Genomic DNA, 54612 nt, shown 5'->3' on the forward strand with positions numbered 1-54612 from the left:
TGAAAAAGGCCTGAAGCACAAGGCCGTTTCAGTCTTCGTTGTGCGCGGGACCGAGATATTGCTGCAACGTCGTGCGTTGGGCAAATACCATACGCCCGGCCTCTGGGCGAATACCTGTTGCACCCATCCCGACTGGAACGAAAGTCCCTCGCACTGTGCCGTTCGTCGCCTGAACGAAGAGCTGGGGATCACCGGGCTTTACCCCGAGTATCGGCATCGGTTGGAATATCACGCCGATGTCGGCAACGGTCTTGTCGAAAATGAAGTGGTCGATGTCTTTCTGGCCCATGTGCGCGGTCCGTTGAAAATCGAGCCTAACCCGGACGAGGTGATGGATATTCGCTGGGTCGATTATCATGATCTGCTGGCCGAGGTGAAACGGCATCCAGAACGGTTCACGCCTTGGCTCAAAATCTACCTGCACAACCATGCCGATACGATCTTTGGCCCTGACCTGATAATCGCGGCCAATTCGTAACCTCGTCTTGCAAGGCGCGCGCAAGCGGCATACATCAACGCGTCATGGCCAAGCAGAAGCAGAACACTGACCCAAATTACAAAGTGATCGCCGAAAACCGGCGTGCGCGCTTCGATTATGCGATCGAGGACGATATCGAATGCGGTATCGTGCTGGAAGGGTCTGAGGTCAAATCCTTGCGCGCGGGTGGCTCGAACATCGCTGAAAGCTATGCATCGGTTGATGATGGAGAGCTGTGGCTGATCAATAGCTACATCGCGCCATATGAGCAAGCCAAGGTCTTCAAGCATGAAGAGCGTCGCCGCCGTAAGCTGCTGGTCTCACGCAAGGAATTGTCGAACCTCTGGAACGCGACCCAACGCAAGGGTATGACACTGGTGCCGCTGGTGCTTTATTTCAATCACAAGGGTCGGGCGAAGCTGAAGATCGGCATTGCCAAGGGTAAAAAGCTGCACGACAAGCGCGAAACGCAAGCCAAGCGGGATTGGTCACGTCAGAAGCAGCGCCTGATGAAAGACCACAGCTAGAACGCCATGGCCGCCTGCACCGCGCGTTGCCACCGCGAGTAAGCCGCGTCTCGGTCGGCATCGGCCATCGCAGGTTCAAACCGGCGGTCCAGATCCCAGGTTTCGGCGAATCCTGCCTGATCCGGGTAGACACCTGCTTTCATACCTGCCAGCCAAGCAGCCCCAAGCGCAGTGGTTTCCTGCATCACAGGGCGGTCAACCGGCGCGCCCAGAATGTTCGAAAGCCCCTGCATCGCCCAATCCGATGCGCTCATCCCACCATCAACGCGCAGGATCACATCGGCCTTTGCGCCCCAATCGCCCTCCATCGCGTGCCACAGATCGCGGGTTTGGAAGGCGATGCTTTCTAATGTGGCGCGCGTGATCTCGGCCCGGCCCGAGTTGCGGGTCAGGCCAAAGATGGCGCCGCGACAATCGGGTTTCCAATATGGCGCGCCCAAGCCAGTGAAGGCAGGGACGAGGACCACATGCTGGGTCGGATCGGCCTGCGCGGCCAGTTCACCACTTTGCGGGGCCGCCTCGATGATCTGCAACGCATCGCGCAGCCATTGCACCGCCGCGCCCGCAATAAAGATCGAGCCCTCAAGCGCATAGGTTTTTTGCCCGTCCAGCTGATAGGCAATGGTTGTCAGCAGTCGGTTCTTCGATTCCACCGGCTGTGCCCCGGTGTTGAGCAGCGCGAAACATCCTGTGCCATAGGTGGATTTCATCATGCCCGGCTGAAAACAGGCCTGTCCTATCGTTGCGGCCTGCTGATCCCCTGCCACGCCCAGTATAGGGATATCGCCACCCAGCAGCGTGGTTGATCCGAAATCTGCCGCACAATCCCGCACGTCGGGCAGCATGGTCTGAGGGATATCCAGCAGGTCGCAAATTTCGCTACTCCATTGTCCCTTGTGGATGTCAAACAGCAGGGTGCGGGCCGCATTGGTGGCATCGGTGGCATGTACGCGACCTTCGGTCAGGCGCCAGATCAGGAATGTGTCGATGGTGCCGAACAGCAGCTCACCGGCAGCGGCGCGGTCGCGTGCGCCGGGCACGGTGTCCAGCAACCACTTGACCTTGGTGCCCGAGAAATAGGGGTCCAGCAGCAGGCCGGTCTGGGCGGTCACATCGTCCTCGCACCCGGCCTTGCGCAGGCGTTCGCAGATGTCGGCGGTGCGACGGTCCTGCCAGACAATGGCGTTATGGATCGGGGTGCCGGTGTCGCGATCCCAGATCACTGTGGTTTCACGTTGATTGGTAATCCCGATTCCGGCGATCTGGCTGGCAGTGACGCCGGTGGTTTCCAGTACTTCCCGGCAAACAGTCAGAACGCTGTCCCAGATCTCCTCAGGGTCATGCTCAACCCAACCTTCCTGTGGGAAATGCTGCTCAAACTCGCGCTGTGCGGTTCCAACGCGCTGCATTTGCGCGTCAAACAGGATCGCACGAGACGATGTGGTGCCCTGATCGATTGCCAGAATATAGGTCATGCCTGCGCCCCTCCCGCCATGGTTTTGCGGGACTTTAGCGCAAACAACGCTGCGCGTACCAGAGGGGAAATCAGACTGGCGAAACCGGTAGATTGTCGATCAGCCGAACGCCATCGGCCCAAGCTGCCGCAAACAACCGGGCTGGCCTGGTGGCATGGGTCAATAGCTCAAGTGTTTCGGCACAGCGCAGTTCAAGATATTCGACATTGGAAAAACCAGCGGCCAGCAGATCGGCCTGCGCCTGCTGCGCCAGCGCCTCAAAGGCGTCTCCGTTTTCCACCGCCTGTACAAGCGCGCGCATGATCCGGTGCTTTTCAGAGGCGATCATCAAACCGCCCTCTGACAGCAGTTGATTACGCGACGACATCGCCAGACCCGAAGGTTCGCGTATTGTGGGGCAGCCAATCACCTCGATCGGAATATCAAGATCGTTGACCATCCGACGCACGATCATGAGCTGCTGATAGTCTTTTTCCCCGAAATAGGCCCGATCCGCCTGAGTTTGCAGGAACAGCTTGGCGACAACAGTGGCTACTCCGTCGAAATGCCCCGGTCGGAATTCACCCTCCATCACATCGGTCAGGCCCGAGACCGAAACGGTGGTTGCGAACCCCGCGGGATAGATCTGATCCGGGTCAGGTACATAAATTGCATCGACGTCGTAGGGGGCCAGTTTCGCGGCATCTTCCACTTCGGTGCGCGGATATTTGGCAAGGTCGTCTGCGTTGTTGAACTGTTTGGGATTCACGAAGATGGTCACAATCACCCGGTCACAATCCGTCTTCGCGGCCTCCGCCAAGGACAGATGCCCCTGATGCAGTGCGCCCATGGTGGGTACAACGCCGATCACTTCCCCTTTTTGGTGCCACTCACGGGTCAGAGCGCGCAGGTCAGCCAATTGGCGAAAGATGGGCGCGGTCATGCGTTGGATCCTTTGGCGGGCGTGGTGTCGGCAAAGACATGTTCATCTGCGGGAAAGCTACGGGCACGCACCTCGGCTGCGTATTCAGCAATGGCCGCTTCGGCCATCGGACCCAGATCAGCATATCGTTTGACGAATTTTGGTTTGAACGCTGTGAAGAAACCCAACATGTCATCCACGACCAGAATTTGGCCGTCACAACCAGCCGAGGCGCCGATCCCGATTGTGGGGATCGCCAATTCTGCGGTGATCCGGTCGGCCAAACCTTGCGGAACCTTCTCTAACACGACAGAAAATGCCCCTGCGTCGGCAACGGCATGGGCATCGGCCAACACGGCCTCGGCCTGCTCATCGCGGCCCTGAACCTTGTAGCCGCCCAAAGTGTTGATTGACTGCGGTGTCAGCCCGATATGCGCCATCACTGGGATGCCGCGTTTCACGAGAAAGCGAATGGTCTCGGCCATCTCCACGCCGCCCTCCAGCTTGACCGCCCCAGCGCCGGTCTCGGACATCAGCCGGGCCGCATTGCGGAAGGCCTGCGCCGGATCATGCTCGTAGCTGGCAAATGGCATGTCGATCACCATCATTGCCTTGTCCAGACCACGGGCAACGGCCTGACCGTGCATGATCATCATCTCCATCGTTACCCCAAGGGTCGAGGTCAGTCCATGCAGCACCATTCCGACGCTGTCTCCGACCAGAACAAAGTCGCAATGCGCGTCCATCAGGCGGGCCATCGGCGTGGTATATGCGGTCAGCGAGACCAAGGGGTCCGTGCCTTTCCGGGCGCGGATATCCTCGGCGTTTGGGGCTTTCTTGCGGGCAGTGGCGCTCATGATCGCTCCTCGCTGGGTTCATGTTGCAGCGCGGCATAGCAGATGCGGCAGGTGCAAAGAAACCCCGGTTGCGCCAACAATCCCTTGATTGACACAGGGTTTCTGGCAGGATCGGTCTCAGAGCGATCCGAAATCATCGGAACAGTCGTACAATGTGGGGAGAGATTTTCATGACAACGCAGCGCTTTCGCTTATTCGCGTCGGCAATGGCCCTGGGTGCCAGTCTGATTGCCACGCAGGCCCTTGCCAAGTCGGACATTACCATCGCCATGCAGCTAGAGCCGCCGCATCTGGATCCGACCAGCGCTGCCGCACAGGCCATCGATTCGGTTGTCTATACCAACATTTTCGAAGGATTGACCCGTTTCATGGGCGACGGATCGGTCGTGCCGGGGCTCGCTGAAAGCTGGGAAATCTCGGATGATGGCACTGTCTATACCTTCAAGCTGCGCGATGGTGTGAGTTTTCATGACGACACCACGATGGATGCAGAAGACGTCAAGTTCAGCCTCGACCGCGCTCGTGCCGAAGATAGCGCCAATGCGCAAAAGGCGCTGTTTGCCGGGATCGAGAACGTTGAAGTGGTGGACCCACTGACCGTACAGGTGACGTTGACGGAGCCAAACGGCAATTTCCTTTTCAACCTCGCCTGGGGGGACGCAGTTATTGTCGCCCCGGAAAGCATCGAGACTATCAAGACCAACCCGGTGGGGACAGGAGCCTATACCTTTGCCGATTGGGTACAGGGCGACAGCATCACCCTGAACCGTAATCCCAACTATTGGGGCAATCAGCCTGCGTTAGAGAGTGCAACATTCAAATTCATCTCGGACCCGACCGCCGCCTTTGCCGCCATGATGGCCGAGGATGTGGACGTGTTCGACAACTTTCCCGCACCCGAGAACCTGCCGCAATTCGAAGCTGATCCACGTTTTCAGGTTCTTGTCGGCTCGACCGAGGGCGAGACCATCCTGTCAACCAACAATAAGCAGGAACCGTTTAACGACATTCTTGTCCGGCAGGCCTTGGCCCATGCGATTGACCGGCAGGCCATCATCGACGGTGCAATGTTCGGTTATGGCACGCCCATCGGCACGCATTTTGCACCGCACAATCCAGCCTATGTCGATCTGACCGGTAATTCGGCCTATGACCCTGAGAAAGCCAAGGCCCTTCTGACCGAGGCAGGCTATCCAGACGGGTTCGCGACCACTCTGCACCTGCCTCCACCCTCCTATGCGCGTCGTGGAGGCGAGATTATCGCCGCCCAATTGGCCGAGATTGGCGTCAATGCCGAGATCATCAATGTGGAATGGGCACAATGGCTGGAGAGCGTGTTCAAAGGCAAGGAATTTGGCCTGACCATCGTCAGCCATACCGAGCCGATGGATATCGGTATCTATGCCCGGCCCGACTATTACTTCCAGTACGACAGCACGGATTTTCAGGCCTTGATGGATACCCTGAACTCTACCACAGACCCTGATGAACGGACCCGTCTGTTGGGAGAGGCTCAGCGACTGATCGCAACCGACTATGTCAATGGCTACCTGTTCCAATTGGCCAAGCTTGGGGTCGCCAAAGCCGGGGTCCAAGGCCTGTGGAAAAACGCGCCCACAGCGGCGATCGACCTGACAGCCATCAGTTGGGACGAATAGATCCAATAAGGAGGCCGGCGCATGATCAGACTATTCCTCGCCGCGTTGATACTCGCGGCGCAGGTCTCTTTCGCGCCGACCGTGCGGGCCAACACGCCGCTGCAACAGGCGGTGGCGTTGTGGCTACAGGGGAACGATATGCAATCCCTGCCACTGCTGGCCGATCTTGCAGGCAAAGGTGTTGTCGAAGCACGTTTGTTGCTTGCCCGGATCGAGGCATCGGATCTGGGCCCATCGCCCTATCGCCAATCCCTTGATCCCGATCAATCGCGTGAATTGTTCCGCCAAAAAGATCTCAGCGCTTTCGGGCAGTCTTGGCTGATGGTCGAGGTGCGGGACGGAAATGAGCTTGCACAGGCTCTAATGCAGGCAAAACGGCCAGAGCCCGATCTTGATCTGATTGCGCAACTCAACGCGCTGGGCGAACATCAGGCCACGGATTACCCCACCCGGATCGTGGCGTTGTATGGCAACGATAAACAGCGCGGGCGATTGTTGGCAGACGATCAGGTCATGCAGGATTTGAAACCTTATCTGACCTATCTGTCTGGTCAGCCCGAACCACGTGGCGATGGCCTGGCCGCGTTGCGTCATATTCAAACGGACCCGGTGGACGCGAATTCGGAGCAGGCATTAGACATGGCGGGCCTGCTGGCGCTTGGGTTGGGATATGGCGACGTATCCCCGGACAATCCGTGGCGGCCAGCGGTTGAAGATTGGCTGATGACGTCGGCATCAACCCGGCCCATCGCGCAGCTTTGTACCGATGAATGCGCCGATGAGGCACCCGATTGCGCCTTTGCATTTCTAGCCTTATCGGGCGGTTATTTCGAAGTGATCCGTACCGATAGCCCGCTTGAAACCGTTATCCCACAAGCAGAGTTTCTGGACAGCCCACGTGCCCGGTTGATGGTTCTACGTCGCGCGACGCTGGCCCGCACGGAAACCAATCTGGATTGGCTATCCGAGACCGAGCCCGCCGCTGAACTATCCACCTGTGCAATCAACCTGATCCAGACAGAGCGGCAGGCCTACAAGTAGATGCTGGACCCGCGCATTCCGCACACTTAACCTGTTACCAATGCTACGTTATGCCCTCAAACGCCTTCTCTCGCTGATCCTGAGTCTGGCCGTTGCCTCGGTCGTCATCTTCGCGGTGATCGAGGTCGCGCCCGGCGATCCGGCGTCTTTTATGCTGGGCGTGAATGCGCAGCCCGATACGTTGGCTGCATTGCGGGCAGAGCTAGGCCTCGATGTCTCAAAGATCGAGCGGTATTTCAATTGGGTCGGCGGGATGTTGGTCGGTGATTTCGGCACCTCCTACACCTATCGCACGCCCGTATCGCAGATGATTGCCGATCGGTTGTGGGTGTCCCTGCCGCTCGCGCTTTATGCGCTGACGCTATCCACGTTAATTGCTTGTCCGGCTGGTATCTACGCCGCTGCGCGACGCGGCAAACCGGGTGATGTGGCCGTGATGGGCGCGACCCAGCTTGGTATCGCTGTACCGAACTTCTGGTTTGCCATGATGCTGGTTTTGGTTTTTGCTATCAATCTGCGCTGGTTCAACGCTGGAGGGTTCGCGGGCTGGAAAAACGGCGTGTGGGTGGGCCTGCACTCTTTGACTTTGCCTGCCGTCGCTTTGGCTTTACCGCAGGCAGCTATTCTTGCACGGGTTATGCGATCAGCGCTTTTGGACATTCTGGTCGAGGATTTCATGCGCACCGCTCGCGCCAAAGGCCTTTCGCGGCGACAGGCGTTGTGGCGACATGGTGTACGGAACGCTCTGATCCCGGTGCTGACAATCATCGGGCTCCAATTTTCCTTCCTGCTGGCCGGCTCGATCATCATCGAGCAGGTATTTTATCTGCCCGGCCTCGGGCGGCTGGTGTTTCAAGCGATCTCGGCGCGTGATCTGATCGTGGTGGAATCGGTTGTCATGCTGCTGGTCTTCGCCGTTATCATGGTGAACTTTCTGGTCGATCTGGCCTATGCCGCCGTCGATCCAAGGCTTAGGAGCAGGACATGAGCCGCAACCTGATCCTTGGTGCTGCACTGTCTTCGCTGGTACTTCTGGCGGCGCTCGTGTCGTATGTCTGGACGCCATATGACCACGCCGCGTTGGACATCCCGGCCAAGTTGCAGCCTCCAAACGCGCAACACTGGTTTGGCACGGATCATTTCGGGCGCGACATGTTCTCGATGATCATGGTCGGCGCGCGCACATCGATTGCGGTGGCGTTGGTGGCCGTCGGGATCGGAATGGCGTTGGGCGTGCCCTTGGGCCTGACTGCCGCCGCGCGCAAAGGATCGTGGCTGGACGAGGTCATCATGCGCGGCAACGATCTGGTCTTTGCCTTCCCGTCTCTGGTCATCGCCATTCTGATCACCGCCGTCTTTGGCGCAGGGGCCATAAATGCGATCATCGCCATCGGTATCTTTAACATCCCTGTCTTCGCCCGCATTACCCGGGGCGCAGCGTTGTCATTGTGGGAGCGCGAGTTCATCCTCGCCGCCCGCGTATCCGGCAAAGGCGCGGCGCGGATATCGGCCGAACATATCCTGCCCAATGTTGCCAATCTGCTGATCGTTCAGGGCACCATCCAGTTCTCGCTGGGCATTCTGGCCGAGGCCGGGCTGTCTTATGTCGGCCTCGGTGCACAACCCCCCACGCCCAGCTGGGGCAGAATGCTGGCCGACGCGCAGACAATGGTCAGTTTTGCCCCGCATTTGGCTCTGATTCCGGGTCTGGCGATTATCGTGACCGTGCTGGGTTTGAACCTGCTTGGAGATGGCTTGCGCGATTGGTTGGACCCTCGGATACGGGTGGCCCGCGCATGAGCCTGCTACAGATCAAGGACCTTTCGCTAACCATTCATGGCACGCCGATCCTGAAACGGATTAGCCTGTCGATAGCGCCGGGGCAGATCGTGGCCGTTACGGGCGAAAGTGGATCGGGCAAATCCATGACCGCCCTTGCCGTAATGCAGTTGCTGCCGAACGGCGCCAAAGCAGATGGGGTGCTGCAACTTGAAGGTCAAAACCTGCTGAGCCAGCCCGAAGCTGAGATGTGCGCCCTACGGGGCGCTGCGATCGGAATGGTGTTCCAAGAGCCAATGACCGCCCTGAACCCGGTGAAAACCATCGGCGATCAGGTGATGGAGACCATCCTGATCCACAAGGCCATGCCCCCCCCACAGGCGCGCGCACGGGCCGAAGAGGTTTTGGCGCGGGTCGGATTGCCCACCGACCGGTTCCCGATGACACGCTTTCCGCACGAGCTGTCGGGTGGACAGCGTCAGCGTGTGGTGATCGCCATGGCGATTGCGCTCCGCCCCCGGCTGCTGATCGCGGACGAACCGACAACGGCGCTGGATGTGACCACGCAGGCGCAAATCCTTGATCTGCTAAAGGGGCTGGTGTCGGAATACGGCATGGGCCTGCTGATGATCACTCATGATCTGGCGGTGGTTGCGGATATGGCAGATGAGATTGTGGTGATGCGGCATGGAGAGGTGGTTGAAACCGGCGCAACCGATCATCTGCTGCTCCATATGCAGCACCCCTATACCCGCATGTTGTTCGAGGCTTCGGGGCATCAGGTCAACCTGCCAGCCTCTCCGGTGCCGCACCCGTTGCTTGAGGTCGAGAACGTGGTGCGGGACTACCGTCTGCCCCGAACGCGCCTGTTCGCCACGCCCGGTCATCACCGGGCGGTCGATCAGGTTAGCTTTACCCTAAACCGGGGGGAGCGTTTGGGGCTGGTTGGAGAGTCTGGCTGCGGAAAATCGACCCTAACACGGGCAATATTGGGCTTGGAGGAAGTACAGCAAGGCCGCATTTCCCTTGAAGGGCAGCCCGTGTTCTCAGGCCACAGACCCAATCTCGCCGTGCGTCGTAAGATGCAGGTTGTGTTCCAGGACCCATATGGCAGCTTCAATCCCCGCCACCGGGTCGCACGACTGATCACTGAACCCTTTCACCTGCTCGATACCCCACTATCCGGATCCGAGCGGCAGGACCGCATCGCCGAGATGCTCACCGCTGTAGGTCTCAGCCCCGATGATGCGGGCAGGTACATTCACGAATTCTCGGGCGGACAGAGGCAGCGGATTGCCATTGCCCGCGCGTTGATCATCCGGCCCGAACTGATCCTGTTTGATGAGGCGGTCTCGGCGCTAGACGTCTCGGTCCGCGCCCGTATTCTCGATCTACTGGCCGAACTTTGCGCGACCTATGACCTGACATACCTGTTCATCAGCCACGATCTGAGCGTGGTGCGGACGATCACCGACCGCGTGTTGGTAATGCAGGCCGGCAAGATCGTTGAGCAAGGTGAAACTGAACAGGTCTTCACCCAGCCTGCACACCCATACACGCGAACACTTATAGATGCGGCCCCGAGCCTGCCTGAGACTGGACAGGGTGCCGCATGAGAAACGCTTATTTAGAGCCTGATTTTGGAGTTTTTAATGACTGACCCCCTCTGGTTCGAGCCCAATCTCTGCCTGATTGGTGGGGAGTGGATAACGCCCGCCTCGGGCCAATCGCTGCCTCTGACGAACCCCTCGGACGGTTCAGAAATCTGTCAGATCGCCCGAGGTAGTGAAGCCGATATCGACGCCGCCGTGCGGGCCGCCCGAGCCGCCTGCGAGGGCGATTGGGGCCGGATGACAGCGCTAGAGCGTGGGCGGATTCTCAGCCGTCTAGGGCAATTGGTTCTGGAACGCGTTGAGGATCTGGCCCAGCTAGAGGCGATGGATGTCGGCAAACCTCTGACCCAGGCGCGGGCAGATGCGATTGCTTTGGCGCGATACTGCGAATTCTACGGGGGTGCAGCGGATAAGGTTATGGGGGAAACCATTCCCTATCTCGATGGCTACACCGTTTATACACTACGCGAGCCGCATGGCGTGACCGGCCATATCGTGCCATGGAACTATCCGATGCAGATCATCGGCCGTTCGGTCGGCGCTGCGCTGGCGATGGGCAATGTCTGTGTGCTGAAACCTGCAGAAGAGGCGTGCCTGACCGCCTTGGCATTTGCTCATCTGGCGCTTGAGGCTGGATTACCGCCCGGAGCTTTGAACGTAGTGCCCGGATTGGGGGCCGAAGCAGGCGCGGCATTGTCGGCGCATCCAGACGTCGACCACATCTCATTCACTGGCTCGGTGGCCACGGGTGCATTAGTGCAGCAAGCGGCAGGTCGAAACGTTGTTCCTGTCACGCTGGAACTGGGCGGCAAGTCCCCGCAACTTGTATTTGACGATGCCGATCTGGATGCGGCGCTGCCGTTTCTGGTGAATGCGGGGATTCAGAATGCAGGCCAGACCTGCTCAGCCTCGTCTCGGATTCTGGCGCAGCGGGGTATCTACGAAGATGTCAAAGCCCGCATGGCAGAAGCTTACAGCCAACTAACGGTGGGCCCCGCGATGAAAGACCTGCGCGTCGGGCCGTTGATCTCGGAACGACAGAAACAGATCGTCACCCGCTTTCTGGAGAAAGGCGCAGATTTGGTCATTGCCGGACAGGGGCAAATCGTAGAAAACGCCCCTGAAAGTGGCGCCTATGTTCAGCCCACACTCTTTGCCGATGTCCCGCCTGATCACGTATTGGCGCAGGACGAAATCTTTGGTCCCGTGCAGGTATTGATCCCGATTGATACTGAAGAACAGGCTCTAACCATAGCCAATTCCACCGATTACGGCCTTGTCGCCAGCGTCTGGACCCGGGATGGTGCCCGCCAGATGCGACTGGCCAAAGGGCTACGGTCTGGGCAGGTATTCATCAATAACTACGGCGCAGGCGGCGGTGTTGAGCTGCCCTTTGGAGGTGTCGGGAAATCCGGCCACGGCCGCGAAAAAGGGTTCGAGGCGCTCTATGGGTTCTCTCAACTAAAAACGGTCGCCGCTTATCACGGCTAAACGATGACTTCGATCGCCTCTTGAGCGCCCACACCAAACACACGCTTGTACCGCTCGATCTGATCGGCAGGTCCCATGGCCTTTTCCGGGTTGTCTGATAGTTTAACTGTCGGGCGACCACTGGCCGAGACCGCCTTGCACACCAAAGAGAACGGCGCCAGCGCGTCATTCGGCACCAGCCCCCTGAAATCATTGGTCAACAACGTCCCCCAGCCGAAGGAAACATTGGTCCTGTCTGCGAACTTTGCATGTAGTTCGCGGATTTTGTCGACATCCAATCCATCCGAAAAAATGACGCGCTTTTGCTTTGGGTCCTCACCGCGTGAAATCCACCAGTCTATTGCGATTTCGGCCCCGGCGGCAGGGTCCCCGCTGTCAATGCGGATGCCGGTCCAGCCCGCCAGCCAATCGGGCGCGCGTTCTAGGAAGCCCTTGGTGCCGTATGTGTCGGGCAGGACGATGCGCAGATTGCCGTCATGTTCTTCGTGCCAATCGCTGAGAACATCATACGGGGCCTGCGCCAATTCGGTGTCGTTTTCAGCCAGTGCAGAATAGACCATCGGCAGCTCATGTGCGTTGGTGCCGATCGCCTCAACCTCGCGTCGCATGGCAATCAGACAGTTTGACGTACCGGTAAACGAAGGCCCCAGTCCTTCGATCATCGCCTGTACGCACCAATCCTGCCACAGGAACGAATGCCTGCGCCGGGTGCCGAAATCCGCAATCCCTAACCCCTCGATAGTGCGAAGCTCGGCGATCTTTTCCCAAACCCGCGTCATCGCGCGCGCATAAAGCACCTGCAGCTCGAACCGCCGCATATCGTTCAGCACGGCGCGGGACCGCAACTCCATAAGAACGGCCAGCGCAGGGATTTCCCACAACATGACCTCGTGCCACTTGCCCTCGAAGGTCAGCTCGTATTGGTCACCTTTTCGTTCCAGATGATAGGGCGGCAGGCGCAAATCTTCGAACCATTCCATGAAATCCGGGCGGAACATCTGGCGTTTGCCATAGAATGTATTTCCGCGCAGCCAGGTGCTTTCGCCCCGGCTGAGGCTAAGCGAGCGGATGTGATCCAACTGCTCGCGCAGTTCGCCTTCGTCGATCAAACGGGCCAATGGCACGTGATTCGAGCGGTTGATCAACGAGAATACGACATCGGTTTGAGGCTTATTTCGAAACACTGACTGGCACATCAGCAGTTTGTAGAAGTCTGTGTCGATTAATGACCGCACAATTGGGTCAATCTTCCATTTGTGATTGTAGACCCGCGTCGCGATATCGACCATGGGGACCTCCTGCAATTTCCGTTGTTAGATCAATCGGAGCACGAAATGGCAAGAGTCGCGGGATTGGGAACAATGCCTACGACAGAACACATTACGGGCTTATTGTGGGTTTCCTTCACGCTTTAGTGAGGGGTGGGGATGGAAATGAAGGTTGAATTTTGTGAATGAGTCTCGAGTACGATTTTGACATAGTTGCCATAGCTCCGGATGAGGTTGATCCCGAGCATGGTCATACAGCGATAACAGGACGGCCCCCAGTGCGGGCGCAGTTCAGGGATATCAAGACAGCGGACGCCTTGCGCGCTGCGTCACCCAAGATTCGTAGGATTTTTTTGGAATCCGGCTTTAGCTTGGATGGAGCAGAAGGACATTTGGAGCGCGGTTATTACCGGCCGGAGGATACCCACGATCGCATTGCGATCCTGAAGCGTCTTTTTGCAAATGTGCGAAACATTGGTGTCCAGGGTGAGTACAGTGGGGAATTCGATTTCCATCACTTTCTGGCCCATATCAGAGATGCCAAACCAGGTTCCAAAAAACGGTCAACTCCAGAGTGGCCATTGCAACCTCAGCGCCCAACGTCCGAGCGACCGGGGCGTCGCACTGCAACGGGCCGAATTGGGTTCGCGCTGGGGCTGGCTGTTATCCTGTTTGTGCTGTTCAGGCTGCTGGCCGAACACGGTGCCACTCTGGGATAATCAGTCCAGTCGGACGCCCGCATCGTGCATGGCCTGCTCTGCGGCGGCCAAAGATCCGTCCATATCGATGGCGCGGCACAATCCGGTTTTGACCGTGACCTCAAAGCCAAGCCGCGCCGCATCAACGGCCGAATAATGTACGCAGAAATCCGTCGCCAGCCCAACCATGGTCAGCTGCGTGATCCCACGCGTCTCAAGATAACCCTTTAAACCGGTAGGTGTGGATTGATCATTCTCGAAGAAAGCGGAGTAGCTGTCGATGGCGCTGCGAAAGCCTTTGCGGAGGATAAGATCGCCATCGGTACGCAAATCAGGATGAAATGCGGCCCCGTTGCTGCCCTGCACACAATGATCTGGCCACAACACCTGTGCGCCGTAGGGCATGTCGATTAACTCGAACGGGGATTTGCCCGGGTGTGAGCTTGCGAATGAGGAATGGCCTGCAGGATGCCAGTCTTGCGTCAGGATCACTGCGTCGAATCCATCCATGATCGTGTTGATCGGAGCAACGATTTCATCCCCTCCTTCGACGGCAAGCGCGCCTCCGGGGCAGAAATCATTCTGAACATCGATAACGATCAGCGCGTGGGCCATGTCGGTCTCCTTCTCTTACGATATCGGTATGGCGCGCAGCGGGTGTCGTCAATGCAGTCTCTTGTGTGTTTTCACCAAGGGCATTAGATCGCGCACATGTACACTATTGCTGCTCTCTATCATTTCACGCGTTTCTCTGACCCTGATGCGTTGCGCCCGGCCTTGCAAGAGCTTTGCCGTGCTCAATCGGTCAAGGGGACCCTTCTGTTGGCGCAGGAGGGGATCAACGGAACCATAGCAGGCCCCAGAGAGGGGATCGATGCGGTGTTGGCGCATATTCGGGCCTTGCCGGGATGCGCTGATTTGGAGTGGAAAGAGGCGAAGTCAGACCATCCGCCCTTTGGCAAGATGAAGGTCCGATTGAAGAAAGAGATCGTCACCATGGGTCAGCCCGATGTCGATCCGCGCGCCAATGTTGGCAACTATGTCGAACCAGAGGACTGGAATGATCTGATCCGCTCGGACGATGTGGTGCTGATCGACACGCGCAATGATTACGAGGTGGCGATCGGCACATTTGAGGGTGCAATCGATCCTAACACGGCAAGTTTCCGCGATTTCCCAGCCTGGTGGGAAGAAAACAAGGAGCGGTTTCACAACAAGCGTGTGGCTATGTTCTGTACCGGAGGCATACGTTGTGAGAAATCCACCAACTACCTGCTGGGGCAAGGGGTTGAGGATGTCTATCATCTGAAAGGCGGTATCTTGCGATATCTCGAAGAAATGCCGCCTGAAGACAGCAGCTGGCAGGGTGAGTGCTTTGTCTTCGACAACCGTGTCTCAGTGGGGCATGGACTGGTCGAAGGCCCACATAAGCTGTGCCACGGGTGCCGCCGTCCCATCCTGCCCGAAGATGTGAAACGCCCCGAGTACGAGCATGGTGTGTCCTGCCACCGATGTGTTGATGAGACCTCCGAACAGGACAAGGCGCGATTCCGCGAGCGGCAGAAACAGATCCAACTGGCCCGCGCACGGGGTGAAGAGCATCTGGGGTCCGACTGATTTCAGCTTGCAGGTCGCACTGGAAATCGGATGATGAAGCTCAGGCCTGACAGACGGAGCGCCCATGACCCATGAACCCAGAACTCTGGAAGAATGGAAATCCACCCTGCTGGCGGCGCTTGGGCTGGTTCTGGCCAGTTTCCTTGCTTGGTATGGCCTGTCGCGTCTGAATGAGACGGCAGCAGGTGATACGATCGGGACGATTGCATCGATTGGTCTGGTCGTCTGGATGGTGTCGCAATCCTATTACTACCTGACCCAGGTGAAATCCCCGCGCAGAATTCTGTTCCTGATGGGGGTGTCCTTCATTCAGGTCGTGCCCTTCCTGTTTGCCGCCGTTTACGGGGCCTTCGGGTACGCGGATCGCTGTGTTGTGGGTGCCAAAGGGCCCGCAGATATCCTGTATTTCTCATATGTCACCTTCACTACGGTTGGGTATGGCGACATGTCCCCGATTGGTCTGTGTCGCGGGCTGGCCGTGGCCGAGGCAGTGACGGGCTATATTCTGTTGGGCATGTTCGTTGCCGCTGCCGTTGCGCTTTATTCACGCAACCACAGCAAGTAGAGCGACCTATTTGTTCTGATCGATCCAGCGCGACATCATCTGCTTGTCGCGGAAACACTCGGACGGGATCGGGCGGCGTTTGCTGCGCGAGATACGCTCGGCAAAGGCAACCTGCTTTCCGGTCGGATAGTTTGCAAACGGCGACGGGTCATGCGGTTTATGCGCCGATATCCAATCTGACAGGGATTTACGATCGCGCTGCGCTTCGACCGGAATCTCAAGTGCTGATTGCCGCGCGATAGCTCGGGCAAAGCGCATCTGCCGGTCTGTCACGGGCAATAGGTGATAATCATTTGACGGGCCGCCAAGGGCGGAATTTCGCATGTTCTGGGCCATCGGGTAATCCTCTGACTATGTAGAACATAAATAGAACATTAACCTTCTAATTCAAGAGTTGGCTGTTAAATCTCGGCGAGAACATGCCAGTCCTGTAGTTTATTGACTGATCAGTTAATAATATATAACCGAGTCCGCGACGCATAAGATTCCCTTGTTCCAGAGGGATCGAACAAAAAGGGAATCGGCATGAAGTTTCAGCCCAAGGCCAGCCATTTCATCAACGGTGAGTATGTCGAAGACACAAATGGTGAACCCATCGATGTCATCTATCCAGCCACCGGCGAAGTCATCGCGCGGCTGCATTCTGCGACGCCTGAGATCCTGGAACAGGCTCTAAACAGTGCAAAATCGGCCCAAGCAGATTGGGCTGCCATGTCAGGCACCGAACGGGGCAGGGTGTTACGGCGTGCTGCCGACATCATGCGGGATCGCAATCGTGACCTATCGATCCTGGAAACTCATGACACGGGGAAGCCTCTGCAAGAGACATTGGTGGCTGACGCGACCAGTGGTGCCGATGCGCTGGAGTATTTTGGCGGTCTGGCCGGGTCGTTGACCGGTGAACACATACCGTTGGGTGCCGGAGATTTCGTGTATACCATTCGCGAGGCTTTGGGTGTCTGCGTTGGTATTGGGGCTTGGAACTATCCGACACAGATCGCGTGCTGGAAAGGCGCCCCAGCGCTGGCTTGCGGAAACACAATGGTTTTCAAACCGTCCGAAACGACGCCTTTATCCGCATTGCAGGTGGCCGAGATTCTGGTCGAGGCGGGCGCACCCAAAGGGGTCTACAACGTTGTGCAAGGCTACGGTGATGTCGGGGCCAAATTGGTCACCGACCCGCGCGTTGCCAAAGTCTCTCTGACCGGGTCGGTCCCGACTGGGCGCAAAGTCTATTCGGCGGCGGCTGACGGCATGAAACACGTCACCATGGAATTGGGCGGCAAGTCCCCGATGATCGTGTTTGACGACGCAGATATCGAGAACGCCGTATCCGGCGCGATCCTGGGCAATTTCTATTCCTCTGGGCAGGTCTGTTCCAACGGTACCCGTGTGTTTGTGCAAAAAGGAATAAAGGAAGCATTCCTTACGCGCCTGACCGAACGCCTTGCCACTGCAAAAATTGGTGATCCGCTTGATGAAGAGGTCAACTTTGGCCCGATGGTCAGCGAAAACCAGATGAATATCGCCCTAAGCTATGTCGAAAAAGGCAAGGCCGAGGGCGCGCGGTTGGTCTATGGCGGTGAACGGGCTGCGGGCGATGGATTCTATATGCTTCCCACAGTCTTTGCTGACGTCACCGACGAGATGGCAATCGCCCGAGAAGAGATTTTTGGCCCCGTCATGTCAGTTCTTGATTTTGACACCGAAGAAGAGGTGATGGCCCGTGCCAATGACACGGAGTTCGGTCTGGCGGCTGGAGTTTTCACCAATGATCTGACCCGCGCCCATCGCATCGTGGCAGGATTCGAAGCGGGAACTTGTTATATAAACACCTATAATCTCGCCCCCGTCGAAGCGCCGTTCGGCGGGTCCAAGATGTCGGGAGTTGGACGCGAAAACTCGAAATTGGCGATCAATCACTTCAGCGAGATGAAAACAGTGTATGTCTCGATGAATGATGTTGAGGCGCCCTATTGATCAAAACCGATCAAGCAGATTCTGTTTCCGACATTTCGCGTCGGGAACAGAGCATAACCTGACATCCACCTGTGGCTGACTTTCCTGCAAGCGCCAAGACCGCAAACAGGAGTTCACCATGAAAACGCATGCTCAGGCCGTAGTTATTGGGGGCGGTCTTGTTGGCTGCTCGATTTTGTATCATCTGGCCAAACTGGGCTGGCGAGATGTGGTGTTGCTTGAACGCGATGAGTTGACGTCGGGTTCAACCTGGCATGCTGCGGCGAATATCCATGGGCTGCATGACAACAACAACATCACCCGCATCCAGCACTATACAATGAATTTGTACAAAGAGCTTGAGGCCTCGACCGGCCAAGGCTGCGGCGTGTTCCAACCCGGTTCGCTGTATCTGGCGCAAACCGAAGACCGTGAACATCAGCTCCGCCTGCAAGAAGCGAAGGCGCGGTTCTATGGTTTGAACTTCCATGAGATTAGCCGCGAAGAGGCCAAAGAGCTGCACCCTCTGGCGCAGTTCGATGATATTCGCTGCATCATGTACGAACCCGATGGCGGCAACGTCGATCCTTCGGGCGTGACTCATGCCTATGCCGCTGGTGCCCGCGCGATGGGGGCCACGATTGAACGGTTTTGCCCCGTAATAGGGACTGAACAGCAACCAGATGGGTCCTGGATCGTGCGCACCGAAAAAGGTGATATCCACACCCAGTGGGTGGTGAACGCAGGCGGTCTGTGGGGGCGTGAAGTTGCGGCAATGGCCGGGATTGAATTGCCGTTGCAGCCGACTGAGCATCAGTATTTTGTCACAGAAACCATTGACGAGGTCGCCAATCTGGGCCGCCGTCTGCCCTCGATCGCCGACCGGGATGGCGAGTATTACTTCCGTCAGGAAGGCAATGGGCTGCTCATCGGTGCCTATGAAAAGGACATGAAGTTCTGGGCCGAAAACGGCACACCGCTGGATTTTGCGCATGACCTGTTCCCTGACGATCTGGACCGGATCATGGAAAACGTCATCCGCGCAACCGAACGTGTACCCGTTGCCGCCACGGCGGGCGTCAAACGGGTGATCAACGGGCCGATGATCTGGTCGCCCGATAGCAACGCGATCTGGGGCCCGGTGCCCGAGCTGCAAAACTATTTCTGCTGCACCGGCATCATTCCCGGTTTCTCGCAATCGGGCGGGCTGGGCCTATTGTCAGCGCAATGGATGATCGAGGGTGAGCCGCAATACGACATGTTCGCCTGGGATCTGGCCCGGTTCGGTGATTGGGCCGACAAGGCCTTTACCAAGGCGCGGGTCGAAGATGCCTATACCCATCGCTTTGCTATCCATTTCCCCAACGAAGAACGCAGCGCCGGACGCCCGGCCCGGGTGCGCCCCGCCTACGAGGTGCAAAAGGATATGGGCTGTGTTTTTGGCCTGAACTGCGGCTGGGAACATCCCTTGTGGTTCGCGGACCAGCCCGGCGCACAGGAAACTAATGGATTCACACGCCAAAACTGGTGGGAACCCGTGGGCCGCGAAGCGCAGATGCTGCGCGATCATGTCGGTGTCATCGATATCTCTAACTTCGCCAATTATGTGATCAAGGGGCCGGGCGCATACGACTGGCTGGACGCCCTAGTCGCCAACCGGGTCCCAACCGAGGTTGGCCGGTCCTGTCTGACGCCGCTTATCTCGGTGCGTGGTGGTGTGGCAGGTGACTTCACCATCACAAAGGTCGCCGATGAGGAATATATGATGATCGGTTCGGGCATGGCCGAGCGGTATCATCAGCGCTTTTTCAACATGATCGACCTACCCGAAGGCACCACGTTCGAGGTCGCTACCGATCGCATTGCAGGCTTCAACGTGGCCGGGCCCAAAGCGCGCGATCTGCTGCAGCGGCTGACCAACGCAGATCTGTCGAATGAAGCCTTCCGCTTTATGCGTTCACGTCGCATCGAGGTGGCGGGCGTCGCCTGTCTGGCCATCCGCGTCAGCTTTACCGGCGACCTCGGCTGGGAACTGCACTGCGCGGATTCCGATCAAATCAGGCTCTATTCCGCGCTTCTAGAAGCTGCCAAAGACCTGAACGGCGGTCCGGTGGGTGGCCGTGCGTTGGGATCGCTGCGCATCGAAAAGGGCTATGGATCTTGGGGGCGGGAATATTCTCAGGAATACTGGCCGCAAGAGGTTGGCCTGGCCGGTTTGATCAAGCTGGATAAGGACTTCCTGCACAAGGACGCGTATCTAGCAGTTAAAGACAACGCTCCACGCGAAGTTTTGTGTGTCTTTGAGGTCGAAGCCTCAACTGCAGATGCCACCGGAGGTGAGCCAATCTTTACCCCCGATGGGACCCCTGTTGGGCGTGTAACATCTGGCGCATATGGCTATTCGGTCGGCAAATCCCTGGCCCTCGGCTATGCCAACCCAAATGCGGCAAAACCGGGCGACACTGTCGAGATATTCATCCTCGGCGCCCCCCACAAAGCGCGCATCCTCACAGAGCCCCCATTCGATCCAAAGGGGCAGAAACTTAGGGGAGTATCCCCTGCGATAGAGCCTGCACAATGACGAACACATTCGACCGGGTCAGTGATTTTGTCCTAGCCCGTACGGCCGAAGAGATACCTGTATCTGCAAAGGAAACGGCGGCGTTGTTGCTGCTAGACACGCTCGGCGTTCTGATCGCGGCAGGTCCGATGCAGGCGGGGGTTATTGCGCGTGACACTGCGACTTTGCTCTATGCCAGTTCAGACCCCGATTTCAGCGCGCGGATGCTGTTTGATGGCCGCCGTGCCAGTCTGGCCGGTGCAGCCTATGCCACTGCGACACAGACTGACAATCTGGATGCGCATGATGGCTTTAATCCGGTCAAGGGGCATATCGGAGTCGCCGTGGTTCCCGCGCTTGCTGCGCTGGCGGAACGATCGCCCGAGTTAACAGGTTCGGACGCGCTTGCGGCGCTGATCGTTGGGTATGAAATCGCGGGTCGGGCAGGGCTTTCTTTGCATGCTACCGTCACGGATTATCATACATCCGGGGCGTGGAATGCGTTGGGCGTGGCTGCCATGGCGGCGCGCCTGCGCGGTCATTCACCCGAACAGCTCCGCCAGGGGTTAGGGATCGCCGAATTCCATGGGCCGCGCAGCCAGATGATGCGCGAGATCGCGACCCCCACCATGTTGCATGACGGCTCTGGCTGGGGTGCCTTGGTTGGTCTGTCGTCGGCCGTTTTGGCCGAACGCGGATTTACCGGCGCCCCCGCCATCACCATCGAGGCCGCCGAGGTGACACCGCATTGGGTTGATCTGGGCAGTGTTTGGCAGGTCGAGCAGCAATATATCAAACCCTATCCGATCTGCCGTTGGGCCCACGCCGCAATTGATGGCGTTCGGGTGCTGATGCAGCAACATAATTTGTTGCATCAGCAGATCGAACGAATTCGTATCAACAGCTTTCACGAGGCGACCTGTTTGTTTGCGGGCCACCCGGAGACCACGTCACAAGCGCAATACTCCCTGCCATTCGCCGCGGCCGCTCAGGTGGTGCATGGTCGCATTGGGGTTGAACAAATCTCGGGCGCAGGTCTGTCGGATCCCGACGTGGCAAGAGTGATGTCAAAGATTACCGTTTCAGAGAACCCGCGCCATTCGGCCCGGTTCCCTGATGGAAGATGGGCGGATGTGGTGATCGAAACCTCAGATGGATCCGTCTATGACTCTGGCGACCTGAACGCGCGCGGTGGTCCCGAGGACCCGCTGAGTCGTCAAGAGATTATCGACAAGTTCACTGAATTTGCAGCCCCGGTCTTGGGATCATCGCGGGCAGATCAGATCTGCCAACTCATTTTGGAGCTACCTCAGGTGACGTCGCGCTTTTCCGGCTTGGCCGAACTTATCTACGATCCACCTGAAGGCTGACGAAGTAGTTGCCAAATTCTCTTGATTAGACCCGATTAGGGGCAACAGCTCGTCTGCGTGTACCTCGAGTGCAATAGATTGAAAATGAACTATTCCTCTGGGGTTTGGGCCGTTGCATGAGCCTGCACTTTCTCAAGCATTTCAGCGATCTGTTCGCGCGCCATGGCACTGTCTTGCAACAGCGTTGCCGCATCCGATAGCGGCTTGTCCGGCTGCCGCTCAATCGGATTGGTCAGAGACATTCTGATCCGTGTCAGATCGGCGAAGACATTTGTTCCAACGCTTTCCTCGCCGTCCGTACCGGCCAGCCAGGAATAGCGGTCCGCCGCGTCGGTCTCGCCAATTTCCCGAAACGCATGCGCGGTCGCTTCGAAATCCCCAGCCTTTTCAATAGCTTGGGCACGCAGCTCATGCGCACTGTCTGACGCATCTTCCTCGATTTCTAGTAGAGCCTGACGCGGGCGACCGTTCAAAAGCGCAGCGCGTGCTCGAACCTGTGCACGATCAAACTTTTGTCCTCGATCCTGAGGGCGATTTGACAACGCATAGGCCTGCGCAGGAAATCCCAAATCGACCAATCGTTCTGCCATGGGGACGACAGCCCCGAGCGTGAGTGCACTTCGTTGCTTGTCAGTCATTGCCAAAACATGTCGCAGGAAGGTGATGTCATCTGCCCGCTCGGCAAGCAGCTGGTGCACTAGATCACCTGTTCTGTGCCATTCGCGGGATTTTGGAGCGGCCTTAAGTCCATCCATGGCACCAGCAAAATCATTTGACAAAGCCATAGCCAGTGTGTGCGCTTGCGCCATCATTGGGCCAAGATCAGCTTTCCGAAGCTCACGGGCATAGCTTGCGATGAGGTCAAGCTCTTTGGGTGATACCGTCCCCCGATCTGACCAGCGTTTCTCGATCAAGCGGGCCAAGGCCAGTGGTGCCTCGGTTGCGGCGCTGGAATCGGAAACAACTTCGCCTAGCAGCGATTCAGCGGTGTCGGCGTCGCCTTCTGCATCCGCGATTTTGGCTTTCATCAGCGTTATGTCGGCAGGCTTTACTTCGAGCACACGTTCTACTGCGCGCAATACGCGGCGTGATGCTTCGAGTTGGTTCGCGGAAACAAGAATCTCTGCCAAGTCCGGGCCCAAATTCTGCCGAAGATGCTGCGGAAGCCGCCCAAAGCTGCGTTCAATCGCCTTCACATCGGCATCCGAATCCAGTTCTCCGGTGCTTAAAAGCGCCCAGAGCCCGGTGCTTCCCTCGCACCGTTGCAGCCCTTCGAAGGGATTGGGCGTTGGCGTGGGCAAAGTGTCCATAACAGATGCAATGACCGCTAGTCTGTGCTGTTCACTCGTGGATTCCGATTGCAGCGACAGCGCTTGGAGCGCTTCGGCGCCAAATCCGAAATATGTGTAGAGCTTTGCCAGATCCATTGCGAGTGTTTGGTCAAGCCGATCGAATTCCTGAAACAGCCCAATCCGCAAATCTGCCACGCCCTTAGAAAACGGCCCAGTGCCCGACCACGTGTCGAATGCCAATTCGCTATCGGTGATACATTCAGGTTTGGCGTCAATCTGCGGGATTGCCAGATGAGCCAGCCCTGAAACGTCATCGAGAACTGATGACACGCGCAGATTTGATACCGGTTGCCCTGATGATCGCAACGGTCCAAATCCGGTTGAGTGCCTGCGCCCTACGCCTGCAAGATCAAGGTCTATGACTTCTCGATCTGCGCTTTGCAGGATACGCGATATCAGCTGCTGTTCGAAATCTCGCTGATCCAGATCCAACAAAGGTAGCGCCAGTGCGGCGGCTGGAACTTCGGCGAAAGCAGTCTCTACTGCAGATTTTTTCTCAACAGACGTCGATGCAAATGGCGTCGGCGTGTCACTTGCAGGTGGTGGCTTGCCTGGGCCGATATCTATCACCACCATGGTTTGCCGGTGTAGAAATGCCGTGGCCACGCATTCACATCCGAATGTCATGTCCAGTGCGGCTCCCGGTTCGGATTGACCCAGCGATTGAAGCCTGCCGCCCGACAGCCGATTGAAAACCGACGTGGTGTCGAACGCGGCGTTATCTATTGCGACACGAAGTTGAGCACCATTCGGACCTTGATCCAGAGCCCATTCTGTACCTGCAGGCACCTGCACCACCAGACGTGTATATCCATCATGTTCGCCCGAACGCACGCGCAAGCTTTGTGCGGAAACGCCGGTGCCAATGGCAAACAGAACCAATGTTAGTAAGCGGATCATGCTGCGGCCTGTTTGATTTCCTTCAGTGCCTCTTCAAGCTCGGAAAAGCCCGGGCGATTGTGCGTTGGCGTGTTCTGACGGCCCACTTCGATGCACATCGCCGCATTGTGGTTGTGCAGGTTCGCCACCAGAACCTCTTTGATGAGCTGATAAAAATGGTTGTCCTCCTCGACTACGGTTTTGAGCTTGCCCGCGAAGGGCCCGACCAGCCCGTAGGCGAGGAAAACGCCCAGAAATGTGCCAACCAGCGCGCCGCCGATCAGTTTCCCCAGAACTTCCGGAGGCTGGTCGATCGAGCCCATGGTCTTGATCACCCCCAGAACGGCGGCCACAATCCCGAGGGCTGGCAACCCATCCGCAACAGTTTGCAGCGCGTGGCTTGAGTGCATGGCGTGGTGGAAATTGGCCTCCATCCGCTTTTCCAGAACTTCTTCGACCTGATGCGGATCGTCATAATTCATCGCCGCCGACCGCATGGTGTCGCAGATCAGATCCACCGCCTCTTTATCGGCTTGAATTTTGGGGTAACTGGAAAAGAGCGTCGAATTTTCCGGCTCTTCTATGTGTTGCTCAACTTCGATCGGATTTGCACGCGCGATTCTGATCATTGAAAACAGAAGACACAGCAGATCGCGATAATCTTCGGGCTTCCATTTCGGCCCCTTGAACACTTTGGCGATATCCTTGGCGGTATGTTTGATGCCACCCATATCATTGCTGATCAGAAACGCGCCGACGGCGGCCCCTCCGATCATCATCATCTCAAAAGGCAATGATTTCATGATGATGGTCATCTTGCCACCGGCGGCCAGATAGCCACCGAACACCATGACAAATATGACGGCAATTCCGATGATTCCGATCATGAAAGATCTCCGGTGGTGGGGTTGCATTGCTGATCACGCATCGGTTTTATTCCTGCGGTGCACGGGCGTTGCGCCCGGCCATGATCACGCTGATGGTATAGGCAGCTTGGGGACTGAGACCGGCCATCACGTTGGCGGCTGCGTCGGGCGGCATACGGGATAGAAAACCAGCCGCAAATACAGCGTCCATCGTCTCGAACAAAGCGGCGGCATCCTTGGGTTTCATGCTCTGATAAACGTCGGTCAGTTGCGTCAGATCGGTTTCGGCGGCCTTTTCGGCAATCGCCACCGTTTCGCGCAGGGCTTCTTCGGCCTCTTGCAACATGGTCAGACGGGTTTCGATAGCCTCATCCGCGATGTCCAAAGCCCGCTCTCGGTCGATTATTGTATTCTCGCGCCGGTTCAGTTCGTCCTCACGACGCAGCAATTCTGTCAGCAAAACCTGCAGATCGGCTGCGCTGGCCTCTGGATTCTCAGCGCCGTCCAGGGCGGTCATTTCGGGATCAGCCCCGCGGGCCAGAGCTGGACCGGCTTCAAGCCCGATCCGAATGACTGCAGAGCCGACCATCAGCAATGAGATGACCGTCAGAACACCCCCGCGGGTGCGTTGGGCTGGCGGTTTGGTTTTGCTTCGGATCATTACGCCGCTCCGCCTGATGTTGCGGCGTGTCGGAAGAACATGAGCCCTTCGGGTTTTTTTACCGGTGGCGCGGGTGTGTCCTCTGCGGCCTCAGCAGGTGGATCGGATTCTTCCTTGGGCGCCTCGACTGCCGGTGCAGGTGTGTGCTTTGGCGTGTCCGAAATCTCATCCGCCCTGCCTTCATCTGACCGATCAACCGGGTGATCCTCATGCGTTTCGGGTTCTGACGGATCGTCTTGCACAACATCATGCATCGAAGCCATCATCAGCTCCAATCGCTGTGCAACGGTTTCCGCTCGCTCGGTCAATGCCTGCAACGCGACCCCCGAATCGTCAGAAGCCTGGCGCGCGCTATCCAGAGAATTGCGTAATTCCTCGGCCTGAGTGGACAGAACAGAAACCGCACCGCCCACGCCTTTTTCCAGATCGGTAAATCGTTTCAGACGCCGCGAAAGGACGAAACAATACAACCCCGCGCCAAGCGCACCTGCCACCAGCAGAATATCGGCAATCAGCTCCACCTTCGCCTCCTAGTTCAACACAAATTCCATCACCAAAACGTCGCGTACGCGGCCTTCGCCCACGACGATTTCGATGCGTCGCAGCAAGTGCCCGCGTATCCTCATCAAAGCCAAAGAGTCTTCGAGATCGGTTAATTCCACCGCCCGCAGATAGCTGTTCAGAACATCCATGATTCGGGGCTGCATCTTTTCAACTTCGGCGGCATGGCCCGCATTCACCTCAAGCTGTGCATGAAATTTCAGATGACGCGATTCATCTGTTCTGACCGATAGGATCACCGGCGGAAGATCGACAAATTTCACATCGGGAAGGGCTGTTACAGAAATCTCGTCGCCCTTCGCTTCCGTTTCTTTCGCCTTCTCACCAACCCCAATGGGCAACAGGCCGGACGCGGTCACGAAATAGCCCCCCGCACCACCCGCGATGGCCAGAATCAGGCCAACCAACAGGCCCTTTTTTCCTGACTTCTTAGGGGCTTCTGCCTCATCTGCGGTTGCGTCGGTCATGCCATCCTCATCTATTTGTTCGGCAACCGTCATAACCCCTCAGGGACTAACCGATTGTTAAGGGCAATCGTCCAAACAAGGGCAGAGCCGCACAGAATGTCGGTGAGTCGGAGGTGAGCGTGCAGCAGATCGGAACTGTCTGGGCAAGTTTGGACAGGCGTAAACAAATTGTCGTAGCTGGTGCGGTTGCACTGGTGTTTCTAGGTGTGCTCGCGATGTCGCGACTTGTGACAGCACCGTCGATGAACCTGCTTTATGCCGGGCTCGAAAGCGGGGCGGCTGGCGATATCGTGCGGTCGCTGGATCAGCGCGGTGTTGCCTACGAGATACGCGGTGGCTCGATCTACGTCCCGGGTGCGCAGCGGGATGAGCTGCGCATGACCTTGGCCAGCGAAGGTCTGCCTGCAAACGGCAATCGGGGATACGAATTGCTCGATACCCTCAGCGGCTTTGGCACTACCTCGCAGATGTTTGATGCCGCGTATTGGCGTGCAAAAGAAGGTGAACTGGCGCGTACGATCGTTGGCAGCCCGCATGTCAGCCAGGCACGGGTCCATATTGCCAATGGCTCGGCCAACCCATTTCAGCGCAGCGTGGCACCGACTGCGTCGGTTTATCTGGTGCCCTCGGGCGCGCAGATAACGGGCGATCAGGCTAAGGCGATCCGGTTTCTGGTGGCCTCAGCCATAAGCGGGCTGGCGCCGGAAAATGTCACCGTTGTGGATTCAAACGGTGCCGTGATTGGGGTGCAAGATACGGCTGTGGCCGCGGATACCGCAGATGACAAGGCACGCCAACTGCGCGAAAAAGTCTTGAGGCTGGTTGAAGCTCGGGTCGGCACGGGTAACGCGGTGGTCGAAGTCAGCGTCGACACCGTGACCGAAACGGAATCGATTCGTGAGCGGCGTTTTGATCCAAAGGGTCGTGTTGCAATCAGCACCGATGTTGAAGAGCGATCCGATAGCGCGCGCAATCAATCGGCGGATGTCACCGTGGCCTCGAACCTGCCTGATGGGGATGGGGCCGGCGGCGACGAATCCAACTCAAACGCCACACAGACCCGCGAGCGGGTAAATTACGAGGTTTCCGAGACCGAGCTTGAAGTGCACCGCGCACCCGGAGCGATCAAACGCCTGACAGTTGCTGTTCTGGTCAACGGCGCGCGAACCGTGGGTGCAGATGGTGTCGAGAGTTTTGAACCCATGCCGCAATCCGAGCTGGATGCGCTTGAGGAACTTGTTGCCTCGGCGGTTGGTTTTAATGCTGTGCGCGGCGATGTGATCACTCTGAAATCGCTCGATCTACCTGTGGTCGAACCACAGGGCACACTGGTATCGGCGTCGATCTGGCAGAAGATCCATTTGGATGTCATGTCGCTGATCCAGATGGCGGTTCTTGCGCTGGTATCCCTTGTATTGGGTCTGTTTGTCATCCGTCCGATCCTGATGAAGTCCGCCGTACCGGCGCTACTGCCAGCGGGCGTACCGACTGATGCTGATCCCGCGGCCTATCTCACAGGGGAGATTGCCAGCGCAGACACGCAGGACTTTGCGCCTCTTCCGGATCCGGCACTGCCGAACGTCCCGGCGCTTGCCAATACGCGCGGTGAAGATCCGGTCGACCGTTTGCGCGCCATGATCGGCGACAAGCAGGAAGAAACGGTCGAAATCCTGCGCAGCTGGCTTGAAGAAGGCGAGGAGAAGGTGTGATGTCGATCGCTCATCTCCTGGAAGATTTCACCGCTCCGGCAGCGGGTGTTGCGGTCCATCTCATGGATGAGGACGCGTTGGAAGAACAACGTCTTGCCGCGTTTGAACAAGGCTATGGCGCAGGCTGGGAGGATGCGGTTCAGGCACAGGAGCAGGGCGGGGCACAGCTTAGCTCTGATCTGTCTGCAACACTGTCCGATCTGTCGTTCACCTATCAGGAAGCTTTGACCCGCATGACATTGTCACTGGAGCCTATGTTCCAGAGCTTAGTTCAAGTTGTTTTGCCTGAGACCGTCGAGCGCAGTTTCGCCACTCGGATGGCCGAGCAGTTAAGCGAAATGGCGCGCGAGCAGATCGGGCAACCGATGCAACTCACTGTTCCGGTCGGAACGGCAGAGCAGGTCGAAGCAATCCTGCCGCCTGAATTCTCGCCGCGCCCACATGTGTCCGAGGACCCGTCCTTAGAACCCGGGCAAGCGCGTTTGCAGGTCGGAACGGCACAGCGCGAGGTGGATTGCGCCGCGCTGCTTTCGTCTATCGCTACAGCGTTTGACGCATATCTGTTTGAAGCAAAAGAGGCATTGTCAAATGAGTGACCCCCAACCCACAAAACCCGAAAGACCCAACCCGTTTGAGGCGGTTCCGATTGAGGTCACCGTATCGGTCGGACGGGCGCGGCCGCTGATCCGTGATCTGCTGAACATGGGCGAAAATGCCGTTCTCACGCTGGATAAGCGGATCGAGGATCCTGTTGATCTCTATGTCGGGGATCAGTTGGTTGCCCGCGGCCTGTTGGAAGAGATGGAAGGGGATCAGGCCGGACAACTGGCCGTGCGGCTTACTGAGATCTCGGATCTGCAAAACGGGATCGGATGATGCGCCACCTGTTCTGGCTGGCTCTGTTGCTGGCCATACCCTCAAGTGGGGCAGCGCAGGAATTGTCGCTGTCCTTGGGCGAGGGCGGATCGATCTCGGCCCGAACGATCCAACTGATCCTGCTGATCACTGTGCTGAGCCTGGCACCGGGTCTGGCGATCATGATCACCTGTTTTCCGTTCCTGATCACGGTACTCGCGATCCTGCGGCAAGGGATCGGGCTGCAGCAATCGCCACCCAACATGCTGATTGTCAGTCTGGCGCTGTTCTTGACCTACTTCATCATGGAACCCGTTTTTACCGAAGCGTGGGAGGCGGGGATTCAGCCAATGGTCGAAGAAACGCTCGACGTAGAGCCCGCGCTTGAGCGCGCATTAGAGCCATTTCGCGGTTTCATGGCGGCGCGTCTGGATGCTGATACGTTTCAGGCCATGGCGGCGTTGCGCCCGGATGGCGCAGAGATGCAATTGTCGCCTCAGACACCACTGTCTGTTCTGATGCCCTCATTCATGCTGTCAGAGATTGCGCGCGCGTTTCAGATCGGGTTTCTGATTTTTCTGCCATTCCTGATCATCGATCTTGTCGTTGCGGCGGTGCTGATGTCGATGGGGATGATGATGGTGCCCCCGGCAACGGTTTCATTGCCGTTCAAGCTCGCGTTCTTTGTGATCGCGGATGGTTGGGCGTTGATCGCCAGCGCGCTTGTGCGCAGCTATGTGCCCTGACGCTATTGCCGGGTGATCTGAAGTCGGGCGCGCAATCCCTGTTCTCCGGCTTCAAAGCTCAGCGTCCCGCCATGCTGCTCGGCGACGGTGCTGGCGATGGTCAGGCCCAATCCGAACCCATCCGATGATCCGATGTTTGATCCGCGCTGAAACGGGGCCAGCAGAGCCTCGATATCTTGAACTGAAATGTCTGTGCCCTTGTCCTCGACAATGATCGTGGCAGTTTGGGCATCGGTTTCCAGCGCAACTTCGGCACGGCGACCGTATTTCAACGCATTGTCGATCAGGTTCGTCAGCGCGCGTTTCAAGGAAATCGGGCGACCCATCACCAGAATGCGCCGTGTTTCCGGTAGCGACCCATGCCCACGGCGCGACATGAAGACAGAAGGCGCGCCTTCGACGGCCACCGGTTCAATCTCCTTAAGGGATACGGGCCGATCCATGTCCTGATAGTCGGCCACCAGCGACTCGACCAACGAGGTCAGGGAGATCTGGCGCGGCTCCTCGACGCTTAGTTCCGATCGCGTATAGGTCAGCACGCTTTCGATCATGCCAGTCATCTGGTCCACATCAGCCTCTAGCTTCTCGCGCAGCTCGTCGTCCGCAATCAGCGCTGCGCGTAGTCGGACGCGGGTGGCGGGCGTACCCAGATCGTGGCTGACGCCCGATAATACAATGGCGCGTTTCTCAAGCTGTGCACGCTCAGCATCCAGGTGGTCATTCACAGCGGCAACAATATCGCGCAGCTCTTCCGGCCCGTCCGCATCATAGCTTTGTGGCCCTCCGCGCCGCTTGCGGTCGCCAAGGGCCTGCGCAAACCGTGTGAAACTGTCCGAGACATTTCCGACCGAAGTCAGCAATACGGCCAGTGCGACAACACCCAGCAATATCGCGGGCAGGCGCAGATCAACCGGCGCGGCCTTGCAGCCCCAGATTTCAGTGCCATCGACCTGCTGCCAGACCCCGCGCCCGAATTGCGCGATCAGGATCGGCTCGCTGCAATAGGTCGCCAGCAGGCGGGTCAGGTTGCCCATCTTTTCGGGGCCGGTTTGATCGCTGCCCGACACAATGTCTGAGACCGGATAAACCAATTGATCCGACAACACCGCCAACGTTAGTTCGCGTCCGCTTAAAGGCGATGAACTGTCGGTCAGAATCGACAGATTGGTGACAAAGCTGCGGCCTGAGAAGCCGGGAATTTGCTGGAAATCCCCGCTATCCGCCAGCGTGGCGGCCGAGGCAGGCAAGGGGGAAATAGACAGGCCGGGTGGCGGCGCCATACCCGTTCGCAGATCTTCATAAACCGTGAATCCAGCAACAAAGGCGTTGGTTAAATACCGGTTCCACGCCTGAGCTGATGCGAACCACATCCCGGCGGCGACCAGCCCGGCCGCAAAGGCGGACAGGGTCCAGACCCATCCAAAACTGCGCAACCGCAGGGTCATGCGTCCTCGTCCACCGTGACATTGGCGGTAAAGAGATATCCGACCCCACGTTCGGTGCGCAGCATCTGCGGTTCTTTTGGATTGGCTTCGATTTTCGACCGTAGCCGCCCCACCAGCATGTCAATCGCGCGGCCTTGCGCCTCGGGCTTGTCGGCCTCACCGGTGACATCCAGTGCGGCAGCGATCTCATCCCGGGTCAGCGGGATATGCGGGTTGGCGAGCAGCACTTTCAACAGGGCGGTTTCGCGTTGCGACAGCGAAACCAGATAGCCCTCGGGCGAATGCACCTCGTCCCGTTTGCCGTCAAAGACCCACCCGTCAAAGTGAAAGGTGCGGGTGCGGCGGCGGTAAGCCAACGAAGGGGTGCGTTGCGCCCGCTGCATTACCGCACGGACCCGGGCCAGCAAAAGCTGCGGGTTGAACGGCTTGGCAATGTAATCATCCGCACCAACCTCATAACCCGCCATACGCTGATGATCCGCCGACAGGGCCGAAACCAGAATGATCGGTACATCCTGCTCGGCTCGCAACCGTGCGCAAATCTCAACGCCATTCTCATCGCCCAGCATCACGTCCAGCAGGATCAGATCGATCCGGCCCGAGGTCAGATGCGTGCGAATTTCATGTTCGGAACAGGCGGGCAGCGCGATATACCCGTTCTGCTGAAAGAACTGGGTCATCATCGACCGCATCTCTGAATCGTCGTCCACCACCAAGAGCCGGGGAATGCCCACTCTGATTCTCCTCCTCATTTTCCTCCGCGTTCGCCAATTGTAACGAATGGAAACGGATTCAAGCCCAACGTAACACGGGGTAACAAAAGCGGTGAAAATTTCCAGCTTGTCAGGGTTTTGCTTGGGATTTCGCGTTGCCAGGCGACAATCTGTTAGCGCTATATCGAGCATCGCCGCCTAATGGGTGGCACAGAGTTCTCAGGGAGGAGACCAAAAAATGAAGCGTTTTGCATTTGCCACTGTGTCGGGTCTGGCCATTGTCGCCGGATCGGCTGTTGTGGCCGAACCACAGGCTGAGGTTCTGCATTGGTGGACGTCGGGTGGCGAGGCGAAATCGGTCGCGGTATTGCAGGAAGAGTTTGCCTCGAACGGCGGCACCTGGACCGATATGCCGGTCGCGGGCGGTGGCGGTGATGCGGCGATGACCGCGCTGCGCGCTCGCGTTCTGGCGGGCAACGCGCCGACTGCTGTTCAGTTGAAAGGCCCTGCCATTCAGGAATGGTACGAAGAAGGCGTTCTCGCTGACATCTCATCAGTGGCCGAGGCCGAAGGCTGGGCGGACGTTCTGCCTGCTTCAATCGCTGGCCACATGCAGTGCGAAGGCACATGGTGTGCGGCACCTGTGAACGTGCACCGCGTGGACTGGATTTGGGCCAATGCGGATGTTCTGGCCGCCAACGGCATCGAGATGCCGACCACTTGGGACGAATTCAACGCCGCCGCTGACAAGCTGCAGGCCGCCGGTGTGATCCCGCTGGCCCATGGTGGTCAGGCATGGCAGGACGCAACTGTATTCGAGACCGTGGTTCTGGGCATTGGTGGACCTGAGTTCTTCCAGAAAGCGCTGGTTGATCTGGACCCCGAAGCGCTGACCTCGGATACGATGGTTCAAGTCTTTGACCAGATGCGCACCCTGCGTGGCTATGTGGACGAGAACTTCTCGGGCCGCGACTGGAACTTGGCCACCGCGATGGTCATGAACGGTGAGGCGGCGTTCCAGATCATGGGCGACTGGGCCAAGGGCGAATTCCTGGCTGCAGGCAAGAAGCCCGGCGAAGATTTTCTGTGCGCCTCGACCCCCGGTGACGGATATCTGTACAACGTCGATAGCTTTGCCATGTTCGATGTGGAAGGTGACGATAAGAAAGCCGGTCAGGACCTTCTGGCCAAGCTGATCGTCGCGCCGAACTTCCAGAAAGTGTTCAACCTGAACAAAGGTTCGATCCCTGCCCGGACCGATGTAGGTCTGGAAGATTTTGACATCTGCGCCAACCTGTCGGCCGAAGATATGGGCTCGACCTCGGCAGGTGGCTCGCTCCTGCCGTCTTACGCTCATGGCATGGCACTGCGCGGTGCGCAGTCTGGTGCGATCACTGATGTTGTGACCGCGCATTTCAACTCGGATATGTCGTCAGCTGACGCAGTTCAGCAACTGTCGGCCGCAGTGGCAAACAGCTACTGATCCAAATCGCTCTGCCCCCTATAGTGAGGGGCAGAGCACCTTTCCCCGGAGGCTAAAATGTCCGAATGGCTGGAAAACCACCTGCCCAAGGTGGTGCTGGCACCGTCGTTCATCGCCGTATTGATCTTTGTCTACGGATTTATCGGATGGACCGCATGGGTGTCGCTGACCCGATCGAAACTACTACCGAAATACGAGATCAAAGGTTTCATTCAATATGAACGCCTGTTCGAGTCCCCCCGCTGGGACACGGCAATCAATAACCTTTACATCTTTGGCGCGCTGTTCATCGTGATCGCGATGGTGCTGGGCTTGTTGCTGGCCATCCTGCTGGATCAGAAGATCCGCGTCGAAGGGGCCATTCGCACGATCTACCTTTACCCCATGGCGCTGTCGATGATTGTGACCGGCACGGCGTGGAAGTGGATTTTGAACCCAGGTTTGGGCATTGAATCCATGGTGCAAGGCTGGGGCTTCACAAATTTCGAATTCGATTGGCTGGTGAACCCTGATTACGCCATCTACACCATCGTGATGGCCGCGATCTGGCAAAGCTCGGGCTTCGTCATGGCGCTGTTTCTGGCCGGTTTGAGGTCGGTTGATGGTGAGATTATCAAGGCCGCGCAGGTGGATGGTATCCCCACATGGCGCATCTATACTGCGATCATCATCCCTTCGATGGCCCCGATCTTTCTGTCAGCCTTCATCGTGTTGGCGCATCTCGCGATCAAAAGCTTTGACCTTGTCATCGCCCTGACGGGTGGCGGTCCGGGCTACGCGACCGATCTGCCAGCGACCTACATGTACGCCATGGCGTTTTCGCGCGGCGATATTGGTCAGGCGGCTTCATCCGCGATGATCATGATGCTGGTCGTCTTTGCCATCGTGGTTCCCTATCTTTACTCAGAGCTGAGGGCGAAAAATGACTGATCTGTCGATGCCCCAAACCGAAACCCGCACCCAGAGCGCCACTGGCAAGATTGCCCTGCGTTGGCTGCTTTATGTCCTGCTGGGCCTCTTCGCGCTGTATTACCTGATGCCGCTGTTCGTGATGTTGACCACATCGCTGAAGAGCCTTGAGGAAATCCGTACTGGCTCGCTGATCTCACTGCCACGCGAAGTCAGCTTCGATGCCTGGAAAACCGCGTGGTCCGGCGCTTGCACCGGTATCCAGTGCGAAGGGCTGCGACCTTACTTCTGGAACTCGGTTCTGATCGCGGTGCCTGCGGTGGCGATCTCGACCCTGTTGGGTGCGCTGAATGGCTATGTCGTGGCGCAATGGCGGTTCAAAGGGGCCAACATCATCTTCTCGTTGATGCTGTTTGGCTGCTTCATCCCGTTCCAGGTTGTTCTGCTGCCGATGGCGCGTCTGCTGGGCATGATGGGCATTGCAGGCACCATTCCGGGCCTGATCTTCGTCCACGTGATCTACGGGTTGGGCTTCACCACGCTGTTCTTCCGCAACTATTATGTCACCATTCCGTCCGAGCTGACCAAGGCAGCGCGCGTTGATGGGGCAGGGTTCATGCGGATCTTCTGGTCGATCTTCCTGCCGCTGTCGCTGCCCATCATCGTGGTGACTGTGATCTGGCAGTTCACGCAAATCTGGAACGACTTCCTGTTTGGCGTATCGTTCAGCCAGGCGGGGACACAGCCCGTGACCGTGGCGCTCAACAACATCGTAAACTCCACCACCGGCGTCAAAGAATACAACGTCGACATGGCTGCCGCGATCATCGCGGGCCTGCCGACGCTGCTCGTCTATGTCGTTGCCGGTAAGTATTTCATCCGCGGCCTGACCGCTGGCTCAGTGAAGGGATAAGACCCATGGCTCCCATCCTTGATATCAACAATCTGTACAAGAATTACGGCGCGACCGAGATTCTGAAAGACATCAACATCTCGATCGAACCGGGCGACTTCCTGGTGCTGGTTGGCCCCTCGGGCTGCGGTAAGTCCACCCTGCTGAACTGCATTGCAGGGCTTGAGGAGATCACCGGCGGCACCTTGTCCATCGGCGGTAATGACATGACTCACGTCAGCCCCAAGGACCGCGACATCGCGATGGTGTTCCAGTCTTATGCATTGTACCCGACCATGTCGGTGGCCAAGAACATCACATTCGGCATGAAAGTGCGTGGGGTCGATCAGGCCACGCAGGAGGCCAAGCTGAAAGAGGTCGCGTCGCTGCTGCAGATCGAACCGCTGTTGAATCGCCGCCCCAGCCAACTCTCGGGCGGTCAGCGTCAGCGCGTGGCGATGGGCCGGGCGCTGGTGCGCGATCCCAAGCTGTTCCTGTTCGATGAACCGCTGTCGAACCTTGACGCCAAGCTGCGGGTCGAAATGCGGACCGAGATCAAGAAGCTGCACCAGACGCTGGATGCATCGATTGTCTACGTCACCCACGATCAGATCGAGGCGATGACGCTGGCCACCAAGATCGTTGTGCTGAAAGGCGGGATCGTACAGCAGATCGGAACTCCGGCCGAAATCTACAACAACCCGGCCAACCTGTTCGTGGCCGACTTCATGGGCTCTCCGGCGATGAATCTGATCCCGGCGCAGGCGTCGAACAACGGATCGGGGACGCAGATTTCAATCGCGCGGGAAACCGGGGATACGCTGGTCTTAACCGATGCGCGCGCGCCGGAACTGCCGCAGGATGTGATCCTAGGTCTGCGCCCGGAAGACATCGCCGAAGCCGGTTTCCGCGCCGGTGCGGGCGTGCAAGAGGCCGCCTGTATGGTCGATATGGTCGAACCCGCGGGGGCCGATACCTACGTGGTCTCGGAACTCGGCGGCAAACAGGTCACGGCGCGCCTGCATGCCGAAACCAGCGCGCAGGCGGGCCAGATGCTGAACCTCGCCTTTGACATGAGCAAGGTGTCTTACTTTGCCAAGGAAACGGGTGAACGGCTGAACTAAAGCCGCAGCACATCAAACGTGGTCGGTTTTGGCCGGTCACTTTGAAATGTGCTAAACTTCGGACATAGCGATGGGAGGCGCGCTATGTCCGATCCATACTCCGATCTTGCTGGCCAAGACATCTCGATTCAGGAACGTATCGCTGAGGCGATGGAAGCCCGGTGTCTGGAACCGGCGCAAAAAGAAATCCGAGAGGCTTACCTAAGCGAGCTGAGTGTCCCGAATGGGGGTTTCGCGGTTGAGTTGGGCTCTGGCACCGGCCACGTCACGCTTGAGCTGTTGTCGGTCGCCGGTGTGGAGCGCGCGCTGGGCATAGAGCCTTCGCCGGTCATGGTCGAACGTGCCCGCAACAGCTTTGCAAACGAAGGTGCCCTCGTTTTTGAGACCGGTGATGCCAAGGCGACCGGCCTTGAAGACAACTCGGTAGACCTTGTTCTGGCGCACACCCTATTGTGCCATGTACCGGGTGCTGAAGATGTTATTTCCGAGGCGTTTCGGATACTGAAACCCGGTGGGATATTTGCGATTTGCGATGGGGATTATGACACCGCCACCGCACAGATCGCCGATTTTGATCCTTTGGATCAGCTTGTCCGATTCATGATCAATCAGAACGTCACCAACCTTTGGATCATGCGTCAGATCGGCGGATTGCTGACGCAGGCCGGGTTTGAACTGGGCCGTCGCCGGGGGCACGGCTATGTGGCCGAGGGCGAGGCGACTTACTTCCTCACCGTCATTGACCGGGGTGCGGACCGAATGGCGGAAACTGGGTTGCTACATCCCGAAACGGCGCAGGCGCTGAAATCCGAGGCCCGGGCGCGTGTTTCAGCAAATACGTTTTTTGGCTACATGTCCTATGTCAGTCAGATCGCGCAAAAGCCTGCCCCTGAATAAGAAAGCCACCGCGCGGACGGGCCGGGCGATGGCTGGTTTGGGTTAGAAACTTTGCTTACCCTGTCTTACCCAGATCCTTGATCAGACGGTTCAGATCGCCGCCGCGCGCATCCAGCATGGCGCCGATTTCGGTGCGTTCGGTCAGCAGCAGGTTCACGCCTTCGATGAACATGTTGTAGAACTTGCCGCGCCCCGATTTGTCAGACACAAGGAAGGTTACTTCGAACGGGGAAGAGCCACGCAGTTTGACCGAGGTTCTGACCTCGTAGCCTGTCTTGATTTTACGGGCATCGCGCACGGTGACTTCTCCGCCGATGAACTCGCGGAATCGGCGACCGTATTTGCGCGAGATATAGCCCTCGAACGCCTTGGTGAACTGACGCAATTGCGCCGAGGATGCTGTGCGGGCATCCGCCCCCAGTGCATAGCGGGCCATGATTGGCACATCACCGTATTGCACGAAAATCTTCTGGAAATCGCGCAGCATGGCGTTCTCGGATTTGCCCGAGTCGATGATGCGCGTGATATCCGCAACCACGCTGTTGACCAGTTGCTTGGCCTGTGCTTCGGTCAGCGCAAAGGCGGGCAGAGGCAATGCGGCAACTGTCATCCCGGTCAGGGCAGTGGCCACAAAACGACGTCGGTTCAACAGGTTATTCAGCATAGGGGTCCTCATACGGGTCAAGATAGGGGTCTCTGACAGGGTCGGTCCCGGTGGTGGCGTAGGGATCGTCATACAGACCCAGATAGGCGTCCTCATCATCCCTTGCCAGTTCAAAGCGGCGGTTTTGCAAATAGATCGTGCGCGCCTGCGCGTAACTGTCTGCACTTTCATACAGAATCGAATCAACCGTGTCCGAGAACCTTCCGCGATCCCCCATGCGCCGCACGACTTCGGCATAGACACCGATATTGTCGACCGGGCGGGTCGGGCTAAAGTTGATCGGGTTCGAGAACAGGTTGACCACAACGCCAACCGCATCGCGCGCGGTTGACGGACCGTAGAAGGGTAGTTCCACATAGGCACCTTCGCCCACGCCCCAGACATGCAGCGTTTCACCGAAATCGGTATCTACAGGCGGCAGGTTCAGCTCATCCGCTGGGGCGGACAGGCCAAAGCCACCCACGGTCGAGTTGATCAGAAAGCGCAGCAGCGCATTGCCGGACTGTTTCAGATTGCCTTGCAGCAGATAATCCAGCGCCTGCCCGGGCATCGTCAGGTTTTCGGCAAAGTGATTAAAACTGGTGACCATGGGATCGGGCACGATCTTCACATAGCCTTTCGAGGCCGGCCGGAACAAGAAACGGTCCACGCCCAGATTGAACTTGTGAATGCCGCGGTTGGTCCCTTCATAGGGGTCAAAAATCTCACCCCGTGCCGCTGCGTCCTGAGGCTGTGTCGCGCAGGCCGACAAAACCGACATGAGGGCTAGAATGATCAGGTGCTTCAGGCGGATGTAGCGTGGCACTGTCTTCGTTACTCCGAAAATCGCCCGGTGGTGTGCCGAGCCTTCAATCAATACGGCCGTTACGCTCATGGTGGCGCAATTGGTCTCACATATAGGTTTCGCGCAGAATATGAAACAACAACTCGCGTTTATCTCATCCAGTGGGATGCCGTAAAGTGGCTGGAATTCAACACTTCCTGAATAAGAGGAGACCTGCCCAGTTCGCAGGCAATGGGAAAAATACCGCTTTCCCGCTTTCCGAAACCTGCGTTCCCGGTTAGCGTCCGCGCGGAATCACTATGAGATAAGGATCAACCACATGAGCATCGCAGCAAAACTGGACAGCCTGGGTGTCAGCCTGCCGGACGCGCCTGCGCCCGCAGCGAACTACGTTCCTTTCGTGCGCATTGGCAATATCGTCTATGTCTCGGGCCAGATTTCCAAGGCGGATGATCTGATTACCGGTAAGCTAGGCGATGACATGGATGTCGAGGCGGGCGCGGCTGCGGCCAAGGTCTGCGCCATCAACCTGCTGGCTCAGGTCAAGGCGGCCTGTGGTGGCGATATCGACAAGCTGGTACGTGTGATCAAGCTGACCGGTTTTGTGAACTCGACCGCTGATTTCACCGCGCAGCCGCAGGTGATTAACGGGGCTTCGGATTTTCTGGTCGAGGCGCTGGGCGACGCCGGTCGTCACTCGCGTTCAGCCGTCAGCGCAGCCTCGCTGCCGCTGGGTGTCGCGGTCGAAATCGAAGGCATCTTCGAGGTTCAATGACGCCCTCGCTGCCTTCTGCATTTCTGCAACGCCCGATAGCACATCGGGCGTTGCATGATGTCGCCTATCAGCGGCCCGAGAACAGCATGGCCGCCATCCGCGCTGCGATAGAGGCCGGTTACGGGATCGAGGTTGATCTGCAGCGCACCCGCGACAACCGCGCCATGGTGTTTCATGACTATGACATGACCCGCCTGACCGGGCAGCCCGGCCCGATCCAACAGATCACGGCGGCGCAGGCGCAGGTTCGGCCATTGCTGAATTCTGACGGCGAAGGCATCCCCTTGCTGTCAGAGGTGCTGGACCTTGTTGCTGGCCGCGTGCCTCTCCTGATCGAATTGAAGGATCAGGATGGGGCAATGGGTCCTGATATTGGTCCATTGGAAGTGGATGTCGTTGACGTGTTGAAAGACTATGACGGACCGGTCGCGTTGATGTCGTTCAATCCGCATGCGGTTGCAGAGCTTGCGCGCCTTGCGCCACATCTTCCACGCGGTCTTGTCACCAGTTCTTACGATCCCAAGGTCGAGCTTCTGCCCCAAGCCGTTTGCGATCATCTGCGCAATATTCCAGATTTCGATCGTGTTGGCGCAAGTTTCATCAGCCACGAAGCCTCTGATCTTGATCGCCCTCGGGTCGCTGAGCTTAAGGCGCAGGGTGTGCCGATCCTGTGCTGGACCATCCGCTCGCACAAAGAAGAGGCCGAGGCGCGCAGGGTTGCCGATAATGTGACCTTCGAAGGCTATCTGGCCGAACATCCCGCTTGATCCCGCTGCGCGCGATCACAGATAAAGGAACAGCGCGGAGGGCACATGGATCAGGCACAGATTGAGGTTCGGGTTCTATCAACGCTCTCGCAGATTTCCGCGGGCGATTGGGACAGTTGCGCCTGCCCCGAGGCGTCAGATGGCGCCCGCCCGCTTGATCCGTTCACAACGTATCGGTTTTTGCTGGCTTTGGAAGAAAGCGGCTCGGTCGGGCCTGGAACTGGCTGGCAACCGCAATATCTGACGGCCTATCTGGATGGGATGCTGATCGCGGCGGCACCGATGTATGCCAAATCGCATTCTCAGGGCGAATATATCTTCGATCACAGCTGGGCTCATGCCTACGAAAGCGCAGGCGGGCGGTATTATCCCAAGCTGCAAATTGCGGTGCCCTTTACACCTGCAACCGGTCGGCGGTTTTTGGTGCGACCTGGCTATAACGCGGTTGGCATCTCAGCTTTGGTGCAAGGAGCGGTGCAACTGGCTGCCGAGAACCGGATTTCTTCCCTGCACGCCACTTTCTGCACCGAAGCCGAGGCGCTAGCAGGGGAACAGATGGGCCTGATGGTGCGTCACTCGCAGCAATTTCATTGGCTGAATGACGATTACACCGACTTTGGCGAGTTTCTGGCCGCGCTGTCCTCGCGCAAACGCAAGAATATCAAAAAAGAACGCGCGCAGGCCTGCGATTTCGGCGGGCAGATTCGCACCATCACCGGCGATGATCTGCGGCCCGAACATTGGGATGCCTTTTGGCGGTTCTATCAGGATACCGGCGCGCGGAAATGGGGCTCACCTTATCTGACGCGGCAATTCTTTGATATCGCTCAGGAAACCATGACAGATGACATCGCTCTGGTGCTGGCGGAACGCAACGGATACCCCATCGCAGGGGCGTTGAACTTCATCGGGCGGGAAACGCTCTTTGGCCGCTACTGGGGCTGTGTCGAGCATCACCCCTGCCTGCATTTCGAACTGTGCTATTATAGGGCGATCGACTTTGCCATTGCAGAAGGCCTGGCCCGGGTTGAGGCCGGTGCACAGGGCGAGCACAAGCTGGCGCGCGGCTATCTGCCAACGCGCACGCATAGCTTGCATTGGGTTGGCGATCCGGGTTTTGCTGATGCGGTTCAGAAATATCTGGACGCCGAGTCCCACGCAGTGGGAGAAGAGATCGAGATTCTGACGGATTATGGCCCGTTCAGGAAATCGAACCCGGAGGAACAGCAATGACCGAACTTCTGTCAACCGAGACCCGCGGCCCGCTGCTGGACCCGCTGTTCAGAAATGGCTGGACCATGGTTGAGGACCGCGATGCGATCACCAAGACCTTCATCTTCGACAATTTTGTTGCCGCCTTCGGCTGGATGACGCAGGTGGCGATCTGGGCCGAGAAATGGAACCACCACCCCGAGTGGTCGAATGTCTACCGCACGGTCGAGGTGGTGTTGTCGACTCATGATGTTGGCGGTCTGTCTGCACAGGATGCTAAGCTGGCCCGCAAGATGGATAGCCTGTTAGCGGTTGTCGGGTGATCCTATGCCACCGGCCAGCAATGTTGCTGTTCCCAGCTGCTTGAACTCGGCTGGGGTGATCGTGCCATCGCTGACATTGATATTGCCCGGAATCCTGATGGTTCGGGTTCCGACGGACCGCACGCTGCGGGCCGCCGGGTTAATTTCGAGGCACCGATTTTCATAGCAGGTCAGACCGGCGGTATTGATCTGAATCTGCATCTGCCCGTCAGGGCCTGTCACCACCGGAGCTTGCGGTACGTCACATGCGGCCAACACCGCCAAACTGCCAAGGCAAATCCATTTCTTCATGACGCGCTCCTGCCAACGGGGTTGGCGCTCAGTCTAATTGACCATTGCCATCCTGATCTGCGGCTTCGAAATCACTTTGCATCTGGGCGGCATACTCTGCCTTGGAAATAAGGCTATCGCCGTTCCGGTCAACAGCCTGAAACTGCTTGATATCCAAAAACGGCTTGGCTTCGCTCAGGCCCAGAGTGCCGTTTTTATCCTCATCCATCGCCTGAAACGCATAATCCGAGAAGGCGTTGAATTCATCCTTGGACAAGAAGCCATCATTGTTGGTGTCGATATTGTTCAGCTCGGCCTCATGCAGTTCCTTGACGCTCTCGGCATTCGCGGCTCCGGTCATCATGAGGGCGACGGCGACAATCAATACTCGTTTCATCTCTGGTCTCCTCAGCATGCGTAACGTTCGCCAGACACACCACCGGCAGCAGCGCCCGCTGCGGTCAGAATGGTCTTGCCCGAACCACCACCAAATTGATTGCCGATCACCCCGCCGATCAGCGCACCGCCAATGGTGCCGCTCAGGCAAGCGATCTCGTGCTGCCGTGCCGCTTGTTGCTGGGGGGTGGGGGCAGGGCCGCAGGCTGAGAGGGCGCCGGCGCTGCCAAGAAACAAAGTGATTAATTTCAGTCGCATCAATGAACTCCCACGTTGTATGGGCCAAGTATTGGCACATCGGGACGTTGCATCAAGTTAAATGCGCTTCATGTGGCCCCGACGGTGCCGGGGCCTGCAATGATCAGATGGATTCAAGCAGCCCTTCACCGGCCGAGATTTCGCAGGCACCGGGGCTTTCTTCCAGATTCAGCGCTGTGACCTTGCCGTCTTCAACCAACATCGCATAGCGCTTGGACCGTGCAATCAGCCCAGCGGGCGGGGCGTCGAAATCCATGCCAATGGCCTTGGTGAATTCGGATGCCGCATCAGCCAGCATGGTCAGACCGGCCTCGGACGCGCCGGTGGCCTCACCCCAGGCTTTCATCACAAACGGGTCGTTGACCGAAACGCAGATGATTTCGTCCACGCCCTTGGCGGCGAATTGGTCCTTGGTGCGCATAAAGCTGGGTACATGGGCCGAATGGCAGGTGGGCGTGAACGCGCCGGGCACCGCAAAAAGCACCACTTTGCGCCCTTTGGTTTTGTCTGAAATCCGCACCTCTTCAGGGCCTTCGGCTCCCATTTGTGTCAGCGTCGCTTCGGGCAGCATGTCACCTGTTGAAATCATTTTTAGGCTCCTGTCATTTGGATTTGCAGAGTCGGGCTTTGTCGCAATATAGGTGGTCGCAACTGATAGACCATGGGTATTCTGCAAGGTGGGCATAACATGAGCCATATCGTCGTGATCGGAGCAGGCCAGGCCGGTGCTTCTTTGGTGGCGCGGCTGCGCAAGGACGGGTTCGAGGGCGATATCACCCTGATCGGAGCCGAGCCGCATTTGCCCTATCAGCGCCCACCCTTGTCCAAGGCTTATCTGCTGGGCGAGATGGAGCTGGAGCGCCTGTTCCTGCGGCCCGAGAGCTTTTATGCCGAGAACAACATCACTTTGCGCTTGGGCCAGCCTGTGACGGCGATTGATCCGGAATCCAAGACAGTGACGGTCGGTGATGACGTGATCTCGTATGACGAACTGGCTTTGACCACCGGCTCCGATCCGCGCCGCCTGCCTGCAGCGATCGGAGGCGATCTTGAAGGCGTCCATGTGGTGCGCGATCTGGCTCATATCGACGAGATGGAGCCTCGGGTGGCCAACGGTGCGCGCGCGCTGATCGTGGGGGGCGGTTACATCGGGCTTGAGGCCGCCGCGGTGTGTGCCAAGCGCGGCGTCAAGGTGACTTTGGTCGAGATGGCCGACCGCATCTTGCAGCGCGTCGCCGCGAAAGAGACCAGCGACTATTTCCGCGCGCTGCATTCCGAATATGGCGCTGACATTCGCGAAGGTGTCGGGCTGGATCGTCTGGTGGGCGAGGATGGCCACGTGACAGGCGCAGTTCTGACCGATGGAACCGAGTTGCAGGTGGATTTTGTCGTTGTTGGCGTTGGTATCGCGCCATCGACCAAACTGGCGGAAATGGCAGGGCTCGAACTGGACAACGGCATAAAGACCGACGCCCATGGCCGCACCTCGGACCCGTCGATCTGGGCGGCAGGCGATTGCGCCTCGTTCCCCCATGGCGAAGGCCGCATCCGGCTGGAGAGCGTGCCCAACGCCATCGATCAGGCCGAGATTGTGGCCCAGAACATGCTGGGCGCCGCCAAGGAGTATACCGCGACGCCGTGGTTCTGGTCGGATCAGTATGACGTCAAGCTGCAGATCGCCGGGTTGAACACCGGCTATGACCGTGTGGTAACTCGCAAAGGCGAAGGCGCAACGGTGTCCTTCTGGTACTACAAGGGCGATCAGCTTATCGCGGTCGACGCGATGAATGATCCGCGCGCTTATATGGTCGGCAAACGCCTGATCGATGCGGGCAAAACAGCGGACCCAGCTGTTGTTGCCGATCCTGAGGCGGACCTTAAGCCGCTGCTCAAGGCGTGAGGATCATCGCCGGAGAGTTCCGCGGCCGGGCCCTGGCCTCGGTCGGCAAAGGTGATGCGGGCGCACATTTGCGGCCCACCACCGACCGGGTGCGGGAAAGCCTGTTCAACGTCCTGAACCACATGATCGACTTTGATGGCCTGCACGTGCTGGACCTGTTCGCTGGCACCGGTGCATTGGGGCTTGAGGCGCTGTCGCGCGGCGCGACTCACGTCACCTTTGTAGATGACGGACGGGTTGCACAAGGTCTGATCCGCAAGAATATCGACCTGACCGGAAGCGTCAACCAGACTACGTTGATCCGCCGCGATGCGACCCGGCTGGGCGAAAATCCGGCAACGGTCTGCAATCTGATCTTCCTCGATCCTCCTTACGGAAAAGCTCTGGGCCAAAAGGCGCTGACAGCGGCGATCCAAGGCGGATGGCTGTCTGATGACGCATTGGTCGTGTGGGAAGAAAACACCCCCATGACCGCACCCGAAGGCTTCACGCTGCATGACGCTCGGAAATACGGCGACACGCATATCTCTCTGATGTGGCGAACAGGGGTCTGAGATGCACGATTTGGTTATCTTTGATTGCGATGGCGTTCTGGTCGATAGTGAGGTGCTGTCCAATCAGGTCATGGTCGACAATCTCGCCGGATATGGCCTGCACCTGGCCTTGAGCGATTGTATGTCGATGTTTGTCGGCGGTACCATGTCGGGCGTGCGCAACAAAGCGCGCGAGATGGGGGCGGATCTGCCGGATGACTGGACCGAACAAATCTACGCCGAAATCTATGCCAGACTGCGCGAAGGCACACCGCTGATCGACGGCATTCCCGAATTGCTGGCGCAACTCGACACAAGCGGCATACCCTATTGTGTTGCCTCAAATGGTCGGCCCGAGAAAATGCAGATCACTCTGGATCAGAACGGGTTGTGGGAGCGGTTCAGTAAAGTGGTGTTCTCAGCCCATGTGCAGGGCAGCGCCAAACCTGACCCAGCGCTGTTTCTGACCGCCGCGCAGCATTTCGATGCCAAATCCCCGGTTGTGATCGAAGACAGTGAAAACGGCGTGACCGCTGCGATCCGGGCCAATATGCGCTGCCTTGCCTATGCGGCCCATGACGACGGTGCGCGGTTGTCTGTACTCGGGGCAGAGGTTTTCACAGATATGTCACAGGTGCCGGGGCTTTTGGGACTCTGACCGCAAAACGTGTTATGGTCGGCGCATGGACCGCGCCATTACACCTCCGCTTTGGACCTTTTCAACAGACAGCGATACCGCCTCAGGGCCGCCGACCAAACCTCTGCGTGCGCCGGTTTTCATCAACGACGCAGTGATCCCCTGGCGGGATGAGACATTGCTTCTGAAACTGTTACGCGATCAGGCGAGCGATCAGGACGAATAGGTCGGGTGATACTTGCCACCCGGTGAGAGCGTGAAAATCTCAACCCCATCCGCCGTTACACCGACCGAATGTTCAAACTGCGCCGACAGTGACTTGTCGCGGGTCACCGCGGTCCAGTCGTCGGCCAGTGTCTTGGTTTCAGGCCGTCCCAGATTGACCATCGGTTCGATGGTAAAGAACATACCCTCTTCCAACACGGCCCCGGTGCCCGGGCGGCCATAGTGCAAAACATTTGGCGGCGCGTGGAAGACACGGCCCAGCCCATGGCCGCAGAAATCGCGCACGACGCTCATCCGGTGTGCCTCAACATAGGCCTGAATCGCGTGGCCAATATCACCGAACGTATTGCCCGGCTTGACCATCTCGATGCCCTTGAACAGCGCGTCATGGGTCACTTGAATAAGCCGTTCCGCCTTGCGCGGCAGCTTGCCTGCCACATACATGCGAGAGGTGTCGCCGAACCAGCCATCAACGATGACAGTGACGTCGATATTCAGGATATCGCCATCCTTCAGCTTTTTGTCGCCGGGGATACCGTGACACACCACATGGTTCACGCTGATACAGCTGGCATGCTGATAGCCTTTGTAGCCGATCGTCGCCGAGGTCGCGCCCGCATCCTCGACCATCTGAGTGATCAGACCGTCGATTGCACCGGTGGTTTGACCGACAAAGACATGTTCAGCAATGTCATCCAATATCCGCGCAGCCAGCGCCCCTGCCGCGTGCATCCCGGCAAAGTCACCCTGTTCATAGATGCGGATACCGTCCTTAGTCAGACGGCCACGATGTTCTTTCATCGATGCGAGGCTCCAAATGTTGCGCGCAGCATGTCTTTTACGCTGCTTGTGCAGAAAGTTCCAGAGGGCTCGGCGTCACAGTCCGGATGACATTCCTCCAACCCCTGATATCCGAACCTTAAATTGACCAAAATCTCCGAGAGAGATAGTGTTCATGTCCGCTTACACAAGGATGATGTCATGAGCATAAGTAACCTGTTGGTTTTAGGGCTTTTGATTCTTATCACTTTGTGTGGTGTGATCTGGCTTGTGCGTAGCGCAAGACGAGTCGCTGCGCCAAAGACGCATGTGCCTCATAAACCCGGGCCGGTATACGATTCCGCCGAAATGGCACGCAGCAAAGAAGCTGGGAGCGGGTATAATCGTTGACTGGCTGATTTGATGAAAAATCCAAGAATCTGTTGCGCTGCTCATCCGTTTGAAGCGGTGATATCTCGTGTTCGATCATACCAGACTCCGTCAGGCGAAATGCGAGTGCAGCAGATTAACCGCTCCACCCCTTGCGCCTGCGCGTCCTCAAACGTCGCGGCATAGGTCGGATCAATGTCCTCAGCCAACGCGAACCGGTCGCAATCCGTGCGTTGCACCAGATACAGCATTATTGCTCGGTGGCCCTGCGCGGCCATCTTTGCCAACTCGCCCAGATGTTTGGTGCCGCGCGCCGTCACGCTGTCGGGAAACTCGGCCAGACCGGGCTGGCGGGACAGGGTGACGCTTTTGACCTCAACATAGGCGTCCGGCAGACCGGGCTGGGTCAGCAGGAAGTCGATGCGGCTGCTCTCGCCGTATTTGACCTCGGCCCGCAAGGTTTCATAGGCGGCCAATTCCGAGATTTCGCGCGCCTCCAGCGCTGCGCGCAGGGCCTTGTTGGGGACCGAGGTATCGACCCCGGTGAAATGCCCGTTCTCGTGATCCACCAGCCGCCAGCCGTATTTCAGCTTTTTCTTGGGATCATCATTGGGCTCCAGCCAAATTTTCTCACCCGGTTCAGCCAGCCCCATCATCGAGCCGGGATTGGCGCAATGGGCCGTCACCTCGCGCCCGTCTTCCAACGTACAATCGGCCAGAAAGCGTTTGTAGCGGCGGATTAGGCGGGCGGGGATAAGGGGGGTTTCAAATCGCATGGCCTAGGGCCTATACCTGCCCTAACGGTCGATCAAGAGGGAGGGCGTTCCATGGCCAATCCAACTGCTGCGATGCTGGTGATCGGGGATGAAATCCTGTCGGGCCGCACACGCGATGCCAATATGCACTATCTGGCGGCTGAGCTGACCAAGCAGGGCATCGACCTGAAAGAGGTCCGCATCGTCAGCGACGACGCCCCGGCGATTGAGGCGGCGGTCAAAGCACTGTCGCAGGCTCATGACCATGTGTTCACCAGCGGCGGCATCGGCCCCACCCATGATGATATTACCGCCGATTGCATCGCCCGTGCCTTTGGTGCGCATATCGATGTGCGCGATGATGCCCGCGCTTTGCTTGAGGCGCATTACGAAAAATCCGGGCTGGAACTGAACGCGGCCCGCCTGCGCATGGCGCGTATTCCGGACGGGGCCAATCTGATCGATAACCCGGTCTCGACCGCGCCGGGTTTTACCATCTCGAACGTCCATGTCATGGCGGGGGTGCCGCTGGTTTTTCAAGCCATGGTGGCCAGCGTTCTGCCCTCATTGACCGGGGGCAACCCGCTCTTGTCGCAAACCCTTCGCGTGGATCGGGGCGAGGGTGATATCGCCGCGACCTTGGCCGTGCTGGCCGAAGACTTCGACGACCTCTCCATCGGGTGCTATCCGTTTCAGACGAATGGCGTGTTTGGAGCAAATGTCGTGGTGCGAGGCACCGATGGCGGGCGCATTGATGCCGCGATGACCCGCCTTGCGAAAGAGATCGAGCTTTGAGCACCGATTGGGCCGCAATCGTCGATGGCACATGGCCCGCTGCGGCCTATCAGACGCAAGGAGCGTTCAAGTTGCGCCAGGGGCAGGGCGGTGGCTCACGCGTTTCAGCCGCCAGCCGTATCGGAGAGGTAACCAACGCAGATATAGACGCTGCTGAGACCGCGATGCGGGCGATGGGGCAGAAGCGCATCTTCTGCCTGTGGCCGGGGGATGAAGCGCTGGACGCGCAGCTTGCCGACCGGGGCTATGACATTCTCGACCCGGTCAATATCTACGCCTGCCCGGCGCAGCAGTTGACCGATATCCCGATCCCACGCGTGACCGTGTTCAACATCTGGGAACCGCTGGCCATCATGCGCGAAATCTGGGCACAGGGCGGGATCGGGCCGGAACGGCTGGCCGTCATGCACCGGGCGAAGGGCCCTAAAACCGGCCAGTTGATGCGGCGCAGCGATCAGCCTGCGGGTGCGGGCTTTGTTGCGATTCATGACGGTGTTGCCATGATGCACGCTCTGGAAATCCTGCCCGATCACCGCCGCCACGGTGTGGGCGCGTGGGCTATGCGTGCCGCGGCGTTCTGGGCGCTGGACAATGGGGTCAAGACGCTTAGCGTGATCTGTACCAAGGCGAATGACGGGGCCAACGGGCTCTACCAGTCGCTGGGGATGGAGATCGTCGGAGAATACCACTACCGACAGCGCATCTGAGGAGAGCGAATTGAACGCACAGGATATGCCCACCGCCCTGAACCTGCCAATGGCAGACCCGCTGCCGCCCGAGACGCAGAAATACTTCGATATCTGTGTCGAGAAACTGGGCATGGTGCCGAATGTGCTGCGGGCTTATGCCTTTGACATCGACAAGCTGAACGCGTTTACCGCGATGTACAACGACCTGATGCTGGCCGATAGCGGGCTGACGAAGCTGGAACGTGAGATGATTGCGGTCGTGGTGTCTTCGATCAACAAATGCTTTTACTGCCTCGTGGCCCATGGCGCAGCGGTGCGGCAGCTTTCGGGCGATCCTCAGCTTGGCGAAATGCTGGTGATGAACTACCGCGTCGCGCAATTGGACGCCCGCCAGCGCGCAATGCTGGATTTTGCCGCCAAGATGACCACCGCCAGCACCACGATCGAGGAAACCGACCGCCAGCACCTGCGCGATGCGGGCTTTACCGACCGCGACATCTGGGACATTGCCAATGTCACCGGCTTTTTCAACATGACCAACCGCGTGGCCAGCGCCACGGCAATGGTTCCAAACCCCGAGTATCACGCCCAGTTCCGATGATCCGCTTTCTGCTCCTTAGCCTTCTTCTGGCCGTGCCTGCCCACGCGCAAGAGCTGACGCTGCCCGCCAGCGCCCGGCAGATATCAGACCGCACCAGCGCGCTGGACAGCTATGACCTGCCTACCGGTGTGTTTGCCGATGGTGCGGTCCCCGTCCGCACCGTCGAAGGCCGGGTCGAGCGTCTGACATGGCGCCTGCAGGCGGGCTCGAGCACAACGCTACAAATCCTCGCTCCGCTACGGGATCAGCTTCAGGCGCAAGGCTTCGAGATCGCCTTTGAGTGTGAGGCCCGCACCTGCGGCGGTTTCGATTTCCGATTTGGCACCGAGGTTGTGCCAACCCCCGACATGTATGTGGCGATCCACGACTATCGGTTTCTGGCCGCCACACGGGGCGACGAGGTGCTGAGCCTGCTGATCAGCCGTAACCCGCCCGACGGCTATGTGCAAATGATCCGTGTGACCCCGGTGGGCACCCAAGCTGCGCCGCCACTGGTGATTGAAGAAACGGTCGACAGCTCGGCGGGTCTGCTTGGTGAGCTCATCAGCAATGGCCACGTCATCCTTGACGATCTGCATTTTCGCACGGGTGAAGTGGCGCTGGGCGAGGGGCCTTTTGCCTCGCTGAACCTGCTTGCAGGTTATCTGGCCGATAATCCCTCGACCCGTTTGGCGCTGGTCGGGCACACGGATGACACCGGCGCGCTGCAGGCCAATATTGCGGTCAGCACCAAACGGGCCGAGGCGGTGCGCACCCGCCTGATCGAGGCCCACGGCGTTGCCGCCGACCGGATCGAGGCACAGGGCGCAGGTTACCTCGCCCCGATCACCTCAAACGCCACGCCCGAAGGCCGCGATATCAACCGCCGGGTCGAGGCCGTCTTGTTGGTCAACTGACCCACCACAGATACAGCGGCAAGCCGATGGTAATGTTGAACGGGAATGACACGCCCAGCGACAATGTCAGGTAAATCCCCGCCTCCGCCTTGGGCAATGCGATCTTCATCGCCGCAGGTACGGCGATATACGAGGCCGAGGCTGATAGCACCATGAACAGGAACAGGCTGCCTTCGGGCAGGCCGATCATGGCGCCCACGACCCAGGCCATCAACGCACCAATCAGCGGCATCAGCACGCCAAAGGCAAACAGACCCACCGACAGCTTGTCCCGGTTGCCGATCAGGCTACGCCCTGCTGACAGGCCCATATCCAGCAGGAACAGGCACAAGATGCCGGTGAACGGCGTGACGATAAAGGGCGCAATCATCTGCATTCCTTCGCCCCCGGTAATCGCTCCGATCAGAAAAGCTCCGGTCAGCAGCACAATCGAGCCATTGGCCAGCAGATCGCGCCACAGCTTGTCATCTTTCACGCCGTTGCTGCCGGTCTTATGCGCCAGCCACAGCGCCGACAGGATCGCTGGTACCTCCATTGCGGCGGCCACAGCGACCATGAACCCGTCATGGGACAGCCCTACCAGATCCAACAGGCTGGTGGCGGTCACAAAGGTCACAATCGAGATCGAGCCATAGTGCCCCGCCACTGCAGCCGCGTTCAGCGGATCAAGCCGGGTCATCACCCGCAACAGGCCAAATGCCACGAAGGGAATCGCAAAGGACAGGGCAACGCCGCCCAATAGGGTCAGAAACAGCTGCAGGTGGATACCATGCGCGGCCAGGCTGGCCCCGCCTTTGAACCCGATAGCCAACAGCAGATAGAGCGACATGAATTTCGCCGCCCCTGCCGGGATCGAAAGATCGCTGCGCACGAATGCTGCCAACAGCCCAAGGGCGAAAAACAATATGGTTGGCACCAGCAGGTTGCTGGACAACGTTTCAATCACACCGGGCATGCTTAGACTCCTGTTCCCTCAGTTTCAGGGCTAGGTGCCTTGTCGAATTGATTTCGCCAAATACTATCTTTCTAACTTTTGCATAGTTATAAACTATGTATGCGCCCAACTTTACGCCAACTGGAATATATCGTCACCGTCAGCCGCTTGGGGCGTTTCAGTCTGGCCGCCGACGTTTTGAACGTCAGTCAACCCAGCCTGTCGGCCCAGATTGCAACGGTAGAACAAGAGCTTGGCGTTCGGATATTCGGTCGCAATCGCGGCGGCGTTCAGGTCACAGCAAAGGGTGAGGAATTTATCTCGCGCGCGCAAAAGATCCTTGCCGATGTCAAAGACCTGCGCCACGCCATGTCCAGCGATTTGCCGGTTGGCGGGCGCCTCCGCCTTGGGGTGTTGCCTTCGATCGGGCCATATCTGCTGCCGCAGGTCATCAAAGAGGTACACCGTCTACGCCCGGGTCTCCGCATTGTTGTGCGCGAAGAAAACACCCGTGATCTGGAACAGGGCCTTAAGACTGGTCGCTTTGATCTGATCTTGTCGACACCCGAAGACCATCCGAATACGATTCAACAACGCCTGTTCAATGAAACCCTCTGGGTCGCGGTTGCCGTTGATGACCCTTTGGCCCGCGATCTGCATGGCGTCGCGGCGCAGGACCTGCAAAACCGGCTATTCCTTACGCTGGATCAAAGTCATCGGCTTTCGCGCATCGTATATGCGCTTGCTGCAGAATGCGGTGGAGTGGTGTCAGATGAATATGAGGGCACAACGCTCGATTCCATTGTACTTATGGCGGCTTCTGGGGTTGGCGTCGCGATTCTGCCGGATCTCTATGCGCGCAGACAGGGCATTTACCGCGACGAGGTGCGCCTGCGCCCCCTCGCAATCCCGAATGCCAACCGCGATATCGCCCTATTGTCACGCAACACCGAATCTCCGCTGCCCGGGCAAACCGTGCTGACCGAAAGCCTGCGCTCGGTTGCGCGTGCCATGGGTCTATCAGTGATCGGCCCATAAAAAAGGCCCGCGCAATTCAGCACGGGCCATCTAGGTGCCGTAGGGAGAATTTTACCAGTCCATCGGGCCTTTTTCCGCAAAGGACTCGACGAGGAAATCGATGAAAGCCCGAACCTTTGGCTGGGTGAACCGGCCCGGCGGGTATACTGCATAGACGCCCTGAACCTCATCCGGCAGCGATGGCATCGCGTCCACCACCTCACCCGATTTCAGCGCGTCAGCATAGAGATAGCTGGGCAGATGTGCGATCCCCAGCCCTGAGATGGCCGCGTTCAGCAGCGACTGTCCATCATTCACGCTCAGCCAGCCAGCGGTGCGGACCTGACGCTTTTCACCCGAAGGCGCCGTCAGCTTCCACACGCTGCCCGAGGATTGGCTGGAGTAATGCAGCAATTTGTGTTCGTTCAGATCGTCGATCTTCTGCGGGCGACCGAACTGTTCGATATAGCTGGGGGCCGCAACCATGCGTTTTACCGTTTCGGTCAGCTTGCGGGCGCGCAGGGTGCTGTCTTCCAGCTCGCCAATGCGCACGGCCACGTCAAAGCCCTCGGAAATCAACTCAACATAGCGGTTGTTCAGCACCATGTTCACAGTGATATCGGGATAGGCCGACAGGAAATCCGACAGCACGGGCGACAGATGATTAACGCCGAAATCCGTCGCCACACTGATCCGCAGCAGACCAGATGGCGCAGATTGCATCGAGGTTACCAGCGCATCGGCTTCGCCTGCGTCGTTCAGCACCCGGCGTGCCCGGTCATAATAGGCCAGCCCGATTTCAGTAGGCGATACCCGGCGCGTTGTCCGGTTCAGCAGCCTTGCCCCCAACCGCGCCTCGAGGCTCGAGACGTGCTTGGACACGGCTGATTTGGAGATGCCCATTTTCTTGGCCGCGTCGGTGAAACCACCTTGGTCCACCACGTTGGAAAAGGCCTCCATTTCAGTCAGTCGATCCATTCTCGTACCCCAGGTCTTCTGTTCGTTGTCTCTTTATGGCGATCAATCTGGGCGAGAACTGGGCAGACATGGGATAATATCAGGGTTTTGAATCGGATCGTTTGCGACTGGGAAACGCCGAAGCGTCTGTAGGCTGCCCCCATGTATTCACCGTAAAACCCCGGTTTCTGGACTTTTTTCCAATCGTGCTATGCTGAGAATGGCATTTTTGTGACTACGGAGGAGATTATGAGACCCTTTTTGACAGCCGCCACCCTAAGTCTGTGCGCAAGCCTTGCCTGGGCGGGTGGACCAACACCATCGAACCCCGATGCAAAGGTCTATTTTGTCAATCTTTCTGACGGCGATACCGTGCAATCTCCCGTTACGATTGTATTTGGCCTCAGCGGAATGGGTGTTGCGCCGTCGGGAACCGAGAAGGAAAATACCGGCCACCATCATCTGCTGATTGATCGTCCGCCCATTGGACAAGGCGAGGACGGTGCGGATGAGTTGGCTTATGGCCTGCCTGCGGATGACAACCATATCCATTTCGGCGGCGGTCAGACCGAGGTGACACTGGAGATGACTCCGGGCGAACACACGCTGCAGTTGGTGTTGGGTGACGCCGGGCACGTTCCGCATGCCACGCCCATAGT

At 58.1% G+C, this 54612-nt stretch carries 60 protein-coding genes (2 of these 60 only partly in view); 37 read left to right on the top strand and 23 right to left on the bottom strand.

Going from position 1 to position 54612, the window contains the following annotated elements:
• On the top strand, positions 1-478 hold the 3' portion of the coding sequence (idi, locus tag ACR0B3_RS15480; protein WP_480809883.1) for an isopentenyl-diphosphate Delta-isomerase. It extends 65 nt beyond the left edge of the window; 478 of the gene's 543 nt are visible here — the last part of the coding sequence; its start codon lies off the left edge, out of view; it ends in the stop codon at positions 476-478.
• Positions 479-522: 44 nt separating this feature from the next.
• Complete coding sequence (smpB, locus tag ACR0B3_RS15485) at positions 523-1005, top strand: SsrA-binding protein SmpB (protein ID WP_039543014.1); 483 nt, start codon at positions 523-525, stop codon at positions 1003-1005.
• On the opposite strand, the gene glpK is transcribed toward smpB, so the two are convergent.
• The 3 genes from glpK to panB form a co-directional block, all read right to left on the bottom strand.
• Positions 1002-2480, bottom strand: a complete 1479-nt coding sequence (gene glpK, locus ACR0B3_RS15490; protein WP_480809884.1) for a glycerol kinase GlpK — start codon at positions 2478-2480, stop codon at positions 1002-1004. The two genes, smpB and glpK, sit on opposite strands and share 4 nt — an antisense overlap.
• A gap of 70 nt (positions 2481-2550) precedes the next feature.
• Positions 2551-3402: a pantoate--beta-alanine ligase gene (panC, locus tag ACR0B3_RS15495; RefSeq protein WP_480809885.1), complete on the bottom strand. Its 852-nt coding sequence runs from the start codon at positions 3400-3402 to the stop codon at positions 2551-2553.
• Positions 3399-4238, bottom strand: coding sequence for a 3-methyl-2-oxobutanoate hydroxymethyltransferase (panB, locus tag ACR0B3_RS15500; protein ID WP_480809886.1), 840 nt, complete (start codon positions 4236-4238; stop codon positions 3399-3401). Before panB ends, panC begins: the two co-directional genes overlap by 4 nt.
• 170 nt (positions 4239-4408) lie before the next feature.
• Between panB and ACR0B3_RS15505 the strand changes: the two genes are divergently transcribed.
• The 6 genes from ACR0B3_RS15505 to ACR0B3_RS15530 are packed head-to-tail and all read left to right on the top strand — an operon-like array spanning position 4409 to position 11820.
• On the top strand, positions 4409-5896 hold the full coding sequence (locus ACR0B3_RS15505; protein WP_480809887.1) for an ABC transporter substrate-binding protein: 1488 nt from the start codon (positions 4409-4411) through the stop codon (positions 5894-5896).
• Between the two features lie 21 nt (positions 5897-5917).
• Positions 5918-6937: a hypothetical protein gene (locus ACR0B3_RS15510; protein WP_480809888.1), complete on the top strand. Its 1020-nt coding sequence runs from the start codon at positions 5918-5920 to the stop codon at positions 6935-6937.
• 40 nt (positions 6938-6977) lie between these two features.
• The gene (locus ACR0B3_RS15515; protein ID WP_480809889.1) at positions 6978-7925 is read left to right on the top strand and encodes an ABC transporter permease; all 948 of its coding nucleotides are present in this window, start codon (positions 6978-6980) and stop codon (positions 7923-7925) included.
• A complete protein-coding gene (locus ACR0B3_RS15520; RefSeq protein ID WP_170684338.1) occupies positions 7922-8737 on the top strand; it encodes an ABC transporter permease in 816 nt (271 codons plus the stop codon). The genes ACR0B3_RS15515 and ACR0B3_RS15520 overlap by 4 nt, the downstream gene beginning before the upstream one ends.
• Positions 8734-10332: an ABC transporter ATP-binding protein gene (locus tag ACR0B3_RS15525; protein ID WP_480809890.1), complete on the top strand. Its 1599-nt coding sequence runs from the start codon at positions 8734-8736 to the stop codon at positions 10330-10332. Before ACR0B3_RS15520 ends, ACR0B3_RS15525 begins: the two co-directional genes overlap by 4 nt.
• A 36-nt stretch (positions 10333-10368) precedes the next feature.
• Positions 10369-11820 carry an aldehyde dehydrogenase family protein gene (locus tag ACR0B3_RS15530; RefSeq protein WP_480809891.1) on the top strand — a complete coding sequence of 484 codons (1452 nt, stop codon included), beginning with the start codon at positions 10369-10371 and terminating at the stop codon, positions 11818-11820.
• On the opposite strand, the gene pncB is transcribed toward ACR0B3_RS15530, so the two are convergent.
• Positions 11817-13109, bottom strand: a complete 1293-nt coding sequence (pncB, locus tag ACR0B3_RS15535; protein WP_480809892.1) for a nicotinate phosphoribosyltransferase — start codon at positions 13107-13109, stop codon at positions 11817-11819. The two genes, ACR0B3_RS15530 and pncB, sit on opposite strands and share 4 nt — an antisense overlap.
• Before the next feature lie 164 nt (positions 13110-13273).
• Between pncB and ACR0B3_RS15540 the strand changes: the two genes are divergently transcribed.
• Positions 13274-13807 (top strand): hypothetical protein, encoded by a 534-nt coding sequence (locus tag ACR0B3_RS15540; RefSeq protein WP_480809893.1) that lies wholly within the window; start codon positions 13274-13276, stop codon positions 13805-13807.
• Here the strand turns inward: ACR0B3_RS15540 and pncA are convergent, their stop codons facing one another.
• Positions 13808-14401, bottom strand: coding sequence for a bifunctional nicotinamidase/pyrazinamidase (gene pncA / locus ACR0B3_RS15545; RefSeq protein WP_480809894.1), 594 nt, complete (start codon positions 14399-14401; stop codon positions 13808-13810). It lies immediately after the preceding gene.
• Positions 14402-14497: 96 nt separating this feature from the next.
• Here pncA and trhO point away from each other — a divergent pair, with 96 nt between their 5' ends.
• Together trhO and ACR0B3_RS15555 are read left to right on the top strand one after the other, a co-directional pair.
• Entirely contained in the window at positions 14498-15403 is a 906-nt protein-coding gene (gene trhO, locus ACR0B3_RS15550; protein ID WP_480809895.1) for an oxygen-dependent tRNA uridine(34) hydroxylase TrhO, read from the top strand.
• A 64-nt stretch (positions 15404-15467) separates the two neighbouring features.
• A complete protein-coding gene (locus ACR0B3_RS15555) occupies positions 15468-15968 on the top strand; it encodes a potassium channel family protein (RefSeq protein WP_480809896.1) in 501 nt (166 codons plus the stop codon).
• 6 nt (positions 15969-15974) lie between these two features.
• Here ACR0B3_RS15555 and ACR0B3_RS15560 read toward each other — a convergent pair whose 3' ends face one another.
• Entirely contained in the window at positions 15975-16304 is a 330-nt protein-coding gene (locus tag ACR0B3_RS15560; protein WP_170684330.1) for a hypothetical protein, read from the bottom strand.
• Between the two features lie 189 nt (positions 16305-16493).
• Between ACR0B3_RS15560 and betB the strand changes: the two genes are divergently transcribed.
• The 3 genes from betB (at position 16494) to ACR0B3_RS15575 (ending at position 21857) form a co-directional block, all read left to right on the top strand.
• Positions 16494-17948: a betaine-aldehyde dehydrogenase gene (gene betB, locus ACR0B3_RS15565; protein ID WP_480809897.1), complete on the top strand. Its 1455-nt coding sequence runs from the start codon at positions 16494-16496 to the stop codon at positions 17946-17948.
• Positions 17949-18066: 118 nt separating this feature from the next.
• The gene (locus tag ACR0B3_RS15570) at positions 18067-20508 is read left to right on the top strand and encodes a GcvT family protein (RefSeq protein ID WP_480809898.1); all 2442 of its coding nucleotides are present in this window, start codon (positions 18067-18069) and stop codon (positions 20506-20508) included.
• Positions 20505-21857 carry an MmgE/PrpD family protein gene (locus tag ACR0B3_RS15575; RefSeq protein WP_480809899.1) on the top strand — a complete coding sequence of 451 codons (1353 nt, stop codon included), beginning with the start codon at positions 20505-20507 and terminating at the stop codon, positions 21855-21857. Before ACR0B3_RS15570 ends, ACR0B3_RS15575 begins: the two co-directional genes overlap by 4 nt.
• A gap of 89 nt (positions 21858-21946) precedes the next feature.
• On the opposite strand, the gene ACR0B3_RS15580 is transcribed toward ACR0B3_RS15575, so the two are convergent.
• Genes ACR0B3_RS15580 through ACR0B3_RS15600 form a run of 5 tightly spaced genes read right to left on the bottom strand, consistent with a single transcriptional unit; the run spans position 21947 to position 26643 of the window.
• A complete protein-coding gene (locus tag ACR0B3_RS15580; RefSeq protein WP_480809900.1) occupies positions 21947-24109 on the bottom strand; it encodes a hypothetical protein in 2163 nt (720 codons plus the stop codon).
• Positions 24106-24975, bottom strand: coding sequence for a flagellar motor stator protein MotA (gene motA / locus ACR0B3_RS15585; protein WP_480809901.1), 870 nt, complete (start codon positions 24973-24975; stop codon positions 24106-24108). The genes ACR0B3_RS15580 and motA overlap by 4 nt, the downstream gene beginning before the upstream one ends.
• Before the next feature lie 46 nt (positions 24976-25021).
• Complete coding sequence (locus ACR0B3_RS15590; RefSeq protein ID WP_480809902.1) at positions 25022-25615, bottom strand: MotE family protein; 594 nt, start codon at positions 25613-25615, stop codon at positions 25022-25024.
• Positions 25615-26136, bottom strand: coding sequence for a hypothetical protein (locus ACR0B3_RS15595; protein WP_480809903.1), 522 nt, complete (start codon positions 26134-26136; stop codon positions 25615-25617). The genes ACR0B3_RS15590 and ACR0B3_RS15595 overlap by 1 nt, the downstream gene beginning before the upstream one ends.
• Before the next feature lie 9 nt (positions 26137-26145).
• Positions 26146-26643 carry a flagellar basal body-associated FliL family protein gene (locus ACR0B3_RS15600; protein ID WP_480809904.1) on the bottom strand — a complete coding sequence of 166 codons (498 nt, stop codon included), beginning with the start codon at positions 26641-26643 and terminating at the stop codon, positions 26146-26148.
• Positions 26644-26762: 119 nt separating this feature from the next.
• Here ACR0B3_RS15600 and fliF point away from each other — a divergent pair, with 119 nt between their 5' ends.
• Genes fliF through fliP form a run of 4 tightly spaced genes read left to right on the top strand, consistent with a single transcriptional unit; the run spans position 26763 to position 29953 of the window.
• Positions 26763-28352 (top strand): flagellar basal-body MS-ring/collar protein FliF, encoded by a 1590-nt coding sequence (gene fliF, locus ACR0B3_RS15605; protein WP_480809905.1) that lies wholly within the window; start codon positions 26763-26765, stop codon positions 28350-28352.
• A complete protein-coding gene (locus tag ACR0B3_RS15610; RefSeq protein WP_170761513.1) occupies positions 28352-28948 on the top strand; it encodes an ABC transporter ATP-binding protein in 597 nt (198 codons plus the stop codon). The genes fliF and ACR0B3_RS15610 overlap by 1 nt, the downstream gene beginning before the upstream one ends.
• Positions 28941-29228: a FliM/FliN family flagellar motor C-terminal domain-containing protein gene (locus ACR0B3_RS15615; protein ID WP_170684319.1), complete on the top strand. Its 288-nt coding sequence runs from the start codon at positions 28941-28943 to the stop codon at positions 29226-29228. Before ACR0B3_RS15610 ends, ACR0B3_RS15615 begins: the two co-directional genes overlap by 8 nt.
• Positions 29225-29953 carry a flagellar type III secretion system pore protein FliP gene (gene fliP, locus ACR0B3_RS15620; protein ID WP_480809906.1) on the top strand — a complete coding sequence of 243 codons (729 nt, stop codon included), beginning with the start codon at positions 29225-29227 and terminating at the stop codon, positions 29951-29953. Before ACR0B3_RS15615 ends, fliP begins: the two co-directional genes overlap by 4 nt.
• Positions 29954-29955: 2 nt before the next feature.
• Here the strand turns inward: fliP and ACR0B3_RS15625 are convergent, their stop codons facing one another.
• The gene (locus ACR0B3_RS15625; RefSeq protein ID WP_480809907.1) at positions 29956-31398 is read right to left on the bottom strand and encodes a sensor histidine kinase; all 1443 of its coding nucleotides are present in this window, start codon (positions 31396-31398) and stop codon (positions 29956-29958) included.
• Positions 31395-32132, bottom strand: a complete 738-nt coding sequence (locus tag ACR0B3_RS15630; protein ID WP_480809908.1) for a response regulator transcription factor — start codon at positions 32130-32132, stop codon at positions 31395-31397. The genes ACR0B3_RS15625 and ACR0B3_RS15630 overlap by 4 nt, the downstream gene beginning before the upstream one ends.
• A 217-nt stretch (positions 32133-32349) precedes the next feature.
• Here ACR0B3_RS15630 and ACR0B3_RS15635 point away from each other — a divergent pair, with 217 nt between their 5' ends.
• The 5 genes from ACR0B3_RS15635 (at position 32350) to ACR0B3_RS15655 (ending at position 37416) form a co-directional block, all read left to right on the top strand.
• Positions 32350-33594, top strand: a complete 1245-nt coding sequence (locus ACR0B3_RS15635; protein ID WP_170684315.1) for an ABC transporter substrate-binding protein — start codon at positions 32350-32352, stop codon at positions 33592-33594.
• Positions 33595-33651: 57 nt separating this feature from the next.
• Positions 33652-34524 (top strand): carbohydrate ABC transporter permease, encoded by an 873-nt coding sequence (locus ACR0B3_RS15640; RefSeq protein WP_170684314.1) that lies wholly within the window; start codon positions 33652-33654, stop codon positions 34522-34524.
• Entirely contained in the window at positions 34517-35416 is a 900-nt protein-coding gene (locus tag ACR0B3_RS15645; protein WP_170819189.1) for a carbohydrate ABC transporter permease, read from the top strand. The genes ACR0B3_RS15640 and ACR0B3_RS15645 overlap by 8 nt, the downstream gene beginning before the upstream one ends.
• A 5-nt stretch (positions 35417-35421) precedes the next feature.
• Positions 35422-36519, top strand: coding sequence for a sn-glycerol-3-phosphate ABC transporter ATP-binding protein UgpC (locus tag ACR0B3_RS15650; protein ID WP_170684312.1), 1098 nt, complete (start codon positions 35422-35424; stop codon positions 36517-36519).
• Between the two features lie 84 nt (positions 36520-36603).
• A complete protein-coding gene (locus ACR0B3_RS15655) occupies positions 36604-37416 on the top strand; it encodes a methyltransferase domain-containing protein (RefSeq protein WP_480809909.1) in 813 nt (270 codons plus the stop codon).
• Between the two features lie 55 nt (positions 37417-37471).
• Here ACR0B3_RS15655 and ACR0B3_RS15660 read toward each other — a convergent pair whose 3' ends face one another.
• Both ACR0B3_RS15660 and ACR0B3_RS15665 read right to left on the bottom strand, forming a co-directional pair.
• Positions 37472-38080, bottom strand: a complete 609-nt coding sequence (locus ACR0B3_RS15660) for an MlaC/ttg2D family ABC transporter substrate-binding protein (protein WP_480809910.1) — start codon at positions 38078-38080, stop codon at positions 37472-37474.
• Positions 38070-38840 carry an MlaA family lipoprotein gene (locus ACR0B3_RS15665; protein ID WP_480809990.1) on the bottom strand — a complete coding sequence of 257 codons (771 nt, stop codon included), beginning with the start codon at positions 38838-38840 and terminating at the stop codon, positions 38070-38072. Before ACR0B3_RS15665 ends, ACR0B3_RS15660 begins: the two co-directional genes overlap by 11 nt.
• Before the next feature lie 343 nt (positions 38841-39183).
• Between ACR0B3_RS15665 and ACR0B3_RS15670 the strand changes: the two genes are divergently transcribed.
• Genes ACR0B3_RS15670 through ACR0B3_RS15685 form a run of 4 tightly spaced genes read left to right on the top strand, consistent with a single transcriptional unit; the run spans position 39184 to position 41941 of the window.
• Positions 39184-39639 carry a RidA family protein gene (locus ACR0B3_RS15670; RefSeq protein ID WP_170684309.1) on the top strand — a complete coding sequence of 152 codons (456 nt, stop codon included), beginning with the start codon at positions 39184-39186 and terminating at the stop codon, positions 39637-39639.
• Positions 39636-40406: a glycerophosphodiester phosphodiesterase family protein gene (locus ACR0B3_RS15675; protein ID WP_480809911.1), complete on the top strand. Its 771-nt coding sequence runs from the start codon at positions 39636-39638 to the stop codon at positions 40404-40406. The genes ACR0B3_RS15670 and ACR0B3_RS15675 overlap by 4 nt, the downstream gene beginning before the upstream one ends.
• 45 nt (positions 40407-40451) lie before the next feature.
• A complete protein-coding gene (locus tag ACR0B3_RS15680; RefSeq protein WP_480809912.1) occupies positions 40452-41639 on the top strand; it encodes a GNAT family N-acetyltransferase in 1188 nt (395 codons plus the stop codon).
• Entirely contained in the window at positions 41636-41941 is a 306-nt protein-coding gene (locus tag ACR0B3_RS15685) for a 4a-hydroxytetrahydrobiopterin dehydratase (RefSeq protein WP_170684306.1), read from the top strand. The genes ACR0B3_RS15680 and ACR0B3_RS15685 overlap by 4 nt, the downstream gene beginning before the upstream one ends.
• Here ACR0B3_RS15685 and ACR0B3_RS15690 read toward each other — a convergent pair.
• The 4 genes from ACR0B3_RS15690 to ACR0B3_RS15705 all read right to left on the bottom strand — a co-directional run bounded on the left by ACR0B3_RS15690 (position 41924) and on the right by ACR0B3_RS15705 (position 43454).
• Positions 41924-42232: a hypothetical protein gene (locus tag ACR0B3_RS15690; protein WP_480809913.1), complete on the bottom strand. Its 309-nt coding sequence runs from the start codon at positions 42230-42232 to the stop codon at positions 41924-41926. The genes ACR0B3_RS15685 and ACR0B3_RS15690 overlap by 18 nt on opposite strands.
• Before the next feature lie 28 nt (positions 42233-42260).
• Positions 42261-42608 (bottom strand): EF-hand domain-containing protein, encoded by a 348-nt coding sequence (locus ACR0B3_RS15695; RefSeq protein ID WP_170725203.1) that lies wholly within the window; start codon positions 42606-42608, stop codon positions 42261-42263.
• Between the two features lie 11 nt (positions 42609-42619).
• A complete protein-coding gene (locus tag ACR0B3_RS15700; protein ID WP_480809914.1) occupies positions 42620-42865 on the bottom strand; it encodes a glycine zipper 2TM domain-containing protein in 246 nt (81 codons plus the stop codon).
• Between the two features lie 103 nt (positions 42866-42968).
• Positions 42969-43454, bottom strand: coding sequence for a redoxin family protein (locus ACR0B3_RS15705; RefSeq protein ID WP_480809915.1), 486 nt, complete (start codon positions 43452-43454; stop codon positions 42969-42971).
• Between the two features lie 99 nt (positions 43455-43553).
• Between ACR0B3_RS15705 and ACR0B3_RS15710 the strand changes: the two genes are divergently transcribed.
• Genes ACR0B3_RS15710 through ACR0B3_RS15725 form a run of 4 tightly spaced genes read left to right on the top strand, consistent with a single transcriptional unit; the run spans position 43554 to position 46161 of the window.
• Positions 43554-44765, top strand: a complete 1212-nt coding sequence (locus tag ACR0B3_RS15710) for an NAD(P)/FAD-dependent oxidoreductase (RefSeq protein ID WP_480809916.1) — start codon at positions 43554-43556, stop codon at positions 44763-44765.
• Positions 44762-45319 (top strand): 16S rRNA (guanine(966)-N(2))-methyltransferase RsmD, encoded by a 558-nt coding sequence (rsmD, locus tag ACR0B3_RS15715; RefSeq protein WP_480809917.1) that lies wholly within the window; start codon positions 44762-44764, stop codon positions 45317-45319. Before ACR0B3_RS15710 ends, rsmD begins: the two co-directional genes overlap by 4 nt.
• Position 45320: 1 nt before the next feature.
• On the top strand, positions 45321-45956 hold the full coding sequence (locus ACR0B3_RS15720; protein ID WP_480809918.1) for an HAD family hydrolase: 636 nt from the start codon (positions 45321-45323) through the stop codon (positions 45954-45956).
• 25 nt (positions 45957-45981) lie between these two features.
• On the top strand, positions 45982-46161 hold the full coding sequence (locus ACR0B3_RS15725) for a hypothetical protein (RefSeq protein WP_480809919.1): 180 nt from the start codon (positions 45982-45984) through the stop codon (positions 46159-46161).
• Here the strand turns inward: ACR0B3_RS15725 and map are convergent.
• Entirely contained in the window at positions 46149-46961 is an 813-nt protein-coding gene (gene map, locus ACR0B3_RS15730) for a type I methionyl aminopeptidase (RefSeq protein WP_170684298.1), read from the bottom strand. The two genes, ACR0B3_RS15725 and map, sit on opposite strands and share 13 nt — an antisense overlap.
• Positions 46962-47371: 410 nt before the next feature.
• Complete coding sequence (gene sfsA, locus ACR0B3_RS15735) at positions 47372-48085, bottom strand: DNA/RNA nuclease SfsA (protein ID WP_480809920.1); 714 nt, start codon at positions 48083-48085, stop codon at positions 47372-47374.
• A gap of 51 nt (positions 48086-48136) precedes the next feature.
• On the opposite strand from sfsA, the gene ACR0B3_RS15740 reads away from it, so the two are divergent.
• From ACR0B3_RS15740 to ACR0B3_RS15755, 4 genes are read left to right on the top strand one after another with little or no spacing between them, the layout of a single operon-like run.
• Complete coding sequence (locus tag ACR0B3_RS15740; protein WP_170725209.1) at positions 48137-48859, top strand: molybdopterin-binding protein; 723 nt, start codon at positions 48137-48139, stop codon at positions 48857-48859.
• On the top strand, positions 48856-49566 hold the full coding sequence (locus ACR0B3_RS15745) for a GNAT family N-acetyltransferase (RefSeq protein WP_480809921.1): 711 nt from the start codon (positions 48856-48858) through the stop codon (positions 49564-49566). Before ACR0B3_RS15740 ends, ACR0B3_RS15745 begins: the two co-directional genes overlap by 4 nt.
• A 25-nt stretch (positions 49567-49591) precedes the next feature.
• On the top strand, positions 49592-50149 hold the full coding sequence (locus ACR0B3_RS15750; RefSeq protein ID WP_480809991.1) for a peroxidase-related enzyme: 558 nt from the start codon (positions 49592-49594) through the stop codon (positions 50147-50149).
• Entirely contained in the window at positions 50146-51045 is a 900-nt protein-coding gene (locus ACR0B3_RS15755; protein WP_480809922.1) for an OmpA family protein, read from the top strand. Before ACR0B3_RS15750 ends, ACR0B3_RS15755 begins: the two co-directional genes overlap by 4 nt.
• Here the strand turns inward: ACR0B3_RS15755 and ACR0B3_RS15760 are convergent.
• Complete coding sequence (locus ACR0B3_RS15760) at positions 51038-52000, bottom strand: sodium-dependent bicarbonate transport family permease (RefSeq protein WP_480809923.1); 963 nt, start codon at positions 51998-52000, stop codon at positions 51038-51040. The two genes, ACR0B3_RS15755 and ACR0B3_RS15760, sit on opposite strands and share 8 nt — an antisense overlap.
• Positions 52001-52099: 99 nt before the next feature.
• Between ACR0B3_RS15760 and ACR0B3_RS15765 the strand changes: the two genes are divergently transcribed.
• Positions 52100-53017: a hydrogen peroxide-inducible genes activator gene (locus tag ACR0B3_RS15765; RefSeq protein WP_480809924.1), complete on the top strand. Its 918-nt coding sequence runs from the start codon at positions 52100-52102 to the stop codon at positions 53015-53017.
• 51 nt (positions 53018-53068) lie between these two features.
• Here the strand turns inward: ACR0B3_RS15765 and ACR0B3_RS15770 are convergent, their stop codons facing one another.
• Complete coding sequence (locus ACR0B3_RS15770; RefSeq protein WP_480809925.1) at positions 53069-53974, bottom strand: LysR family transcriptional regulator; 906 nt, start codon at positions 53972-53974, stop codon at positions 53069-53071.
• A 228-nt stretch (positions 53975-54202) separates the two neighbouring features.
• Here ACR0B3_RS15770 and ACR0B3_RS15775 point away from each other — a divergent pair, with 228 nt between their 5' ends.
• Positions 54203-54612, top strand: partial view of a DUF4399 domain-containing protein gene (locus ACR0B3_RS15775; RefSeq protein WP_480809926.1) — the 5' portion only. Its footprint extends 31 nt past the window's final position; only the first 410 of its 441 coding nucleotides appear in the window; it begins with the start codon at positions 54203-54205; its stop codon lies beyond the right edge, outside the window.

It is taken from the genome of Ruegeria sp. CE9 (genome assembly GCF_056537425.1).

Excerpts from the sequence above, each read along its gene's own strand:
- smpB (WP_039543014.1), top strand. The coding sequence starts at position 523 with ATGGCCAAGCAGAAGCAGAACACTGACCCAAATTACAAAGTGATCGCC.
- glpK (WP_480809884.1), bottom strand. The coding sequence starts at position 2,480 with ATGACCTATATTCTGGCAATCGATCAGGGCACCACATCGTCTCGTGCG.
- panC (WP_480809885.1), bottom strand. The coding sequence starts at position 3,402 with ATGACCGCGCCCATCTTTCGCCAATTGGCTGACCTGCGCGCTCTGACC.
- panB (WP_480809886.1), bottom strand. The coding sequence starts at position 4,238 with ATGAGCGCCACTGCCCGCAAGAAAGCCCCAAACGCCGAGGATATCCGC.
- ACR0B3_RS15505 (WP_480809887.1), top strand. The coding sequence starts at position 4,409 with ATGACAACGCAGCGCTTTCGCTTATTCGCGTCGGCAATGGCCCTGGGT.
- ACR0B3_RS15510 (WP_480809888.1), top strand. The coding sequence starts at position 5,918 with ATGATCAGACTATTCCTCGCCGCGTTGATACTCGCGGCGCAGGTCTCT.
- ACR0B3_RS15515 (WP_480809889.1), top strand. The coding sequence starts at position 6,978 with ATGCTACGTTATGCCCTCAAACGCCTTCTCTCGCTGATCCTGAGTCTG.
- ACR0B3_RS15520 (WP_170684338.1), top strand. The coding sequence starts at position 7,922 with ATGAGCCGCAACCTGATCCTTGGTGCTGCACTGTCTTCGCTGGTACTT.
- ACR0B3_RS15525 (WP_480809890.1), top strand. The coding sequence starts at position 8,734 with ATGAGCCTGCTACAGATCAAGGACCTTTCGCTAACCATTCATGGCACG.
- ACR0B3_RS15530 (WP_480809891.1), top strand. The coding sequence starts at position 10,369 with ATGACTGACCCCCTCTGGTTCGAGCCCAATCTCTGCCTGATTGGTGGG.
- pncB (WP_480809892.1), bottom strand. The coding sequence starts at position 13,109 with ATGGTCGATATCGCGACGCGGGTCTACAATCACAAATGGAAGATTGAC.
- ACR0B3_RS15540 (WP_480809893.1), top strand. The coding sequence starts at position 13,274 with ATGAGTCTCGAGTACGATTTTGACATAGTTGCCATAGCTCCGGATGAG.
- pncA (WP_480809894.1), bottom strand. The coding sequence starts at position 14,401 with ATGGCCCACGCGCTGATCGTTATCGATGTTCAGAATGATTTCTGCCCC.
- trhO (WP_480809895.1), top strand. The coding sequence starts at position 14,498 with ATGTACACTATTGCTGCTCTCTATCATTTCACGCGTTTCTCTGACCCT.
- ACR0B3_RS15555 (WP_480809896.1), top strand. The coding sequence starts at position 15,468 with ATGACCCATGAACCCAGAACTCTGGAAGAATGGAAATCCACCCTGCTG.
- ACR0B3_RS15560 (WP_170684330.1), bottom strand. The coding sequence starts at position 16,304 with ATGGCCCAGAACATGCGAAATTCCGCCCTTGGCGGCCCGTCAAATGAT.
- betB (WP_480809897.1), top strand. The coding sequence starts at position 16,494 with ATGAAGTTTCAGCCCAAGGCCAGCCATTTCATCAACGGTGAGTATGTC.
- ACR0B3_RS15570 (WP_480809898.1), top strand. The coding sequence starts at position 18,067 with ATGAAAACGCATGCTCAGGCCGTAGTTATTGGGGGCGGTCTTGTTGGC.
- ACR0B3_RS15575 (WP_480809899.1), top strand. The coding sequence starts at position 20,505 with ATGACGAACACATTCGACCGGGTCAGTGATTTTGTCCTAGCCCGTACG.
- ACR0B3_RS15580 (WP_480809900.1), bottom strand. The coding sequence starts at position 24,109 with ATGATCCGCTTACTAACATTGGTTCTGTTTGCCATTGGCACCGGCGTT.
- motA (WP_480809901.1), bottom strand. The coding sequence starts at position 24,975 with ATGATCGGAATCATCGGAATTGCCGTCATATTTGTCATGGTGTTCGGT.
- ACR0B3_RS15590 (WP_480809902.1), bottom strand. The coding sequence starts at position 25,615 with ATGATCCGAAGCAAAACCAAACCGCCAGCCCAACGCACCCGCGGGGGT.
- ACR0B3_RS15600 (WP_480809904.1), bottom strand. The coding sequence starts at position 26,643 with ATGACCGACGCAACCGCAGATGAGGCAGAAGCCCCTAAGAAGTCAGGA.
- ACR0B3_RS15610 (WP_170761513.1), top strand. The coding sequence starts at position 28,352 with ATGTCGATCGCTCATCTCCTGGAAGATTTCACCGCTCCGGCAGCGGGT.
- ACR0B3_RS15615 (WP_170684319.1), top strand. The coding sequence starts at position 28,941 with ATGAGTGACCCCCAACCCACAAAACCCGAAAGACCCAACCCGTTTGAG.
- fliP (WP_480809906.1), top strand. The coding sequence starts at position 29,225 with ATGATGCGCCACCTGTTCTGGCTGGCTCTGTTGCTGGCCATACCCTCA.
- ACR0B3_RS15625 (WP_480809907.1), bottom strand. The coding sequence starts at position 31,398 with ATGACCCTGCGGTTGCGCAGTTTTGGATGGGTCTGGACCCTGTCCGCC.
- ACR0B3_RS15635 (WP_170684315.1), top strand. The coding sequence starts at position 32,350 with ATGAAGCGTTTTGCATTTGCCACTGTGTCGGGTCTGGCCATTGTCGCC.
- ACR0B3_RS15640 (WP_170684314.1), top strand. The coding sequence starts at position 33,652 with ATGTCCGAATGGCTGGAAAACCACCTGCCCAAGGTGGTGCTGGCACCG.
- ACR0B3_RS15645 (WP_170819189.1), top strand. The coding sequence starts at position 34,517 with ATGACTGATCTGTCGATGCCCCAAACCGAAACCCGCACCCAGAGCGCC.
- ACR0B3_RS15650 (WP_170684312.1), top strand. The coding sequence starts at position 35,422 with ATGGCTCCCATCCTTGATATCAACAATCTGTACAAGAATTACGGCGCG.
- ACR0B3_RS15655 (WP_480809909.1), top strand. The coding sequence starts at position 36,604 with ATGTCCGATCCATACTCCGATCTTGCTGGCCAAGACATCTCGATTCAG.
- ACR0B3_RS15660 (WP_480809910.1), bottom strand. The coding sequence starts at position 38,080 with ATGCTGAATAACCTGTTGAACCGACGTCGTTTTGTGGCCACTGCCCTG.
- ACR0B3_RS15665 (WP_480809990.1), bottom strand. The coding sequence starts at position 38,840 with ATGTCGGTTTTGTCGGCCTGCGCGACACAGCCTCAGGACGCAGCGGCA.
- ACR0B3_RS15670 (WP_170684309.1), top strand. The coding sequence starts at position 39,184 with ATGAGCATCGCAGCAAAACTGGACAGCCTGGGTGTCAGCCTGCCGGAC.
- ACR0B3_RS15675 (WP_480809911.1), top strand. The coding sequence starts at position 39,636 with ATGACGCCCTCGCTGCCTTCTGCATTTCTGCAACGCCCGATAGCACAT.
- ACR0B3_RS15680 (WP_480809912.1), top strand. The coding sequence starts at position 40,452 with ATGGATCAGGCACAGATTGAGGTTCGGGTTCTATCAACGCTCTCGCAG.
- ACR0B3_RS15685 (WP_170684306.1), top strand. The coding sequence starts at position 41,636 with ATGACCGAACTTCTGTCAACCGAGACCCGCGGCCCGCTGCTGGACCCG.
- ACR0B3_RS15690 (WP_480809913.1), bottom strand. The coding sequence starts at position 42,232 with ATGAAGAAATGGATTTGCCTTGGCAGTTTGGCGGTGTTGGCCGCATGT.
- ACR0B3_RS15695 (WP_170725203.1), bottom strand. The coding sequence starts at position 42,608 with ATGAAACGAGTATTGATTGTCGCCGTCGCCCTCATGATGACCGGAGCC.
- ACR0B3_RS15700 (WP_480809914.1), bottom strand. The coding sequence starts at position 42,865 with ATGCGACTGAAATTAATCACTTTGTTTCTTGGCAGCGCCGGCGCCCTC.
- ACR0B3_RS15705 (WP_480809915.1), bottom strand. The coding sequence starts at position 43,454 with ATGATTTCAACAGGTGACATGCTGCCCGAAGCGACGCTGACACAAATG.
- ACR0B3_RS15710 (WP_480809916.1), top strand. The coding sequence starts at position 43,554 with ATGAGCCATATCGTCGTGATCGGAGCAGGCCAGGCCGGTGCTTCTTTG.
- ACR0B3_RS15720 (WP_480809918.1), top strand. The coding sequence starts at position 45,321 with ATGCACGATTTGGTTATCTTTGATTGCGATGGCGTTCTGGTCGATAGT.
- ACR0B3_RS15725 (WP_480809919.1), top strand. The coding sequence starts at position 45,982 with ATGGACCGCGCCATTACACCTCCGCTTTGGACCTTTTCAACAGACAGC.
- map (WP_170684298.1), bottom strand. The coding sequence starts at position 46,961 with ATGAAAGAACATCGTGGCCGTCTGACTAAGGACGGTATCCGCATCTAT.
- sfsA (WP_480809920.1), bottom strand. The coding sequence starts at position 48,085 with ATGCGATTTGAAACCCCCCTTATCCCCGCCCGCCTAATCCGCCGCTAC.
- ACR0B3_RS15740 (WP_170725209.1), top strand. The coding sequence starts at position 48,137 with ATGGCCAATCCAACTGCTGCGATGCTGGTGATCGGGGATGAAATCCTG.
- ACR0B3_RS15750 (WP_480809991.1), top strand. The coding sequence starts at position 49,592 with ATGCCCACCGCCCTGAACCTGCCAATGGCAGACCCGCTGCCGCCCGAG.
- ACR0B3_RS15755 (WP_480809922.1), top strand. The coding sequence starts at position 50,146 with ATGATCCGCTTTCTGCTCCTTAGCCTTCTTCTGGCCGTGCCTGCCCAC.
- ACR0B3_RS15760 (WP_480809923.1), bottom strand. The coding sequence starts at position 52,000 with ATGCCCGGTGTGATTGAAACGTTGTCCAGCAACCTGCTGGTGCCAACC.
- ACR0B3_RS15765 (WP_480809924.1), top strand. The coding sequence starts at position 52,100 with ATGCGCCCAACTTTACGCCAACTGGAATATATCGTCACCGTCAGCCGC.
- ACR0B3_RS15770 (WP_480809925.1), bottom strand. The coding sequence starts at position 53,974 with ATGGATCGACTGACTGAAATGGAGGCCTTTTCCAACGTGGTGGACCAA.